This is a genomic window from Salinispora cortesiana (genome assembly GCF_000484695.1).
GTDB lineage: Bacteria > Actinomycetota > Actinomycetes > Mycobacteriales > Micromonosporaceae > Micromonospora > Micromonospora cortesiana.
Map to the genome: position 1 here is coordinate 1 of NZ_AXVR01000026.1, position 56,452 is coordinate 56,452.

Below are 56,452 nucleotides of genomic sequence, written 5' to 3' on the forward strand. Positions count from 1 at the left end.
GCCCGGCGGTCCGGGTGGTCCGGTGGGGCCCGGCGGTCCGGGTGGTCCGGTGGGGCCCGGCGGTCCGGGTGGTCCGGTGGGGCCCGGCGGTCCGGAAGGGCACGTGTGTCCACACTTGCCGTCCCAGTATCCGCGGTCCCAGTCTCCCTGCTCCCAGCCCCACTCCTCGTCCGGGTAGGCGGTCATGTTCGTGTTCGTGCCGCTGCCCCAGACGTGGCCGAAGGCGGGGGCGGTCAGGCCGATGAAGGCGAACGTCAGCGGTGCCATGACGCCGATGGCCACCCACCGTTTGCGACCAGCCAGCGGGCCTGGCCCCAGCCCCTGGTAGCGATGGCGATTCATGATCCTCCAAGCACTCTGAGCGATTCCGAAATGACCTCCTATCTTTGGTGTACGACGGTATGTCGTTATGATCGTGTTTCGCGAAACTTATCCGCTTTATCCATCTTTGGAGTGTGGCGCGTGGGTGCTGCTGCAGAGAATCTTGATGTCTTCGACCGGGGCATCGTGCTTGAGCTCCGCCCTGGCCGGCTGCCCTTCACGGGCTCCGAGTGGCGCGAGGCAGGTGGCAGCTCAGCTCACCGCCAGGCGTGAACACGCTCCCTACGGATCGCCGTTAATGATGGTCTGGGTCGGGCTGGGCACCCCTAGATGGGGCCGGATGGTGGCTGCGTTGGGCTCCGACGCGGAGTCGGGCGTTCACCCGCCAACTCGGCTGTCACTTCGGCTCGTGCTGGCGGATGCGTGGCTACAAAGAGGCCAGTAGGCTAACCGGAAATGAGTAACACCTTTCGATCAGGTGGCAATTCCTCCGCTCCGGGAGGTGGGTCTGGCTATTTGCAACATCGTGACCAGCGTGAATCTAAGGTGAATCCTGGTGTTAGTCATGAGTTCATTGGGGTGAGTGTTGACTGCCTTGCCCGGATGGACAGATGATTCGTCCACGGAGCTTGCGGGGTAGTTAATGGCCGATGTGTTGATCCACCCCGCAGTGCTGCTGTTTTAGGGCCGGATTCCAGGCGGGAAACTGCTGTCCTGAAACCGGTCGAGGTCGTACGGGTGGAGGAAAGCGTTGCGCGGGTCTGGTCGCTTATTGGTGCGTCGTGTGTCGCTCGTTTTTGTGGCGACTGGTTTTGCGGCGGCGACGCTGTCTACCGTCGAGCCTGCGCTGGCAGCCGACCGCACGGTGGCCACCCCGTCAGAGGGTGCGATTCAGGTAGTCATACCCCCGATCACGCCAGCGGCTGAGGCGGCGGCTACCGCGGATGAAGGAGCTGCGCCAGCCGGGGGACTGGGCCTACTACGTCTTCAAAGCGTCGAAGAACAGGGATACCGGGGAATCGAATCAGTGCACAGGTGGTCGGGGGGATTACGGCAACGCGATCATGGGTTGGGTGCCGGGCTCCAGTTGGGAAGGGTTTGACGGTTCAGGTTGGGTGTACGACGCCCAGGACGATATCCATTGGGAGAAGCGGGTTGCGGCTTGTGTCCACGTGCGGAACAACTACCTTGCGTGTGCTACACATCTCGCCCATCGCCTCGAAACCGGCGCTGCATTCGAACAGTGTAAGGAGCTGATGAATGAGGCGGTTCCCTACTACAGGTCAAAGTGGGGATTCTCGGGTCCAACGGTGCTCACCGGCGACCTCAACATGAGGTACGAGGGCACCGGAAGTGATGTGCAGAAGTGCGTGCCCAGGGGTTACACCCGAAAGGGAAACGGCGATGTGCAGCATGTCATCTTCTTGGACCACGTGAGTTTCGAAGGTAGCGCCTCAGAACCGATGGAGTACACGGATCACCACGCTTGGTGGGTGGGGTTGGGCACCAACTGATGTCGTTGGGGCGGTGGATGGCCTTGTTGGGCCATCCACCGCCCGTCCGTGTGGTGCGGCTTCGTCGTGGCGACCGAGGCGGCTCGGCTGTCGACGGAGCCGCTCGACGCGTCAGACGTTCGGCGGTAGCGCCGTCCGGTCCGGGAAGTTGCCGTACAGCCGATCGTCGGCACCGCCGACAGTGACTGCCTGGACCAGCAGGTCGCCGCCGACGAAAGCCCCCTTCCAGGAGGCGCCCCGCCCACCGAACGGCTCCCGGCGGTCGCCCCGGGAGCGGGGCTTGTTGATGCCGACCTTGAACGCCTGCACGTCCATGGCGAGCTTCGCCGCCTCGTCCTCGTCGTCGCAGGCGAGGGAGGCGACCAGCGCGCCGTTGGAGGCGTTCATCGCGGCGAGCAGCTCGTCGGTGGTGTCCACCACCACGATAGTGTCGACCGGACCGAACGGCTCGGCGTGCATCAGCCGAGATCGACCGGGCGGGGCGAGTAGCGCCGACGGCGCCACGTAGGCGGAGGTGTCCTGCCCGTCGAGGAACGGCGCCCCGTCGAGCCGGCCCCGGTGCAGCGGGACCGCCCCGCCCCGGACCGCCTCGTCGACCTTGCGGCGGAGTTCGTCGGCCTTGGCAGCGCTGATCAGGGGCCCGAAGTCCAGCTCGGGGAAGGGGTCGCCGGCGGACCATCCGTCGTCGACCGCCAGCGGGTGTCCGAACCGTACGGACCGGACCACCGGCAGGTACATGTCGAGGAACTGGTCAACCAGGTTCCGTTGTACGACGAAGCGTGGGTAGGCGGTGCAGCGTTGCTTGCCGTACTCGAAGCCCTTCTTCAGGTGCCCGGCGAGCTGATCCCACCGGGAGAAGTTCCAGATCCCCCAGGCGTTGAGCCCTTCCTGCTCGATGAAGTGCCGCTTGTCGGTGTCCAGCAGCGCTGCCGCCACCTTTCCGCCGTTGGAGCGCCCGCCGACGAACGCCACCGCGCCGACCTCCGGGGCGCGGACCAGCACCTCGGAGAGCTCCTCGCCGCTGCCGGAGATCAGCGTGGCCGGCAGGCCAGCCCGGCGCAGCAACGCGTGCGCGACGGTGAGGCAGACCGCACCCCCCTGCGACGGGGTCTTGGCGATTACGGCGTTTCCGGCTAGGAGCTGCACCAGCTCGGCGTGGACCAGGACGCTCATCGGGTAGTTCCACGAGGCGATGTTGCTCACCGGCCCGGGAAGTGGTTCCCGGCCGTCCGCGAGCATTCGGTCGATCTCCTCGACGTACCACCGGACGCCGTCGAGCGCCCGGTCAACGTCGGCGCCGGCGAGCCGCCACGGCTTGCCGATCTCCCAGACGAGCAGGAGGGCGAGAAGGTCACGGTGGGCGGTCAGGGCGTCGAGGGCCGCGGTGACCCGCGCCTTCCGTTCGGCGAGGGGGGTGTCGGCCCAGTCCCGGTGGGCGGCGGCGGCGTGGGCGACCGCGGCCCGGGCGGTCGTCGCGTCCAGCCGGGGGAGGTGGACCAGGGTGGTGTTGTCGACCGGCGTGCGTACGGTGGCCGGGGCGCCGACCGCTCGCCAGTCGCCCTCGATCAGGTTGTGCAGCGTTCGGATGCCGTCGGTCGGTGCGGAGAAGGCTTCGGGGGCGGCGGCCACCGCACGGTCGAGGACCTCGGACCAGGCGGTCCCGTCGGCGAGTCGTAGAGCCATCGCGATCTCCTCAGGGTTGTCCGGGGAGCGGCGGCGTCGATGGCACCGCTGGTGTGGCGTACTGTCGCCCGCCGTGAGCGGGGGCGGCAACAGTACGTTCGTATGTCAGGACGGTGGGCTACCTCCGGTCCGCTTATTCAGCGTTTGTGGAGTCGCCCTGTCCTCGTCCTGAACTGGCCGAACACACCAGATTCGATCGAAGATCTTGAATGTTGTGAGGAATCTCCGGGTGCGGAGCTGGTCCCGTGTCTCGCCGTTTACAACGCGGGCTAGGCCCGTGTCTCGCCGTGCTCGACACAGACCGCCGCCCAGCCGACCGGCAGCACCTGCACTTTCATCCGTCGCCGGCAGTGCTGGCAGTAGCGGGGTGGCTCCAGCTGCCGGGCGGCCCGGCAGGCGGTGTGGTCCCCCTCCTCGCCGGCCGGCGTGCCGCACCGGTCGCACCAGGAGGCGGCGGTCCCCGCCGGTTCGCCGACCCGCGTCGACATGCCAAGCGGGGCCGGACCCGTCGTGTCGCTGCTCATCCCAGCCGGCTCACAGCGTCGCGGAGAGCGCCTTGACCGGCATCTTCAGGTCCTGGAGAAGCTCCAGGTCCGTCGTGGCCGGGCGACCCAGCGTGGTCAGGTAGTTGCCGACGATCACCGCGTTGATGCCGCCGAGCAGGCCGCTGCGGGTACCCAGATCGCCGAGCGTGAGCTCGCGGCCACCGGCGTACCGGAGGATCGTGCGGGGCATGGCGAGCCGGAACGCGGCGATGGCGCGCAGCGCGTCCTTCCCCTCGACCACCGAGCGGTCACCGAGCGGGGTGCCGGGCCGGGGGTTGAGGAAGTTCAGCGGAACCTCGTGCGGGTCCAGCTCGGCGAGCTGGGCGGCGAACTCGGCGCGCTGCTCGACGCTCTCCCCGAGGCCGAGGATGCCACCGCAGCACACCTCCATGCCGGACTCGCGGACCATCCGCAGCGTCTCCCAGCGTTCCTCCCAGGAGTGGGTGGTGACCACGTTCGGGAAGTACGAGCGGCAGGTCTCCAGATTGTGGTTGTAGCGGTGTACGCCCATCTCGACCAGCTCGTCAACCTGCTCCTGGGTGAGCATGCCGACCGAGGCCGCCACCTGGATGTCGACCTCAGCCCGGATCGCGGCGACGCCCTCCCGTAGCTGCCGCATCAGCCGGTCGTCCGGGCCGCGCACGGCGGCCACGATGCAGAACTCGGTCGCGCCGGTCTTCGCGGTCTGCTTTGCGGCCTCCACAAGCGACGGAATGTCCAGCCACACCGCGCGGACCGGCGAGGTGAACAGGCCGGACTGCGAGCAGAAGTGACAGTCTTCCGGGCAGCCGCCGGTCTTCAGCGAGACGATTCCCTCGACCTCGACCTCCGGCCCACACCAGCGCATCCGTACCTCGTGCGCGAGCTGGAGAGCGGCGGGCAGGTGCTCGTCGGGGAGGTTCAGCACGGCGAGGACGCCGGCCTCGTCGAGGCCGACGCCGTTCTCCAGTACCTGGGTGCGGGCCTGGTCGAGGATCTCTGGCATGGCCGTACCCTACAAGGCCGCCACGTCGGGAAGAGTCGGCCGGGGCGACCCGCGTCACCACCAGTGGGACCGAAGCGCGGCGCGCCGGGGCGTCGCGCGGCACGCCGAAGCGGCGTCCGGCCAGGTGGTACGTTCGCCCCGGCGGAGGCGCCCGGCGAGCGGGAGCCGGGGAAGGAGCGGCGGTGTCGGACTGGCTTGCGGCACTGGACCGCCGAGCCGAGCTGCGCGCCAAGGCGGGGCTGACCCGTACCCTCCGCCCTCGAGCCGCCGCCGACGACATCGTTGACCTGGCCGGCAACGACTACCTCGGCCTGTCGAGACACCCCGCGGTGACCGCGGCAGCCACCGCGGCACTCGACGAGTATGGGTTGGGCGCCACCGGGTCCCGGCTGGTGCGTGGTTCCACCGCACCGCACCACGCCCTCGAAGAAGATCTCGCCGGTTGGCTCGGGGCCGAACGCGCCCTGCTCTTCTCCTCCGGCTACCTGGCCAACGTCGGCGCGGTCCGGGGTCTGGTGCGGCCGCGGACGCTTTTGGTCTCCGACGCGCACAACCACGCGTCGCTGATCGACGGGTGCCGGATTTCCGGTGCCGAGACCATGGTGACCCCGCACGCCGACGTGGACGCGGTCCGGGCCGCGCTTGCCGCCGCGCCGGGTCGCCCGGCAGTGGTGGTAACCGAGTCGGTGTTCTCGGTTGACGGGGACCTGGCTCCCCTCGCCGAGCTGCACGCGGTCGCCCGGGAGCACGACGCGTTGCTGCTGGTTGACGACGCCCACGGGCTCGGCGTGGTCGGGCCCGGTGGCGCCGGGGGAGCGACCGCGGCCGGTCTGGCCGGTGAGCCCGACGTGATCGTCACCGCGACCCTCTCCAAGGCGTTGGGCGGAGCCGGTGGGGTGGTCGCCGCTCCGGCGGAGTTCGTCCGGCACCTGGTCGAGACCGGCCGGACGTTCATCTTCGACACCGCTCCGCCGCCGGCGGTGGCGGCCGGGGTACGGGCCGCAGTGGGGCTCGCCTGGAGGGGCGAGCAGCTGCGGGCTGAGTTGGGTGACCGGGCCGCCTTCATGGTCCGGCGGTTGCGAGCCGCCGGCCTGACCGGCTCGGCGCCGAAGGGCGCGGTCGTGTCGGTGACCGCACCCGGACCCGAGGCGGCCACCGCCTGGGCCGCCGACTGCCGGGACCGGGGCGTCGCGGTCGGTTGCTTCCGTCCCCCCTCCACCCCGGACAGCCGCTCCCGGCTCCGGCTGACCGTCAACGTTGGTGTCCCTCGGGCGGACTTCGAGCGGGCCCTGGAGGTCATCGTGGAGTGCGCGCCGTGAGTGCGACACCGTGGCGGGGGCCGGTGCTGGTGACTGGTACCGACACCGGGGTCGGCAAGACCGTGGCGACCGCGGCGGTCACCGCGGCGGCGCAGGCCGCCGGGCTGCGGGTCGCGGTGGTCAAGCCAGGCCAGACCGGTACGGCCACCGGCGACCCGGTCGACATCGACGAAGTCACCCGACTCGCCGCACCGCTGACCGGGCGGACGCTGGCGAACTTCCCCGATCCGCTAGCCCCGCTGGCCGCGGCCCGGGTCGCCGAGTTGCCGCCACTGGAGCTGTACACGGCGGTTGACGCCGTCCGCGCGGAGACCGACAAGCATGACCTGGTCCTGGTCGAGGGGGCCGGCGGGCTGCTCGTGCCGATGGGGCTGCGCCCGTCGGGTGAGCCGTGGACGATGGCCGATCTCGCGGTCTCCCTCGGCTGCCCGGCTGTGGTGGTGGCGCGGGCCGGTCTGGGCACCCTCAACCACACCGCGCTCACCCTGGAGGCGTTGGAACGCCGGGCGGTGCCGGCGGGGGTACTGCTCGGTGCCTGGCCGGCCGAGCCGGAGCTGGTCCACTGGGCGAACCTGACCGACCTGGTGCCGTACCTGGTCGGGGCGTTGCCGGCCGGGGCTGGCACGATCGATCCGGGCGTGTTCCGGCGGTCCGCGCCGGGATGGCTCACCCCGGCGCTGTATGGGGTACTCGACGACTGGCGGGCCTGGGCCGAGGAGGTCCGCTGAGCCAGCTGGGCTGAGGAGGTCCGCTGAGCCAGGTGGTCAGCGGACCGTTGCGCCGGGTGGTCAGCGGCGGATCACGAAGGCGTCGGGCATCCGGAAGGTGAGGTTGTCCGGATACCACGGAGCACGCACCACGGTTACCCCGTCGAGCAGCGGGGTGGCCTGCTCGACCACCACCGCCGCCTCCATCCGGGCCAACTGGTCGCCGAGGCAACGGTGGGCGCCCGCCCCGAAGGCCAGATGCCGGCGCGACCCCCGTTGCCCGGGCCGGAACTCGTCGGGCGTCGGCACGATGGCCGGGTCACGGCCGGCCCGGGCCAGCCACAGCAGCACGCTGGTGCCCGCCGGCACCGCGATCCCGCCCAGCGTGCTGTCCACTGCGGCGACCCGACGCCAGGTGACGATCGGCGGCTCCAGCCGCAGCCCCTCCTCGACCACGTTCGTCACCGAGACGCTGCCGTCCCGCAGCGCGGCGCGAACCGTCGGCTCGCCGGCCAGCCGGTGTAGGAGCAGGGTGAGAAACTGCGACGTGGTCTCCTGGCCGGCTACCAGCAGGAAGAACAGCGCCCCGACGAGCACATCCGGCGGGTGCCCGGTGGCCCGCAGGGCGGCGGCCAGGCCACCGCCGGTATCCGCGAACTCCCGCAGCACCTGGTGGAACCGGCCGACCTCGTCGGCCAGGGCCAGCTGGCGGTCGGCGTCCAGCGGGGCCCAGAACAGCTCCAGCGCCGCGCGGGCGAACTGCTTCACCGCGGAGACCGGGGCATCGGGGAGTTCGACCAGGCGGGCCAGGACCAGCAGCGGCAGGTCGGCGCTGAGCTCGGCGTGCAGGTCGGCGGAGCCACCAGCGTCGAGGGTGGCGCGGATCGCGGCTACCCGCTCGGCCACCAGCCCGGTCAGCCAGGGCCGTTGGGCGGCGACCTTCGCCGGGTGTAGCGCGTCGGCGACTAGGGCGCGGATCGTCGGGTGGCTCACGCCACCGTTGTTGGCCAGGGTCGGGGGGAGGCGGAAGCGGTGTCCGGCGAGCACCCGCAGGGCGGCCACCGGGATCGGGGTGACAGCGTCCAGCGCATTGTCCGGACGATAGGTCACCTGGTCGGTGAGCACCTGTCGGACCAGCGCGTGCTCGGTCACCACCAGGTGTTCGGTGCCCTGCTGGTCAGCGACCCGGGTGACGGCCGGCCAGTGGGTGCCGGCGGTCTTCGTCCAGCTCCGGAACAGCACGGCGGACACGCTAGCGGGCCGTTCCGGGCAGCCCGGCCCGCAGCCGCCACACCGTGGCACGCTTCACGCGTACGCTCTCCAGCGTTTCGGGCACCGGCACCTCGTAGCTGGCCAGCGGGTCGAAGCGGTCGCGGGGCAGAAACGCGCGTTCCGGGTCGCCCACCAGCACCGTGGCCCCCGCGCGGGCGGCGGTGAGCAGGAAGCGGAGCATCCGCCTCGCCATCGCCGCGCTGTAGAACACATCTCCGGCGAGGACGACCTCGGCGTCGCCCGCGTCGCCGTCAAGGATGTCGGCCAGCTCGGCGTCGAGGCGTACCCCGTTGGCCTCGGCGTTGAGGGCGACGGCCGCGACGGCCAGCGGGTCGACCTCGACCGCGCGGACGGCGGCGGCGCCGGCGCGGGCCGCGGCGATGGCCACCAGGCCCGAGCCGGCGGCGAGGTCGAGCACTCGCCGACCGGCGACCAGGTCAGGATGATCGGTGACGTATCGGGCGAGGGCCTGCCCGCCGGCCCAGGCGAAGGCCCAGAAGGGCGGTGGTTGGTCACTGCGGAACTCACCCTCGGTCAGTTCCCAGAGCCCGACCGCGTCGTCGGCCTGGTGGAGTCGTACCTCGGGGACGAAGGCGACCGGCGCGAGACGCGCGTGCAGTCGGACGAAGGCGGTGGCGAGTTCGGACACCGAGTGATTCTCCCGCAGCCGGACCGACAGGGTTACGGCCCCGTCCGGCCCGCCGGGGCTACGGCCCGGTCCGGTCCGGCTCATCCTCCGCTGTGTCGACTCGGGTCCCGCGTCGACTCGGCCCGCGCTCAGTCCAGCTGCGCCGGGTCGAGCCCCAGCTCCCGGGCGGTCACCAGGCGTACCCACTCGGTGAACTGGCGTCGGGAGATCACCCGGTCGTGCACCGCGAGCTGAACGGCGAGACCGTCCATCACGGCGCTGATCCGCCAGGCGGCGCCAGCCGGGTCGGCGCACTCGAAGGTGTGGTCGGCTACCCCGGCTGCGATCACCGTCGCCAGGTCCTGCCGCCAGCGCAGGTCCAGCCGGCGGGAGGTCTTCTCCAACTCCGGGGTACGCAGCGACTCGGCCCAGCCGTCGATCCACATCGCCCATGACGTGGGGCGACCGGCGGGGGTGTAGAGCCGCACCAGTCGGCGGAGCTTGGCCAGCGGCGGGGCGCTGGAGCGCAGCACCGCGTCCAGTCGGGCCAGATCCTGCTCGACGGCGTACGCGAACGCCTCGGCGAGCAGCCGGTCCTTGGTGGCGAAATGGTAGAAGACCAGTGCCTGACTCACCCCGGCCGCCTGGGCCACGTCCGCGGTGCGGGTGTTCGCCAACCCGCGTTCCACGATTACGTCGCAGGCGGTGCGCAGCAGGGCATCCAGGCGGACCTCAGCCGCACGTCTCGTCACGACCGTTACCGTAGTGCACTCGAACGGGTACGAGCTGTTACCACCCACGGCGAAATCGACCTACTGCAGTCGGAAGTAGGACAGTTCTCTCGGGTGCTGCTCCACGTGGTTCTTCGGTGCCGCTCCATGTGGTTCTTCGGTGGTTCTGCCCGGTTCGGTTCAGGTGGGTCCTGGCCCTGGTTGAGGGGCGGCGGAGGCGCGCCGAGGGGGGGGGAGTTGGCAACTGCTCGCCGGCTCGGCTAAAGTTCTCATCCGTCACCGGGAAGCCGGGACGTGCGGACGTAGCGCAGCTGGTAGCGCATCACCTTGCCAAGGTGAGGGTCGCGGGTTCGAATCCCGTCGTCCGCTCGGAGATGCCGCCACGTTTGACCGGGGGCAACCCGGTGGGGTGGCCGAGAGGCGAGGCAACGGCCTGCAAAGCCGTGTACGCGGGTTCAAATCCCGTCCCCACCTCAGCATCATCGAGGGCGATTGGCGCAGTGGGAGCGCGCTTCCTTGACACGGAAGAGGTCACTGGTTCAAACCCAGTATCGCCCACCATGCGTCGCAGTGTGCGCACCATGTTTTGCTTGTTGGGGCTGGTCCGTAGAGGACCAGCCCTACTTCTGGCGGGGCAGCCAGTTTGGTGAGCGATGGCAGGATGCGCCTAGCTGAACAGCGCCGAAGCCAAGCACCTGGGAGCGCCAGTGCGTGAGGTTGTGTATCTGTCGACGGGCAAGCTAAATGAGTTCGTACCGGAGCCGCGCCGCGCGCTGCCCGCCGTGAAGTTTCACGCGGGCGGCTCCTTCGCCGGGGTTGACGTGCCGAGTCCTGGGCATGTCGTCAGTGTGCTGCTACCGGCGGCCGACGGTGACGTTGATTGCCTGGTGGCGAGCCCGCTAGTCGTGGAATACGTCAACTGGTCGGCTGGCGGCCAGCGTCGAGACAGATGACGTTGCCTGACGCGTTGACGATCGCGGTTCTGGGCGCCAACGTGTCGGTCCGGCGGGCCCGGGGGGTCCGGTCTCGGCGATCTTGCCGTCGGGTAGAGTAAGTCCCGTCGCCGACGCGGTTCGGTGGCACGCGGACGTAGCGCAGCTGGTAGCGCATCACCTTGCCAAGGTGAGGGTCGCGGGTTCGAATCCCGTCGTCCGCTCGTTCACCGCCAGCTTGGCTGGCCGGGTTGCGGTGATTCAGGGCGATTGGCGCAGTGGGAGCGCGCTTCCTTGACACGGAAGAGGTCACTGGTTCAAACCCAGTATCGCCCACCAGTGAATGTGTAGGAGCAGCTCAGTGAGGTGCTTCTGCGCGGGCCGGGAGTTACCGGACGATCGAGGGTTCTCCAAGTCCAGTCCAGCTGACGACGTCGTTCTGGACGCATCCAGCCTGTCGTCCGGGGTCTCCCATCGATAGATATTCGTTTATTTTTCGTGAGCTGCGGCAAGGGATGGTTCCGGCATTCTGGTCGACCTGGGTGCAGTGGGCGGGCGGGATGGCCTGCTCGCCGTGTCGGCTGTCGTGCCTGGCGGAAGCTGATCTGTTAATAGTCAGTTTTAAATTTTGCAATAAATCAGTTACTCCGCAGTAACTTATCTGGCCGCGGTCCGTAATCTCGCCGAAACGCCCGGTTGGGCAGCACCGGAAGACCTGCCAGTTACGGCCCGCCACAGCCAATCCGGCCATACCCCGGGCACCCGGGGGAGGCCACGGCGGATCGCCTTTCGGTGTTGCGCACACCGATCCGAGTTCTGCCCTGGAGGAACAATGTCTCTCCTGACCCGGCGGCGACGACCGCTGATGGCGAGCCGAGCGACCCGGCGACGATCCGTGGTGGCGACCGTCCTGCTGGCCGTGATCACCCTGCTGCTCAGCACGGCGGCACCCAGCGCGGCGGAGGAGCCCGACTGGTGGACGCCGACCGACCGGCCGGCACCCGACTCCGCGATCGGTGTGACCGGAGCGCCGTTCACCGGCACCGACGCCCAGGGTCAGGTGCGCGGTTTTGTGGACGCGCACAACCACATCATGTCCAACGAGGCCTTCGGTGGGCGGCTCCTCTGCGGCAAGCCCTTCTCCGACGCGGGCGTCGCCGACGCGCTGAAGGACTGCCCGGAGCACTACCCCGACGGCTCCCTGGCCCTGTTCGACTTCCTCACCAACGGTGGTGACGGCCGGCACGACCCCGACGGCTGGCCGACGTTCGCGGACTGGCCGGCCCACGACTCGCAGACCCACCAGCAGAACTACTACGCCTGGATCGAGCGGGCCTGGCGCGGTGGCCAGCGGGTCATGGTCAACCACCTGGTCACCAACGGGGTGATCTGCTCGGTCTACTTCTTCAAGGACCGAAGCTGCGACGAGATGACCTCGATTCGGCTTCAGGCCGCCAAGACATATGAGATGCAGGACTACATCGACCAGATGTACGGCGGGGCGGGCCAGGGATGGTTTCGCGTCGTCACCGACAGCGAACAGGCTCGCGAGGTCATCGAGCAGGGCAAGCTCGCCGTGGTCCTGGGAGTGGAGACCTCCGAGCCGTTCGGCTGTAAACAAATCCTGGACATCGCCCAGTGCGACGAGGAGGACATCGATCGCGGGCTCGACGAGCTGCACGATCTCGGCATACGCAGCATGTTCCTGTGCCACAAGTTCGACAACGCGCTCTGTGGTGTCCGATTCGACTCCGGGACCACCGGGATAGCCGTCAACGCCGGGCAGTTCCTGTCAACCGGGACCTTCTGGACGACGGAGAAGTGCCGGGGGCCGCAGCAGGACAACCCCATCGCCTTCGGAGACCTGGCCGGGCTGGGGGATCTGCTCCCGTCCGACGTCGAGATGCCGTCGTACTCGTCGGACGCGCGGTGCAACGTCCGCGGGTTGACCAGACTCGGCGAGTACGCCCTGCGGGGCATGATGGACCGCAACATGCTGGTGGAGATCGACCACATGAGTGTCAAGGCCACCGGCCGGGTCCTGGACGTCTTCGAGTCCGTGTCATACCCCGGTGTGGTCTCGTCGCACAGCTGGATGGACCTGCTCTGGAGCGAGCGGGTCTACCAACTCGGCGGGTTCATCACGCAGTACATGCACGGTGCCGAGCGGTTCATCGCGGACGCGGATCGGACGAAGGAACTGCGCGACAGCTACGACGTCGGGTACGGCTTCGGCACCGACATGAACGGCTTCGGCAGCTGGCCCGGTCCCCGGGGCGCGGACACCCCGAACCCGGTCCAGTATCCGTTCCAGTCCGCGGACGGCGGTGCCGTCCTCGACCGGCAGACCACCGGTGACCGGACCTGGGACATCAACGTTGACGGTGCCCCCCACTACGGGCTGGTGCCGGACTGGGTGGAGGAGATCCGGGTCCTGGGCGGCCAAGCGGTGGTGGACGACCTGCTGCGCGGCGCCGAGTCGTACCTTGGCATGTGGGGTGCCACGGAGGAGCACGCGCCCGGCGTCAACCTCGCCGCCGGGTCATCCGCCTCGGCCAGCTCGACCGCGTGGAAGCCGTTCACCACCTACGCCCCTCGTCGAGCCGTGGACGGTGACCCGACGACCCGTTGGGCGAGCTGGTGGAGTGACGACCAGTGGTTGCGGTTGGATCTCGGCTCGGCACAGCAGATTCGACGAGTCACCCTGGAGTGGGCGGGCGAGTACGCCAGGGCGTACCGGATCGAGGTGAGCGCCGACGGTAGCTCCTGGCAGACCGTCTCCTCCATATCGGATGGTGATGGTGGTCTGGACACGGCGATCTTTGACCCAACATCGGCTCGCTACGTCCGGATCCAGGGTCAGGAGCGCGGCACCGACTGGGGCTACTCGCTGAAGGAGGTCGGCGTCCACGCCACCTGACCTCGCGGTCCGCCGCGCCGGGTGCGCATCCTGACTATGAGGTCGTGCCGGGTGCGCGTCCCGGTCGCGGGCCGTGCCGGGTGCACGGCCCGCGACCGGTCTTCTGCCGTCAGCAGAACTGCTGGCGGCAGAACCCGGTAGGCGGAGCCTTCGCGGGCCGGCACGGTGGAGACATGAGACTGCTGGTGCTGGGTGGTACAGGATTTGTCGGCGGGGCGGTGGTCGGTGCGGCGCTGCGCCGGGAGTGGGAGGTGACGGTCTTCAACCGGGGGCGCCACGGGACGACGCCGACCGGTGTGCGGCGGCTACGGGGCGACCGGACCGCACCGGGCGGGCTGGCCGCGCTCGCCGGCCAGGAGTGGGATTTGGCCGTTGACACCTGGGACGGGGCGCCCCGGGCGGCCAGGGATTCGGCCCGGGCGCTGGCCGGGCAGGTCGGGCGCTACGGCTACGTCTCCAGCGGGTCGGTCTACGCCGAGCCGGTGGCGTTGGGGTCGGCGGAGGACGCTCCGGTGGTTGACGCCGCGCCCGACGCCGACGAGGCCGACTACGCGGCCAACAAGGCCGGCGCTGAGCGGGCCATCCGGGAGGTTTACGGCGAGCGGGCGCTGATCGCCCGGGCTGGCCTGATCCTCGGACCGGGTGAGGACATCGGTCGGTTGCCGTGGTGGCTGCAGCGGATCGCCCGCGGCGGTACCGTGCTGGCACCCGGCCCGGCCGACCTCGCCCTGCAGTACGTCGACGTCCGTGACCTGGCGGCGTTCCTGCTCGACCCGAAGGTGCCCGGTGGCACGTTCAACGTGGTCAGCCGTACCGGGCACGCGACGATGGGGGAGTTGCTCGGCGCCTGCGTGGCGGCGACCGGGGCTGATGCCCGACTGCGCTGGATCGAGCCGGAGCGGATTTTGGCGGCGGGCGTGGTGCCCTGGAACGACCTGCCGATCTGGGTTCCGGCCGGGCACCCGTACCGCTGGCTGCAGGAGCGCGACGTGTGGGCCGCGTACGCCGCCGGGCTGGTGTGCCGCCCGGTGGCCGACACCGTGGCCGACACCTGGTCCTGGCTGCAGGTGGTTGGCGTGGTGCCACCCCGCGCGGGCCGTCCGCAACGCGCCCCGGTGGGCCTGGAACCGGCCCGGGAGGCGGCGTTGCTGTCGGCTGGACGCTGACCGCGCGCGGCGGGCGGCCGGGCGGTCAGACCTGCGGAACGGTCAGGTCGAGCACCTCGTCAACGTTGCGGCGGGGGGTGGGCCAGCCGGGTTGGCCGTACCCGATCCGCATCACCATCTGCGGGGTGCCGTAGCGCCCCAGCGAGAGCCGAAGCTGCTCACGGGCGGTTGGTACCTCGATGGGTTGGGACAGCATCGACACGGAGAGCCCGGCGTCGGTGGCGGTGAGCAGCGTCCGTTGTAGGGCCTGGCCGGCGATGACCTGGTCAACGGCGGTGTTGCCGGGGCCGCCGAGTACGGCGACGAGGGGTTCCGGTTCGAAGTCGCGGCCGGGGGCGCGTTCCCGGCCGCCGAAGGCGCGCGCGGGTAGCAGGTCCTGTGGCTCGAACGGCGGGCCGCCGGCGGCCGCGGGCACCCCGTCGGGAGCCTCGTCGTAGTGGACCCACTTCTCCCGCTCGGTGCGGTAGGACGGGTTACGCTCCAACACCCGGTGGGCGCCCCGGGCGATCTCCGCGAACGCGTTCACCGCGCTCGTGCCGATCAATAGCTCCAGCCAGCACTCCTCGGCTCGGGCCGCCTCGGTGAGCCGCCATCGGGCGTCGGCGGGCACCGGGTCGGGCTGGAAGGGGGCGCGGTTGCTGAACCGGCGGGGGATCGCGGCGTGGAGGGCCTGCTCGGTCGGGGTGGGGCGGCGCGGTACGTCCGGGATCAGTCGGGCCACCACGTCGGGCTCGGCCGGGTACGGGCGCAGCCGTACGGCCGCTGGTATCTCGGCCGCGGCCAGGGCGAGCCGGAGGTTGAACAGCGCCGCCCCGGCGGCGATGCGGAGACCCCAGCCGTTCGGGTCGGTGGCGGGCAGCCGTCGGGACGGGTCAACCAGCACCTCGATCCCCCCGTCGCGCAAGCGGAACCGCCACGGCTGCGTGTTGTGCAGCGACGGGGCACGAATGGCGTCGGCCGCGGCGGCACGTAGCTGCGCTACGGTGTAGTAAGCGTCCATGGTGTCGCTCCCCTCCGTTGGCGCGCCACGTCTAGCTGCTTCGTCCACCGTCTCCCAGGCGGGGCCCGGGGGCCCAGGGCCGGATGTCCCATCCCTGCGGGACCGACTATCCTGCCCCGGACTTGGCGCTTCCCGGTATTTACGCAATCGGCCCGCAGTGTCCGTATTGTCCCTCTTGTCCGTTCTTGTGGAGTGGGAATCGCCGAGCGGGTGCCCGGCCGGGGCGGGTCGGGACCTTCGACCCCTGCAGAACAGCCGCCAGCAGGGTAGAAACGAGGGATGATCCGCGTGTACCTACTCGACGACCATGAAGTCGTCCGTCGTGGCCTTGCCGACCTGCTCACGGCCAGCGGTGACATTGAGGTCGTCGGCGAGTCAGGCCTGGCGCAGGAGGCGGCCCGCCGCATCCCGGCGCTCCGGCCCGACGTGGCGATCCTCGACGCGCGGCTGCCCGACGGCAACGGCATCGACGTGTGCCGGGACATCCGGGCCCTGGACTCGTCGATCAAGGGCTTGATTCTCACCTCGTACGAGGACGACGAGGCGCTCTTCGCGGCGATCATGGCCGGCGCGGCCGGCTACGTGCTCAAGCAGATCCGCGGCACCGATCTGGTGGACGCGGTCCGGCGGGTGGCCGCCGGGCAGTCGCTGCTCGACCCCGCGATCACCACCCGGGTGCTGGAGCGGATCCGCAGCGGCGTCGAGCAGCCCCGGGAGCTGAAGTCCCTGACCGAGCAGGAACGGCGGATCCTGGAGTACGTGGCCGAGGGGCTCACCAACCGGGAGATCGCCGGCAAGATGTTCCTCGCCGAGAAGACCGTGAAGAACTACGTCTCCAGCATGCTGGCGAAGCTCGGCCTGGAGCGGCGGACACAGGCAGCCGTACTCGCCACCCGCCTGCTGGGCAAGACCCACTGACCCGGCGGGTGGTGCCGGTGCCGCTGGCGGCTCAGCTGTCCAGCGGCACGGACCAGTGCAGCCGGGTGCCGTGCGGGTGCTCCGGTCGCACCTCGAAGACACCGCCGTGGCGCTCGGCACGTTCGCGCAGGTTGACCAGCCCGCCCCGGGCGGCGGCCGGATCGCAGCCGACCCCGTCGTCGGTGACGGTCACCGAAACCTGACCGGCCGCCACCCGGACGGTGACCGCGACGCGCTGGGCCCGGGCGTGGCGCACCGCGTTCGACAGCGCCTCCCGCAGTACGGCCGTGAGATCGGGACGCAGCTCGTCCGAGACGGCGCTGTCGATCGGGCCGGCCAACTCCAGCGCGGGCCGGAAGCCCAGCGACCCGGCGGCGTCCTCGACCGCCTCCCGGATCTCCGAGCGCAGCTGCGCGGTCATCGGCGTGCGCAGCTCAAAGATTGTGCGACGGATATCCTTGATCGTGGCGTCCAGGTCGTCCACCGCCGCGTTGATCCGGTTGGCGAGTTCGGGGCGGGTGCTCATCGGCACCGCGCTCTGCAACTGCAGGCCGGTGGCGAACAACCGCTGAATCACCACGTCGTGCAGGTCCCGGGCGATCCGCTCGCGGTCCTCCAGGACCACCAGCAGTTCCCGCTCCTCCTGGCCCCGGGCCCGCTCCATGGCCAGCGCGGCCTGCGCGGCGAAGCTGCCGAGCAGCGCCAGGTCGTCCTCGCTGGTCTCGTCGTGGTCCGCGCTGTACGCCACCACCAGCACGCCGTGCAGGGTGTCCGCGGTCGCCAGTGGGGAGAGCACCGCCGCCCCGGTGTCCAACAGCGCCGGCCAGGGCGCGGCGTGGGCGAGGTCCGCCACCCGGTCGTGCCGGCCGTGGGTGACGGCGGTGCCGAAGCTGGTGTCGGCGGCCGGTAGGACGGTGCCGACCAGGGCAGCGGCCTGCTCGCCCGCGCCGTCAACCACGTCCACGGTGAAGGTGTCCGCACCGGGGTCGTAGAGCAGCACCAGCGCCAGCTCCGCCTCGGCCACCTCCCGGGCGCGCCGCGCCACCAGCGACAACGCGTCGGTACGGCGGACCTCGCCGAGCAGTAGTGTGGTGATCTCGGCGGCGGCGGCCAGCCACCGCTCCCGCCGGTGCGCCAGCTCGTAGAGGCGGGCGTTCTCGATCGCCACCCCGGCCGCGGCGGCCAGCGCCACCACGATCTCCTCGTCGTCCTCGGTGAACTCGGCTGCGTCCCGCTTCTCGGCCAGGTAGAGGTTGCCGAAGACCTGATCCCGGATCCGCACCGGGACCCCGAGGAAGCTGCGCATCGGTGGGTGGTGCGGCGGGAAACCGTACGAGGCGGGGTGCTTGGTGATGTCGGGCATCCGCACCGGGCGCGGATCGTCGATCAGCAGGCCGAGGACGCCGCGGCCGTGCGGCAGGTCACCGATTTTGGCGCGCTGGTCGTCGTCGATACCGTGGGTGACGAAGTCGTGCAGCGTCCGGTCTCGGCCGAGGACGCCGAGCGCGCCGTAGCGGGCCCCGGCCAGCTCGGAGGCCGCCTCGACGATGCGTTGCAGCGTGCTGCGCAGGTCGAGGTCGGTGCTGATGCCGACCACCGCGTCGAGCAGGGCCCGTAGCCGTTCCCGGCTGGTGACCACCTGGCTGACCCGCTCCAGCATCTCCTGCAGCAGCTCGTCCAGGTGGACCCGGGACAACGGGGTCAATCCGAGCGAAGGGGTGGCGTGTGGTTCGTGTTCGGGACTGGGTGTCACCGGCCGATGCTAACGCCGCCGACCAGGGACGTGACACGCCCGTCAGGTTTCGCGGGCCGCTGTGGTGTCCACCACCTGCTCCACCGGGAGCCGCGGCGTGTGCGGCGGGCCGGCGTGCGTCGGATCCGCACGGCCCAGGCGCAGCACCAGATACGGGTGTCCCATACCAGCCAGTACTCCGCGCAACTCCGCACGGGTGCCCGGCACCTCGATCACCCCGCTCAACGGCACCACCGAGACGCCCAGCCGGGTCGCCGTGAGCCAACCCGCCGACAGCGCCTCACCGGCCCGTAACCAGGTGCTGGGCTCGTCCTCATCGCCGTAGAGCAGCGCGTACGCGGCCGCCTGGTCATGACCGGGCCCCACCGGCAGCGTGCCGGCCCGGCCGAAGTCCCGGCCGGGCACGGTGGTCTGTGGGGGCGACTCCGGCAACACCGCCGCCGGCAGACCGACATTGTCGGCCCGGCTGGTCCAGTAGGCCAGCTCCGCGCGCAGCCGAGGATCCTCCGACTCTACGCTGTCGGCCTGAGACGCGGCGGTCGCCAGCTGTAACACCTGGTCCCGGTCGAGTTGCTGGAGCCGGACCCCCTCGACGGCGGCCGCCTCGGTGATCTCGGTAAGGGCCGAGTCGGTGATCGGTTCGTCACCGACCGGTCGGCGGTCGGTGTGCCGGATTCGCATGCACTGCACCAGGTGCATCGCCTCGGGGTCCGTCCCCACCCGGGTCAGGCTGGTGAGCCGGGCCAGCAGGTCCGCATCATCCGGGTTCGGGGTCCGCTCCACCTCATCCGGGTCGGGGATCCGCTCCACCACCGCCTGCCACCCCTCGGCGGCCAACGTGACCCGGGCGTGGTGCAGTGCGGCGCCGCAGCTCAGGACGAGCAGCCGCCCCTCCGGGTCGGTGGCGGTGAGCTGCCGGTCGCGGACCACACGCAGCTCCAGCGCGTCGGGCAGGACCCGCCACCGCCACGGTTGGGTGTTGTGCACCGAGGGGGCGCGACCGGCGGTCGCGGCGGCCTGCGCGAGCGCGGTGGTCAGCGCGTGGTCCGTCTGGCTCATGCTCTCGACCCTTCCCTCGAACACATCGTGCCGCACCCGGAGGGCACCCGGGTGCGGTTGCCGATCCATCCTGCGACATTCGTCCGCCGATCACATAGGGCGCAGGTCCCGTCGCCGCCGGACCATTCGACCCGGTGGGTTCGGTGATGCACCGCTCACCTCGGCCGGCCTGCTGGGACAACTTTCGACCCGGTGGGTTTCTGCGATGCACCGCCCACTCCGGTCGACCCGCTGGGACGATTTCGGTGATGGCGGCGGAGCCGGAGTGCGTGCCCGAGCAGCCGGCGCGGTCCGGGCCGGGCGGCTGGCTGCTCTGGGCGCCGCTGGTCGGGCTGACCGCGCTGGTGCTCGCTGGCGTGGTGGCGCGGCTCGCCGGCCGGTCCGGCCTCGCTGACCTGCTCTGGGCCGCCGCCACCGTGGCTGCGCTGGTGCCGGCCGCCGGGTCGATGCTGCGCGAGCTCTGGCACCGGCGGTACGGCGTCGACGTCATCGCCGTCCTCGCGCTGGCGGGCGCGCTCGTCGTGGCGGAGTACCTGGCCGGGGCGGTGATCGCGGTGATGGTGGCCACCGGCCGGACGCTGGAGGCGTACGCCCAGGGCCGGGCGACCCGCGACCTCCGTGCGCTGCTCGCGCACGCCCCGCGTACCGCGCGCCGGCGCGCCGCGGACGGGACGATCGAGGTGGTTTCGGCAGACCAGGTTGTCGCCGACGACGAACTGCTGGTCGGCCCCGGCGACGTGGTGCCGGTCGACGGGCAGCTCGCGGCGGCTGCCACGCTCGACGAGTCGGTGGTGACCGGAGAGTCACGGCTGGCCCAACGTGCCGCGGGGGACCGGGTGGGCAGCGGCGTGGTGAACGCCGGCGCCGCCTTCGGGCTGCGGGCGACCGCGGACGCGGCGTCCAGCACGTACGCCGGGATCGTGCGGCTGGCCCGGGAGGCCACCGCGCAGAAGGCGCCGACGGTCCGGCTGGCCGACCGGTACGCCGTCGCCTTCGTTCCGTTCACCCTGCTGCTCGCTGGGCTGGGCTGGCTGGTCTCCGGCGACCTGGTCCGGGCGGTGGCGGTCCTGGTGGTGGCTACGCCCTGCCCACTGCTGCTGGCCACCCCGATCGCCATCGTCTCCGGCCTGTCCCGTACCGCCCGGCGCGGTGTCCTGGTCCGCGACGGCGGCTCCCTCGAACGGCTCGGCCGGGCCCGCACCCTGCTGGTGGACAAGACCGGAACCCTGACCGCCGGCCGGCCCCAGGTGGCCGAGACGGTGCCGGCCCCGGGGACCACGGCCGACGAGGTGCTGCGCCTCGCCGCCTCCGTGGAGCAGCTCTCCCCACACGTGTTGGCCACCGCCCTGGTGGAGGGGGCGCGGGAGCGAGAGCTCGGCCTCGCCGAGCCGGAGGGGGTCACCGAGGAGCCGGGCCGGGGCGTACGCGGGCGGGTGGAGGGCCGTGACCTATGGGTGGGGCAGCTCGACAGCACGCCGCCAGAGTGGGCGTCCTCGGCCCGGGACCGCGCCGAGGAGGCTGGGCACTCGCTGGTGTGGGTCGGTGCGGCAGACGGGCCGCTCGGCGTGATCCTGCTGGCAGACCCGGTCCGATCCGATGCGTCGCGTACCGTCGGCCGGCTGCGGGCGGCGGGGCTGCGTCGGATCGTCATGGTCACCGGTGACCGCCCGGCCACCGCTAGTCGGGTGGCCCGAGAGGTCGGGGTGGACGACGTCCTTGCCCGCTGCGCACCGGCCGAGAAGGCGGATCGGGTCCGCGCCGAGGTGGACCGGGCGGTCACGGTGATGGTCGGCGACGGGGTGAACGACGCCCCCGCCCTGGCCACCGCGGATGTCGGCGTGGCGATGGGCGCCACCGGGGCCACCGCGTCGGCGGATGTCGCCGACGCGGTGCTCACCGTTGACCGGCTGGAGCGCCTGGCCGACGCCGTGGAGATCGCCCGGTACGCGCGCCGCATCGCCGTGCAGAGCGCAACGGTGGGCATGGGGCTCGCCGTGCTGGCCATGTTCGTCGCCGCCCTCGGACGGCTGCCGCCGGTGGCCGGTGCCTTCCTTCAGGAGGGCATCGACGTGCTGGTGATCCTCAACGCGTTGCGTGCCCTGCTCGGCCCAGCCACCCTGCGGCGGTGACGTACCTCACCGTTCGCGGACCACGGCGACCGGGGAGTGCGCGTGGTGCAGCAGCTGTTGGCTGACCGAGCCGAGCAGCATCCCGGCCAGGCCGCCGCGGCCTCGGCTGCCGACCACGACCAGTTGGGCGTTGCGGCTGGCCGTCACGAGCAACTCGGCCGGGTTGCCCTCGGCCACCTCCACCGTGATCTGGAGATCCGGGAACGCTCGCCGCCACCGGGCCAGTGACTCCTCCAACTCGGCGCGGGCCGCCCCGGCATCCGCTCGGGCATCCGGGGCGGACGGCGGACGCTGAACCGGCGACGAACGCCACGCGCGCAGCACGTGCAGCGTTACCTTCCGGGCGGCGGCCTGCTCGACGGCGAAGCCCAGGGCAAGCAGCGACTGCTCCGAGCCGTCCACCCCGGCCGCGACGTGCCCGGTCCGCTCCCGGCGGTCGGCGTCCCCCCGGACCACCACCACCGGGCAGTGGGCGTGCGCGGCCACCGATCCCGCCGTCGAGCCGACCAGCAGGCCGGCAAAGCCGCCGAGCCCGCGCGAACCGAGTACCAGCAGGCCGGCCCGCGCCGAGAGCTCCTGGAGCACCAGCGCGGGCGGCCCCTCGTACAGCTCACCGGTGACGGTCAGCTCCGGGCTGGTCGCCTCCGCGGCGGCCTGCTGCACCAGCTCCTCCGCCTGCCGTCGAGCGGTGTCGTCGGGCCAGATGCTGGGCCCCCCACCAGGGCCGGTCCACCCGGCCATGGTGAGCCACTCGAAGACGTACGCCAGGTGCACCGACCGCCCACTCCGGCCGGCCTCGGCCAGCGCCCACCCCCTGGCCCGGACCGCGTCCGGCGAGCCGTCGTAGCCGACCAGGATCTCGGTTCCGTTCACTGCTACTCGCTCGGGTCGGCGTCAGTCTCGCGGACCCACCGCCACTGCGCCACCCGCGGGTCGTCGGCGCCGTGCCGGCGGGTGTAGTCCCGGCACGACTGGCGGGCGTCCACCATCTCCTGCCGCAGGTGCGCGGCCCGCGCGCCGAGCCCGGGTACCCGGTCGATCACATCGATGACCAGATGGAACCGGTCCAGGTCGTTGAGCATCACCATGTCGAATGGGGTGGTGGTGGTGCCCTCCTCCTTGTAGCCGCGAACGTGCAGGTTGGAGTGGTTGGTCCGTCGGTAGGTCAGCCGGTGGATGAGCCACGGGTAGCCGTGGTACGCGAAGATGATCGGCTTGTCGGTGGTGAAGATGGTGTCGAACTCCGAGTCCGGCAGCCCGTGCGGGTGTTCGCTCGACGGTTGCAGGCGCATCAGGTCAACCACGTTGACCACCCGGACCTTCAGCTCGGGCAGGTGCCGGTGCAGCAGGTCGACCGCCGCGAGGGTTTCCAGCGTCGGTACGTCTCCGGCGCAGGCGAGCACGACGTCCGGCTCCGTACCGTCGTCGTTGCTGGCCCAGTCCCAGATGCCGAGCCCGCGCCGGCAGTGCAGGATCGCCTCGTCCATCGACAGCCAGCTCGGTTGGGGTTGCTTCCCCGCGACGACCACGTTGATGTAGTGCCGGCTGCGCAGGCAGTGGCTCATCGTGGAGAGCAGGGTGTTCCCGTCCGGTGGCAGGTAGACCCGGACCACCTCGGCCTTCTTGTTCACGACATGGTCGATGAAGCCCGGGTCCTGGTGCGAGAAGCCGTTGTGGTCCTGCCGCCAGACGTGGCTGGAGAGCAGGTAGTTCAGCGAGGCCACCGGCTGTCGCCAGGGGATGTCCCGGGTCACCTTCAGCCACTTGGCGTGCTGATTGACCATCGAGTCGACGATATGGATGAATGCTTCGTAGCTGGTGAAGAGGCCGTGCCGGCCGGTCAGCAGGTAGCCCTCCAGCCAACCCTGGCAGAGGTGCTCGGAGAGCACCTCCATGACCCGACCGTCGGGGGAGAGGTTCTCGTCCCCGGGGACGGTGGCCGCCACCCAGGCCCGGTCGGTGACCTCGAAGGCGGCGCCGAGCCGGTTGGAGGCGACCTCGTCCGGGCCGAAGAGCCGGAATGTCTCCGGGTTCGCCGCGATGATGTCGCGGATCCAGCTGCCGAGCGCGCCGGTTGCGCTGGTGGCCGGTGTACCGGGGCGCGGCACGTCGACGGCGTAGTCGCGGAAGTCGGGCAGGACCAGATCACGCAGCACCTGCCCGCCGTTGGCGACCGGGTTGGCGCTCATCCGGCGGTCGCCCTTCGGCGGCAGGTCCAACAGCTCGGCCACCGGTGCCCCGGTCGCGTCGAAGAGCTCCTCCGGGCGGTAGCTGCGAAGCCAGCGCTCCAACTCGGCCAGGTGCTGCGGGTCCTGGCGTACCTGCGACAGCGGCACCTGGTGGGCGCGGTGGGTGCCCTCGACCCGATTGTCGTCAACCTCGCGCGGGCCGGTCCAGCCCTTCGGCGTACGGAGCACGATCATCGGCCAGCGCGGGCGCTCCACCTTGCCACCGGAGCGGGCCCGCTGTTGGATGGCGGCGATCTCGTCCAGCGCCCGGTCCATGGTCGAGGCGAGTGCCTGGTGCACCGTGGCCGGATCGTCCCCGGCAACCAGGTACGGCTCGTGGCCGTACCCGCGCATCAGATCCAGCAGGTCGGACTCGGGGAGCCGGTCCAACACCGTCGGGTTGGCGATCTTGTAGCCGTTGAGATGCAGGATGGGCAGCACCGCGCCGTCGCGGGCCGGGTTCAGGAAGACGTTCGACAGCCAGCTACCGGCCAGCGGCCCGGTCTCGGCCTCGCCGTCGCCGATTACGCACGCGACCAGCAGGTCCGGGTTGTCGAACGCGGCACCGTAGGCGTGGCTGAGCGCGTACCCGAGCTCACCTCCCTCGTGAATCGATCCCGGCACCTCCGCGGCTACGTGGCTGGGAATGCCACCGGGGAAGGAGAACTGGCAGAAGAGCTGGGCCATGCCGGCCTCGTCCTGGCAGGTGCCGTGGTAGAGCTCGCTCCAGGTGCCCTCCAGCCAGGTGTTCGCCACGATCGCGGGACCGCCGTGGCCGGGACCGGTGATGTAGATGGCGTTCAGGTCGCGGGCGACGATGACCCGGTTGAGGTGCGCGTAGAGCAGGTTCAGGCCGGGGCTGGTGCCCCAGTGCCCGAGCAGGCGCGGCTTGACGTGTTCCACGGTGAGCGGCTCGCGCAGCAGCGGGTTGCTCCGGAGGTAGATCTGCCCGACCGTGAGGTAGTTCGCCGCCCGCCAGTACGCGTCCAGCCGGCGTAGTTCTTCTTCAGTCAGGGGATTGTGCTGGGCGGTTGCGATGTTCATGCTTACCTAAGCCTCTCGGTCGGGTGTGGCGCATCCGGGGCGTTGTGGTTAGCCTCGCCGACGGCTACTGCCGGGTTAAGAGGCGTTGGTCCCGGGTCTCACGGACTCTCCGCCGGGGCGAGTCCTCGCACCACAACCATGGGCGTGGGCGAGTGGTAGAGCACGGCCTGGCAGGCTGAGCCGATCATTCCCCGGCCGGGCTGCTGGCCGCGCGCCGCCACCACCACCAGCTGCGCGGATTGGGACTGCTCCACCAGGACATCGCCCGGAGCGCCCCGGATGGTGTGACACTCCACCGGCACGCCCGGTTCCGGGCCGCCGACCTGTGCTACCACCTCGGCGAGGATCTCCGGTGCGTCGTCGTGGCCCCGCTCAACCACCCGGACGGCGACCAGGCGGCCGGCCCGGCGGACGGCGCAGTCAAACGCCCACTTCAGGGCCTGGCGGGAGCCGACCGAGCCGTCCACTCCCACCAGCACCGGCCCCTTCGCTGGGGTGTCCTGGCGGGCCACCAGCACTGGGCAGCCGGCCCGGGCGACGACCTGCACCACCGGCGTGTCGGCGGGGATGGAGCAGCCGGGTTCTCGCGTGCTCATGCCGCTGTCGCCGACGGCGATCAGGAAGGCCGTCTCCGATTTGCGAATCAGCGTCTCCACGGTAGAGCCCTCGGTGATGTCTTGGCGCACCGACAGTGTCTCGTCGATCTCCTGGGCGACCTTGGCAGCGCGGTCGAGGAGTTCCGCTGCCGCGTCGTGCGTACCGGCGATCGATGGTGCCTTGAAGGCGGCTCCCCAGTCGAAGGTGTGGATCAGCCGGAGGGGATGCCCGAACGCGGCGGCCTCCCGTGCGGCGAGGTCGACCAGCGGTAGGTCCTGCTCCGAGCCGACGGCGGCGAGCACTGGCGCATCACTGGCTGCCGCCATGTCGGCATCACCTCCGCAGGCACCCGCTCGGCCTTTTGCCCCGAGGCTAGTCCGGGCGGTGCGGCGCTGGGGCGGGATCGGCGCAGCACGCGCCGCGATCCACCGGTGGCTAGTTACCGACGGTGTTAGCGTCAATGCTGTGGGTGATGCTGAGGGGTTCGTTGTCGCCGCCGTTGGAGACCTGCTCATCGCGCGGGACTGTCCGCACGAGATATTCCGGCACGCGCGGGACCAGTTGGTCGAGGCCGACGTCACCTTCGGTCAGCTGGAGACCGCGTACTCCGACGAGGGGTCCCGGGGCTCCTCCGGGCCGCGCGGCGCCGTCCCGCACGACGTGTCGAACTATGCCGCGCTCCCGCACGCGGGCTTCGATGTCATCTCGATGGCGAGCAACCACACCGGCGACTGGGGCTCCGACGCGCTGCTCGACTGCATCGGGCGGCTCCGGCGCGACGGCATCACCGTGGTGGGTGCGGGAGCCGACATCGATGAGGCCCGGCGGCCGGGGATCGTCGAGCGCGACGGCACCCGGGTCGGCTTCCTGGCCTACTGTTCGGTCGCGCCGGACGGCTACTACGCCGGGCGGAACAAGCACGGGGTGGCGCCGATCCGGGCGATGACGCACTACGAACCGTACGAGCCCGATCAGCCCGGCGGCCCGGCCCTGATCTCCACGCACACCAACGACGCCGATCTGGCGGCGCTCACCGCGGACATCTCCCGGCTGCGGGAGGAGGTGGACGTGCTGCTCGTGTCGCTCCACTGGGGCCTGCACTTCCAGCGCTCGAAGCTCGCGGACTATCAGCCGGTGGTGGCCCATGCCGCGATCGAAGCCGGTGCGGACGCGGTGCTCGGGCATCATCCGCACATCCTCAAACCGGTCGAGATCTACCAGGGCAAGGCGATCTTCTACAGCCTCGGCAACTTCGCCCTCGACTTCAACGAGAGCTGGTGGAAGTCGTTCAGCCAGGAGTGGTTCACGGAGGCCCACCGGTTCCACCAGGAGCTGAACCCCGGCCGGGATCTGGCGGCGGAAGGGCGGAACTCGGCGATCGTCCGGCTGCACATCGCGGGCGGCGGCATCAGCCGGGTCGAGATCCTGCCCGTGGTGATCAATGAGGAGAACGAGCCGGTGCCGTACCCGGCGGATACGCCCGAGGGGCGTGCGGTCCGCGACTACCTGGCGGAGATCACGGCCGAGGCCGGGATGAACACGACCTTCGACGTGGTTGACGACAAGGTTCTGGTCCGCGTCTGACCGTTCCAGGTCAAGGGGTACGGATCGCTCCTGGTCTCGGTTGTCCGCGAACTGCACGCCACGCGTTTCTCCTGGCTTTTACGCAATAGGCTGGTAAAGATGGTTTTCATCCTATTTGCGGGTGTGGTTCGCTCGGAGGTGTCGAGCGGTGCGAAGATTCCGCCAGTCGGCAGGGCGTGCTGCCCGAGCGCGCTGGGCGAGAAAGACCGTCGGGGGTTGGTTCGCCCTCGCGGTGGCCATGACGGTCACCCAGGCGGTTGGTGCGGTGCCCGTGGTCGCGCAGCAGACGCCGGTCGCACAGTCCCCGACCGCTGCCGCATCGGATACCGTCCTCGCCTGGGGGGACAACTACTACGGCCAGGTGGGGGATGGGACCACCAACAACTACCGCACCGTACCCGTCCCCGTGGGCCTGCCCGCCGGTGCTGAGGTGACCGCTGTCGCGGGCGGTGATGCGCACAGTCTGGCGGTGACGTCGGCCGGCACCGTTCTCGCCTGGGGCAGGAACCGTGTTGGCCAGTTGGGCGACGGGAGCAACATCAATCGCAGCACTCCCGTTGACGTCCGCCTGCCGCCGGGCACCACGGTCACCGCCGTCGCCGCCGGCTTCAACCACAGTCTGGCGTTGACCTCGACCGGCACCGTCCTTGCCTGGGGTGACAATTCGACCGGTCAGCTGGGTGATGGGACTGCGACGAACCGCAGTACACCGGTGGCGGTGAGTTTCCCGCCCGGCACGGTGATCACCGCGGTCGCCGCCGGTGGCGTGCACAGTCTCGCGCTGACCTCGGCCGGCACCGTCTTCGCCTGGGGTGACAATTCCTCCGCTCAGCTGGGCGACGGGAGCACGATGAACCGCAGTACGCCGGTGTGGTGGGGTTGCCGGTGGGCACGATTGTTACCGCTATCGCCGGTGGTGGCTCGCACAGTCTGGCGGTGACCTCGGCGGGCAACGCCCGTGCCTGGGGCAACAACTTCGTAGGCCAGCTGGGCGACGGGAGCAATATCAACCGCGACGCCTCCGTTCACGTCCGCCTGCCCCCGGGCACCACGGTCACCGCCGTCGCCGGCGGCCTCACCCACAGTCTGGCGTTGACCTCGGTCGGCACTGTTCTCTCCTGGGGCAGCAACAACTGGGGTCAATTGGGTGATGGGACCGCCAGGGACCGGAACACGCCCGGCTCGGTGAGCCTGCCCCCCCGGCGTCACGATCACCGCGGTCACCGCCGGTGATCTCTTCGGCCTGGCGATCACCTCTGTCGGCACCGTCCTCGCCTGGGGCGGCAATATCGTCGGCCAGTTGGGTGACGGGACCACCACCGTTCGTCGGACGCCCGTCGCGGCCAGTCTGCCCACGGCAACCACGATCACCGCCATCTCCACCGGCAGTGTCCACAGTCTGGCCCTGGTCGCACCGCCACCAGCGTCCACCACCGCCCTGCAGGTCTCACCCCGAAACCCGGCAGCCGATCAGGACATCGCCCTCACCGCCACCGTCACCTGCACCACCGACACCCCCACCGGAAGCGTCACCTTCCGCAGCAACAGCACCGATCTCGCCACCGTGCCCCTGGGCAGCAGCAACACCGCCACCCACACCACCGCGCTCCCACCCGGCCCCCACACCCTCACCGCCCACTACGCCAGCACCAACACCTGCCCCAACAGCCAGTCCGAGGCCACCACCATCACCATCGACACCCCCACCGACCCGGACACTCCCACCGACCCGGACCTCCCCATCACCGGCCCCAACCTGCCCACCACCGTCGGCGTCGCCACCCTGCTCGTCCTCACCGGCGCCGCCCTCATCCAACTCGCCCGCCGACCCCGACGCGGACACCATCCCCCATGAGCCAGCAGGCGTGGCCCTGGGACCGCGCGGACCACCGGCCCGGGCTCAACAGCGGCGGAGGTCGCTGGCCGGGCCCGAAGGATGCCGCCATGCCGTTACTGAGCTGGCGTGAGCCGCTACCCTGGCGGCCGTGCCGAGTCCTGGTCGCAGGTACCTCTGGAGCGGGAAAGCCGAGCCTGGCGACGTTGCTCGCCGAGGCATGGCAGCTCCCTCGGGTGGAGCTGGACGCTTTGCACCACGGCGAGAACTGGGTGCCGCGCCCGAGCTTCGCTGACGACGTGAGCCGATTTGCCGCTGGGCCGCGCTGGGTGACCGAATGGCAGTACACCGCCAAGCTCGGCGACAAACTCTCCGGCAAAGCCGATCTGGTGGTGTGGCTGGACCATCCCCGGCAGTTGGTGATGCGGCAGGTGATCGCCCGCACCATGGCCCGTCGTTGGCGGCGCGAGGTGCTGTGGAACGGCAACGTCGAGCCGCCGCTGCGGACCGTCTTGACCGACCCCGATCACGTTATTCGATGGGCGTGGCGAAGGCGGAAAGGCCCGGGTGAGCGCGTAACCCAGCTCCTCCAACAACGTGGCCCAGCGGTCATGGTGGTGCGGTTGCGCGGTCGTCGACAGGTGCGGCAGTGGGCGTCCCGGGTCTTGCCCTTCGCGTTCCCGGCGGATGCCGCGCCGGCGGTGCTTCCCTCCAGCGCCGACGTTGGACTGTCAGCGCGGCAGGTCGTCGAGCCGGCGATCCCGGGAGCCGATGCCCAGATCGTCGGCGAGCTGGCCAAGAGTCCCACTGTGTTTCGACCTCCGGCGAGGGCGGAGAGCTTCGAACAAATCGATCACACCCACCAGGATGAGCACCAGGCCGAGTGGTCCACCTTGGAACCAAAACAACTTGCTGTCCGGCAAGAACAGTCTGAGCACCGCCCCGACAATGACCAACGCTAGGCCCAGGACCAGCTTGAACGCCATGCCGTAGCCTCTCTCGAAGAAGTGCAGATGCAGGTCTTCGCGTTGCGATGCCACGTACGGGTTGGGCTTGTGTTGCCGGTACGTGGCGTGGAATCCGAGGACCTCGTAGAAGTCGACAATGTCGTCGATGGCGGCGCAAGGCAACAGCGGGACGGTCGATTCGCCGGGATTCCGTTCTGGTCGTTCTTCGGCTTCAGGTCACTCGTCACTTATGTCTGCTTCGTTCGCTTATACCTTGCGGCAGGTGAGCTTTCGACAAGGCTGGGGTAGGGGTAAGTGGCAAGATTCTGGACCGGCAGAGTTGCGGATGTGAGGAGAAGGCGGGCCCGGCCCGCGAATCTGCGGGGGCTGTTCGCGGTGTCGCTGATGTTGGCGATCGTGCTGGGCATAACCGCGGTCGGCGCGGCGCGCGCGAGCGCGCGGGGCGGGCCGTCGGCGGCAGCCGGCCCTCCTGGTATCGGTCTGGCCTGGGGCGCCAACGGTTCCGGTCAGTTGGGCGATGGGACCACCGCCGACAGCAGTACCCCGGTTGCGGTGGACTTGCCGGCCGGCACCATGATCACCGCGCTTGCCGGCGGCGGCCTGCACAGTCTGGCGTTGACCTCCGCTGGCACCGTGCTGGCTTGGGGCGCCAACGGTTCCGGCCAGTTGGGTGATGGGACCACCACCAGTAGCAGTACCCCGGTTGCGGTGGATGTGCCAGTCGGCACCACGATCATCGGCATCGCCGCCGGCAACTCCCACAGCCTGGCCTTGACTTCCGCCGGCACTGTGCTGGCCTGGGGCTTCAACGACTTCGGTCAGTTGGGTGATGGGACCACCATCAGCAGCAGTACTCCGGTTGCGGTGGATGTGCCAGTCGGCACCACGATCATCGGCATCGCCGCCGGCAACTCCCACAGCCTGGCCTTGACTTCCGCCGGCACTGTGCTGGCCTGGGGCTTCAACGACTTCGGTCAGTTGGGTGATGGGACCACCATCAGCAGCAGTACTCCGGTTGCGGTGGATGTGCCAGTCGGCACCACGATCACCGCGCTTGCCGGCGGCGGCTTCCACAGTCTGGCGTTGACTTCCGCCGGCGCCGTGCTGGCTTGGGGCGCCAACGGTTCCGGTCAGTTGGGTGATGGGACCACCATCAGCAGCAGTACTCCGGTTGCGGTGGACTTGCCAGTCGGCACCACGATCACCGCCCTTGCCGGCGGCCGCTTCCACAGTCTGGCGGTGACCTCCGTCGGCACGGGGCTGGCCTGGGGCCTTAACGACTTGGGTCAGTTGGGTGATGGGACCACCATCAGCAGCAGTACTCCGGTTGCGGTGGATCTGCCGGCCGGCACCACGATCAGCGCCGTCGCCGCCGGCAACCGCCATAGTCTGGGGTTGACTTCCGCCGGCGCCGTGCTGGCCTGGGGCCTCAACGCCTTGGGCCAGTTGGGTGATGGGACCACCACCAACAGCAGCACCCCGGTTGCGGTGGATCTGCCGGCCGGCACCACGATCACCGCCGTCGCCGCCGGGGCCGCCCACAGTCTGGCGTTGACCTCCGCCGGCACCGTGCTGGCTTGGGGCGCCAACGGGTCCGGCCAGCTGGGTGATGGGACCACCGTCAACAGCAGCAGCCCGGTTGCGGTGGATGTGCCGGCCGGCAGCACGATCACCGCCGTCGCCGGCGGCGGCTTCCACAGTCTGGCTATCGTCCGGCCGACATCAACCACGACCTTGCAGGTGTCCCCACCGAACCCGAAACCGGATCAACCCGTCACTCTTACCGCTACCGTGACCTGCACCGCGAGCACTCCCACGGGGACCGTGACCTTCCTGGACGGCACGAAGGTCCTGGGCACTGAACATCTGTCCGGCAGCCCCACCGCCACCGCAACCCGTACGGTCAAACGTCTGACACCTGGCAAACACAGCATCCAGGCGCGCTACAACGGCGACGACCATTGCCCAGCCTCAACATCCAACCCCACGGCCGTCATGGTCCGAAAGCCCATCCTTCCAGTGACAGGTGTCAGTCTGCTTACCATCCTCACAGTCGGATTCCTGCTCACCCTCACCGGCGCGGCCCTGGTCGGGGTGCTCGGAAGAACCGTGACACCAGGGGCAAAAAGATGATCTAGATGTACGGACCGTCGGGGGCGGATTGGGGGCCCGGTGTCGGTCAGGGTATGCGTCGTCGGGACTGGGCGCTCTGCCAGTCGCGCAGCGCCCGCTTGATTCGGGTGTTCTCGTCGTGGAGCCGAGCTACCTCCTGCCGCAGAGTGGCCAACTCGTGCGCGACCCGGTGCAGGAAGTGCCGTACCTCCTGGGGGTCCAGGCCACGTCGGCCGAGGCCCACCGTGGCGAAGTTCCGTTCGCGGACGAGGCGGGGATGGAGTTGCTCGGTGCCGCCGTAGACGGTGCCGTGACGCATTGATCGGTTCCCTTCGTTGGCGTTGGAAGGGGCGGCCCTGGACGGAGGGGGGAGATTTCCGGCGCAGGGCCGCCCCGCCCGACGACCGCAGCCCTCCTCGGCGGTACGGCCACCGGGCTGCCGGTGGGTGGTGTCAGTTCGCAGCGAGGCAGGGTCGCGGGGGCCCGCCTTTCCGTGATAGGTATTCGTCAAGTCGGTCGGAGCCGTAATGCGCGCTTATCGCGGCTCCACGTTGAGGCCCGACGAGAGCCGGTATGCGTCTGCCACACGCCAGGCCGTCTCTCGTCACCTTCTCGGCTGTTGGCACAGCCGCGGTTGCTGTGCTTGCACCGGGCGTCCCCGGGGGCCGGTGATCACCCTCACCCGAAGGCCACATTTCCAGTGGCCTCGGTATTGGTGCAACGACACCAACGGATCCATTTCGGCAGGATGCGTGGAGAGGTGAGCATGGCCGTCAAAAGAGAAGCCTTCGTACGGACGCTTCGGGCACAGTGGCTCGGCCAACAGATGCGGGAGCTGCGCGAGCGACGTGGCCTGACGCTCAAGTACGTGGCCCAGTTCCTGGAGCGGGACTTCTCGTCGCTGGCACGGTACGAGCGAGCCGAGTGGCCTTTCCGTCGAGATCTTGTGGTGGAACTGTTGGATCTCTACGGGGTCTACGACGAGCGGGAACGAACCCGGATCATCCAGCTTGCACAGGACGCCTGGCGGGTTGACCGCTGGGATAACGACTTCGATCAGACGATCTATGACACGTCATTCATAGATTTTCCCTGGCTCGAGTCGAGAGCGGACCAAGTGTGCACCTACGCCTCCTTGCTCATACCCGGCCTACTGCAAACCAGGGACTACGCCGAGGCGGTGATCCGGAACGCCGAGGCCAGTTCTACCAGCGAGGTGCAGATCCGGAAGTGGGTTCAACTCCGGATGGACCGGCAGCGCCTGTTGGAACAGCCCACCGGCACACGACTCGCCGTGATCGTCGAGGAGTCGGCCCTACGGCGTCCGGTGATGAGCCGGCAGGTAATGGCGGCCCAGCTCGACCACCTGGTGCAGGCACTGAGAAAGCCGACGGTCGAGATTCGGGTCCTGTCCACAGCCCTCGGTCTGCACGCGGGCTTGGACGGCACGTTCTGGCTCTTCAAGATGCCTCCGCCCTACACCGACGTCGCGCATGCCGAGACGCTTGGCGGACGGCTCTTCATGGAGTCGGACAAGGCGCTGCGATATGTCCGCGCGTACGATCGCCTCCGGGAGGCCGCACTCACCGTGCGCGAGTCGGCGAGGCTGATTTCTGCACTTGCGGAGGAGTTGTCATGAGCGACACCATGCCCGACGTTGCTTGGCATATCAGCACCAGGAGCCCGGACCACGGCGGCAACTGCGTCGAGGCGGGGCCGTTGCTTGACGGGTCGGGTCGGGTGGCGGTGCGGCACAGCAAGGCCCCCGATGCGGCCACGATTATCTATACGGCCGAGGAGTGGGCGGCGTTCGTCGGGGGTGTGCGCGACGGCGAGTTCGACTTCGCCTAGCCCGTCGGCGAGCCGGACCGTGGGTTTGGTTGCCGGTGCCGGGTAGCGTCCACAGCAACGGGAGTGTCCGGTGGAGGTGGCGGCCGACCCGGCGCTGGTGGGAGACTTGCGACGGCCTCTCGACAGCATCCGGTACGGTGCACACCGTCACCGTCGGCTCCAGGAGAGTGCGACACCAGACCCAGCGGGAGTTCCGATGGTCTTCAAGAAAATGTTGAGCGCGTTAGGCGTAGGCGGACCCAGCGTGGACACCGTCCTCACGAACCCCAACACCCGGCCCGGCCTGGCCCTCGACGGCCAGGTCAACCTGATCGGCGGGGACTCGCCGGCGGCCATCGAGCAGATTGTCGTCGGCCTGGTCACCCGGGTCGAGATCGAGGGCCACGACACGGAGTACGCGGGGCTCATGGAGTTCCAGCGGATGCCGGTCTCCGGGCCGCTGCAACTGGCTCCCCAGCAGCAGCTGTCGATCCCGTTCCAGCTGCCGGTGCCGTGGGAGACCCCGATCACCGACGTGTACGGCCAGCGCCTGCACGGGATGACGATGGGGCTGCGGACCGAGCTGGCGATCGCCCGTGCCGTGGACAAGAGCGACCTGGACCAGGTCAATGTGCACCCGTTGCCGGTGCACGAGCGCATCCTGGAGGCCTTCACCCGGCTCGGCTTCCGGTTCAAGAACGCCGACCTGGAGCGCGGATCCCTCTACGGGGTGCAGCAGACGCTGCCGTTCTACCAGGAGATCGAGTTCTTCGCCTCCCCGCAGTACGCGCAGACGATCACCGAGGTGGAGCTCACGTTCGTCACCAACCCGCACGGTGTGGACGTGATCCTGGAGTGCGACAAGCGCGGCGGCTTCTTCACCTCCGGGCAGGATGTCTTCGGCCGCTACCAGGTCGCCCACCAGGACGCCGACCGGGTGGACTGGATGCAGGTGGTGGACGGGTGGCTGCGGGAGACGACCTCCCGCTACGGCAGCCTGCGGGCGCAGGGCTTCGGCGTTCCGCAGCAGCACGGCCAGCGGGGGATGGGCATGGGCGGAGTGATCGCCGGTGCTGCCCTCGGTGTGGCCGGCGGCATGATCGCCGGTGAGATGATCGAGGACGCGGTCGAAGGGGACTTCGCCGAGGACTTCGGCTTCGACGAGTAGGCAGACCTCGAAAGTCATCCAGACAGAGGGTGCCCGCCGGGACGTAGATCCCGGAGGGCACCCTCCGTCGTTGTCGGGCTAACGCCGGGCCATGCCCCGCTCATCAGTGAGCCGCCGGTCCGAGCCGGCCTTCGCCAACCCCCGACTGATCAGGTACGCGGCGGTCAGGGCGGAGAGGAACCACCACGCCAAGATCGGGTCGTTGATGTTCAACCCGTTGGTGCCCGACCCACGCCAGAAGGCGGAGATCACCACCAGGGTGACCGCGCCGGCGTAGATCCAGAACTCGGTGGTCAGGAACGAGTTCTTCGTCTCCGTGTCCGGAGCCGACATCTGCTCCCGGTGCCCGTTGTCCATCGCCCGCATCGGCCGAGTCGGGGCGTCCTGCAAGCGGTCCCGGTTCTGGAACTCCGACATGCGCTCCCGGCTCTGGGCCTCCGCCGGGGGTCGGTTCCTCGGCCTGGTGGATGCAGCCTCTGTGCTCATCTGGTCCTCCTCGGATTTGATGAGTACCTGAGATCCCTCGCCCCGCTACCGCGTCTCGGCCACGGCACGGTTCGTGGCGGGGGCACCCCGGGTTTACCCGACCGGCCGGGGGCAGTAAACCCCGCCCCGGCCGGCCCGGCGGGTTTGGCCGGCCCGGAGGCGGGAACCCAAGGAGACTTCCGACGAGTCTGCGAGGTGATGCGACGTGCGCACCGACGACACACGGAACGAGGCCGCCCGGCGGGCCGAGGAGCGGATCGCCGGCGACCGGTACGGCGAGGGCGTCCTGGACGAGGTGACCGTGCCGCAGACCGACGTACAGCGGGTCATTCAGGACGAGGACCCGGGCGACCCGGCGCACAGCCGGATCGACCCGCAGGTGCTGCGCGACGGTGGTCCGACCCGGGGCCAAGGCGCGATCACGACGACCGGCGGGACCGCCGGCCCGGCCAGTGTTCGCCGGGTGGCCCGGCAACCGGAACGGCACCGGGGCCGGGTCGCCCCGACCACGACGGGGGACGCCACCACCGGCGGCCTCAGCACCCCGACCGCCGGCTCCACGAGCGACGCGGCCGGTCCCGGCGTACACGTCGCGAACCTCTCCGACGACTGACAGCACGCCGACCCGCACGCCCCGACGGCCTGGCCCGGTTCGGGCCAGGCCGTCGGTCGGCGTTCGGGCTATCGACGGTCTGGACGGCGGTCAGGAGGTGGGGCGCAGAATCGTCAGGCGTTGGGTGGCGCGGGTCAGCGCCACATACAGGTCGTTACGACCGCGCGGGGACTCCGCGACGATCCCGTCGGGGTCGACCACCAGGACCGCGTCGAACTCCAACCCCTTGGCCTGGGCGACGGTGAGCAGGACGGTACGGCTCTTCAGGTCGGGTTGCTCACCAATGGTGGCCTCCGGAATGGCATCAGCCAGGGCGGGACCCAGGTCGGCGATGCGGGCGGCCGGCACGATCACCCCGAGCCGGCCGTCGGTGCGGGTCGCCGCCATAGCGGTCGCCGTGTCCACCAGCTCCGCCGCCAGCCGCTGCGGCGCCACCGCCCGATCGGTCGGCGGCACACCGGTGGACCGTACCGACCGGGGTGGGCGCAGCGTCGGGTCGATCTGGGCGAGCACCTCCGCGGCGACCGCCATGATCTCGGCGGGGGTGCGGTAGCTGACCGCCAGCTCCGTCAGCCGCCAACGCTGCGCCACGTACGGCTCGAGGGCGTCAGCCCAGGACGCGGTGCCCGCCAACGCGCCGGTCTGCGCCACATCGCCGACGATGGTCATCGATCGGCTGGGGCAGCGGCGCAGCAGCAGCCGCCAGGCCATCGGCGACAGCTCCTGCGCCTCATCCACGATGATGTGGCCGAACGCCCAGCTCCGGTCGGCGGCGGCCCGCTGTGCGGTGGTCAGCCGGTCCCCCTCCTCCTGCCGCTCCACCAGCCGGTCGGCGTCGAGCAGGTCGGTGACGCCGAGGATCTCACCTCCGTCCGCCTCGTCCTCCACGTCGATCGACCGGGACCCCCGGGCGATCTCCAGCACCCCCTCGGCGTACTCCCGCTGCAGGGTCCGCAGTCGCTCCCGGCGGGCGGCGGCGGCGCGGTCATCCTCGCCGAGCAGCTCGGCCGCCTCGTCCAGCAGCGGCACGTCGGCCGGTGTCCAACCACCCGGCTGGCGGTGCAGCAGGCCCTGCTCGGCCTCGGTCAGCATGGGCGCGGCGGTGGCGATCCGCGCCGGGTCGGCGTACAGGTCGGCGAGCAACTGCTGTGGGGTGAGCAGCGGCCACAGCTGGTCCAGCGCCGCCCGCACCTCCGGGTCGTCCCGCAGCTCCCGCCGGATCTCGGCGCGGTCGGCCTCCTCGAGCAGGTTCTCCCCACCCAGCGGGTCGGCGCCGATGCGCTCGGCGACCTGCGCGGCGAGCGCGTGCACGACCTCGACATCGAAGACCGCCCGGGCGAGATTGTGTGGCCGGCCGGACCGGCGGGCCCGGTCCCGGGCGGCCCGGACGGTCTCCGGGTGCAGCTGCAGGATCTCCCGCTGCGGCTGCTCGATCTCCAGCGGTTCGTCCGGCACCCACTGCCGGTCCCGGACCGCGGCGGCGAGGACATCCACCAGCACCGCGCGGCCCTTCAGCGCGGCGGTCTCGGCCGCCTCGGTGCGGCGCGCGGTGACCCCGGGGAAGAGATCAGCCTGGGTACGCAGCAGCACACCGGTCTCGGCGAGGGCGGGCAGCACCTGGGAGATGTAGCGCAGGAAGGTCGCGTTCGGCCCGACCAGCAGCACGCCCCGGGTGGCGAGTTCCCGCCGGTGCGTGTAGAGCAGGTAGGCCGCCCGGTGCAGCGCCACCGCGGTCTTGCCGGTGCCCGGACCGCCCTGCACCACCAGCGTGCCCGGCAGCTCGGCCCGGATGACCGTGTCCTGCTCCGCCTGGATGGTCTCGACGATGTCCCGCATTCGGCCGGTGCGGCCGGCGGTGAGGGCCGCGAGTAGCGCCGCCTCGCCGGTCAGCTCCTCGTGCGCGGTGGGGGAGGCGGCAGCCAGGTCGAGCACCTCGTCGTTGAGGCCGGTGACCTTGCGTTGCCGGGTCCGCAGGTGCCGTCGTCGGTGGACGCCCTGCGGGTTGGCGGCGGTGGCGAGGTAGAAGGCGCGCGCCGCCGGGGCGCGCCAGTCGATCAGCAGCGGGTCGTAGTCGCCGGCGGTGTCGAAGATTCCGATCCGGCCGATGTAGTGCCGGCCGCCGTCGTCGGTGTCCAGTCGGCCGAAGCACAGGCCCTGCTCGACCGCCGAGTACTGCTCCACCTGCTCGCCGTACATCCGTACCGCGCTGTCGCGTTGGGAGCGGGCCTGGAGGGTGCCACCGGTCGCCCGGAGCTGTTCGGCCAGCCGGTGGGTGGCCTGCTCCCGTAGCGCGTCCAGCCGGCCGTAGAGCATCGAGACGTACTCCTGCTCCTGGCCGAGTTCGTCGTCTATCGGCGAATCGCCGGGACCGCCGGAGTGCTGTGAAACGCCGGAGTTACTTGACAAGCCATCTCGCAATTCGCTACCCTTGCCCGAAGGAACGGCTGCGTGCCGTTCTTTTTTGTTCCCTGAACTGGTCAGGATACCGGGCGGCGTGACCGCCGGGGGTGCCCATGGCGATTCGGTGGCAGAGCCGGGCGTGGGTAACGCCCCCGAGGTGTGGGCAAACAACCCCGGGCCCCGCGCGTGCGGGCCCCGGGGTTGTCGGCGGACGAAGCGTCAGCCCCGAGCCACCTCGTACAGTCGCTCCGGGGAGACCGCCCCCACGATCAGCCGGCCGTCGTCGGTGAGCAGCGCCGTGACCAGCTCGCTGCGGAACAGTCGACCGCTGCCCCAGTCACCCTGGACCGCCGGCAACTGTCCGGCGAGCAGGTCCAGGTCGGGCGCCTCCTCGGCGGCACCGGTGGGACGCACCGCCTCGTCGACCTCCACGACCACCACCGTGGCCCAGCCCGTGCCGACGGTACGCAGGTCGGGCTGCCCACTGTCGTTGGCCGCTCCCGGCCGTTCGGGGTGCTTTGGCTGTTCGGGGTGCTCGGGGTGCGCCCAGCCCTGCTGCTCGGTGACCTGAACACCCGGCGGCGGGTTGAAGGTGAACTGGTCGGCATCCGGTCGGGCATAGTCGATCTGGGTGAACGCCAGCTCGAACGCCGGGGGATCACCGGCCTCGGCGAAGACCTCGAACCGCAGTGGCAGGTGCTCGGTCGCGTCGATGGCGATCCGGACCTGGTGCACCAGGGAGGCGGCGTCCCGGGGCTCGAGCACCAGCTCATAGGCGTCCCGCCCGGCGACCGTGGCCGACCGCCCGACGCTCACCTCGGTCGTCGGATCAACCGCGGCGAGGGCCTGCGCGGCGGCCTCCTGCGGCGTCGCCGGCACCTCTGGTGGGTTCGCCGCCTCCTCGCCCTCGGGCAGCACCCGGTGGGTAGCCGTGTTCGTTTGGCTGTTCCACAGCCACACGTCCCGCCCGCTGCGGATGTAGTCCCGCTGCCCGAGCGTGTCCACGAACGCGATCCGCTGCTGGTCCGGCCCGGAGTGCCAGACCCGCAACGTGTGGGAGCCGGTCAGCAGACTGGCCGGACCGTTCTCGGCGAGCAACCCGGCGATCGGCGGTAGACCGAGGTCGGCCCGCTGCACGACGGTGCCGGACAGACCCTCGAAGCGGGCGGTCTGGAGATCGACCAAAAGCTGGGCGGCGGATCGGGGCGGCAGGCTCGGCTCGGCTTCGGCAGCGAAACGGCCCAGCGCGGCGCCGCCGCCGATGACGGTCACGACGGCGGCCACCGGGACCAGCCACCGTAGGGCGGGACGGCTTGTCAGAACGGACATCGGGCACCTCCTGCCGACCATCCTGCCGAACGCACCCTGTGCGGACGCTGAGGACGGCGTTTCCGGCGCGCGTGGCCCGGTGGCACTCTTGACCCCGTGCGACTGCTGGTGGTGGAGGACGAGGCGCGGCTGGCGGCCGCCCTGCAGCGGGGGCTTCAGGCCGAGGGGTTCGTGGTGGACGTGGCCTCGACCGGGCCGGGCGGGCTGGCGGCGGCCCGGCACGGCGACTACGACGCGATGGTCCTCGACGTGATGCTGCCCGGCCTCTCCGGCTACGAGGTCGTCCGCCAACTGCGGGCCGAACGGTGCTGGCTGCCGGTGCTCATGCTCTCCGCCAAGGACGGCGAGTACGACCAGGCCGACGGGCTGGACTGCGGGGCCGACGACTACCTCACCAAGCCCTTCTCGTACGTGGTGCTGCTGGCCCGGCTGCGCGCCCTGCTGCGCCGCGGCGCGCCGGAGCGGCCGGCCGTGCTGGCCGTGGGGGACCTACGGCTGGACCCGGCCCGGCGGCGGGTGACCCGCGGCGGCGTCGAGGTCACCCTGACCGGCCGGGAGTACGCCCTGCTCGACTACCTGATGCGCCGCCCCGGCACAGTGGTCTCCAAAATCGAACTCCTGGACCACGTCTGGGACGCCAGCATCGAGACCGCCCCGAACGCGGTGGAGGTGTACGTGGGCTACCTGCGGCGCAAGCTCGGCCGAGACCGCCTGGAGACCGTCCGCGGGGCCGGCTACCGCCTCGTCACCGCATGACCGAACCCGCCGCCCCCGCCGATCGCCCCCGCCCCGGCGCCGGCCCCCCACCCGACGCCGCGCGAGGGGCGCGCGGACGACGGCCCTGGACCCCCCTCGGCCTCCGCGGACGGCTGATGGCGATCGGCCTACTCGGCGTGTCGGCGGGGCTCGCCGTCGGCGGCCTGGTGCTACTGGCCGTGCTCAACTGGACTTTGCACCGCAACGTCGACACGGAGGCGCTGCGCACCGCCGACGCCATCGCACTGCTGGCCGCCGAAGACGCCCTACCCGACCCCCTGCCCGTCGCCGGCAGTCAGGTACGGGTACAGGTGATCGACACAGCGGGACGGGTCCGCGCCGCCTCCATCGACGCCGACCGGCTGGTGCCGATGGTCCGGCCGGACCAGGTCGACCGCACCGCCCGAGCCGGCATCACCGTGCCGGGGCAACGGATGGGGCTGACCGGACCGATGCGGGTGGTGGCCGTCCCGGCCGGCACCGACGGCGACCCGCTCACCGTGCTGGTCGCCCGCTCGCTGGTGGACGTGCGGCAGAGTATCCACGTCGTCCAGACCATCCTGCTGGTCAGCTTTCCGCCGCTGGTGGGTCTGCTCGCCCTCGTGGCCTGGCGGGCCGTCGGTGCGACGCTGCGCCCGGTGGAGGCGCTGCGCCGGGGCGCCGAGGAGATCACCGGTCGGGACGGGCGCGGCCGGCTACCCGTACCGGCGTCGCAGGACGAGATCCACCGGCTCGCGGTGACCCTCAACAACATGCTGGATCGGCTGCGCGCCAGCCGGGACCGGGAGCGGGCGTTCGTCGCCGACGCCGCGCACGAACTGCGCAGCCCGCTGACCAACCTACGGACCGAACTCGAGGTCGCGCAGCGGCTGGGGGAGCGGACCGACTGGCCCGCCGTCTCGGTGGACCTGCTGGCCGACACCGAACGGCTCGGCCGGCTCGTCGACGACCTGCTGCTGCTCGCCCGCCTCGACGAGGCCCCGCCCGCCCGCGGCACCGGGCCGGTCGACCTGGGCGCCCTGCTGGCCGAGGTGGCCGCGCGCTACCCGGCCAGGAGCGTCCACGTGGCACCGTCGGTGTCGCCGCTCTGGGCGGTCGGCGACCCGGAGGAACTGCGCCGGGTGCTGGTCAACCTGGTCGACAACGCGATACGGCACGCCCGCAGTCGGGTGCTGCTCGGCGCAGAGCCGGACGGGCCCGCGTACCACCGGGTGACGGTGACCGACGACGGGCCCGGCATCCCGGCGGCGGACCGGGAACGGGTCTTCGGCCGGTTTACCCGGCTGGATGCCGCCCGCGACCGGGACGCCGGCGGCGCCGGCCTCGGACTCGCCATCGTGCGCGAGCTGGTGCGGCGGGCCGGCGGTCGGGTCGACCTCGCTGACGCCGACCCGCCGCCGGGCCTGCGCGTCCGGGTGACGCTGCCCGCGCTGTCCCCCGAGTAGCGGACGTGGCGTCAACCGCGGTTGGTGCAGACCTCCTCGGACCGGGCGATCGTCTCCGTCGACCACACCACCGCCACGGCGAAGCAGTAGTCGTCGCCACCGTTGAGCCCGTACACGACGAATTCGGTGCTGCCGGCGGGCAGGTTGGCGAAGACGGTCTGCGACTCGCCGGGCTGGCCTCCCGAGACCACCACCGGGCCCGTGCCTCCCTCCGGGTAGGTCCAGCGCAGGGCGACGTTGTCCCGGTTGTCGGTCAGGGTCACCGCTTCAGGCGGAGCGCCCGCCGGTGTGGCCGGAGAGTCGGTTGGGGGTTTCGTCGCCGGCGGCGGCGAACCGTCGAACTGGGAAACCCCAGCGATCACCGCGGCCGTCCCCAGCAGCACCACCACCACACCCACCACGAGTGGCAGCCGGTGCCGGGACGGCCGGGTGGCGCGCGGCACCGGCACCGGCAACAGCCGCGACGGCTCGTCCGTCGGCGCGTCAGGCAGCCCGTGGGGTTCGATCCGGCGGACCCCGTCGGCCTCCTCCAGGTGGGTCAGGGGCAACACCGCTGGGGGTACGGCGGCACCCCACTGTTCGGTCGACGACTCGCGCCACCACGGGTCGTACTCGCCCCCGCTGCCCGGTGAATCCGGTGGAAAGGGCTCGGGTGGCTGGTGGAACGCGGCACTCTCCAGCGGTAGCCGGGGCGTCGGGACCGCCGGCGGCGGCGAGTACCCGGCCGCGGGATGCTCCTCGGCCACCGGCCGGTCCGGCTCTGGCGGAAAGTACAGGTCGGTTGGTTGATACCCGGGCTGCGATGGGTGCTGCGGCCCGTCCTCAGCCAGCGGTGCGACGTCGGGGAGTGGCCGGTCGTCGGGGAACGGCCCGTCTCCCGGTGACGGTCGGTCCTCGGGGAGGATCGGCCCGTCTCCCGGCGGGGGCGTTCGAGCCGCCGGCACGATCGGGGCTTCCCGCCCGTGGGGTGCGCAGCGGTGCTCCGGATCGGCGTCGGCCCGGCCCAGCGCAGCCACCTGCCCCGCCAGGGGATCCTCCGCGGCCAGGTGCTGGCGGCACAACCCCTCGGCCAGCGCCAGGCTCTCCTGCGCCGAACCGACCAGCCCGCAGTCGCGCTGCATCGCGCCGAGCCGGGCGAGCATCTTGATGCCGCTGGGATGCCCGTCGCCGTACACCTCGCGGTGCAACTCCCAGGCGTCGGCGAGCCGGTCGCGGGCTACCTGGCACTGGCCGCGGGCGTACTCCAGCGTGGCCAGATCGGCGTGCGCGGCGAGAACGCGAAGCGACTCCGGACCGTCCAAGGCGGTCAGCTCGATAATCACCTCCTGGTAGATCCGGGCCGCTCGGGACCAACTACCGACCCGGTGCAGCACTGCGGCCAGGGTGGCGGCAGCCGCGACGGTCCGTTCGTCCGAACGGCCGTGCAGGTGATTGCTGGCCGCGTACGCGTAGGCGGCCCAACCCCGCGCGGCTTGCGGATCGCCGAGCCCCACCAGCACCCGCGCCTGCAGGCTCGCCAACTCGGCTAACTCGGCGCTGGCGTTGGTGGGCCGTGGATCGGCGTCGGCCAGCGCATCGGAGAGGAGCCGTTGGGCGCCGGCGAGATCGCCGGTAGCCACCAGCTGATGCGCGTGGTCAGTCAGTTCACCGAAGCCAGAAGGCACGCCCCATCGTGCTTAACCAGCAACGGTATGTACAAGCCCCGCGCCGGTCGGGTTTCCCCGCGCTGCTTTTGTCGGCCCCGCCGCCCCCGGCCCATCCCGGTACGGTAGAACCGATGACGTGATGGACGGGGTGGTACGGGAACTGCTCGGCCGGCAGCTCGAAGCGTGGTTGCCCCGGGCGGTTGCGCGGGGGCGGCCCAGCGTCGTGGCGCTCGCCTACGGGCCGGGGGCCCTGCTCGCAGCCACCGACTCCGCCGAAGCGGTCCTCGGTGTGCTCGCCGAGCGTGCCGGCCAGCTTCGCGGGCGGCAGCTCACCGTGCTGGTGCTCGCCGACGGAAGTGAGGAGCTCCCCGCCCGGCTGGGCGCGATCGAGGCGACCCTGCCGGCGGAGGTAGCCGTACACCTGGTGCCCGGCGGGCCCGCCCGGCTGCCGGTCGCGGTGAAGGCGGCCGGCGCCACGGGGGCGCCGCTGCTGTCGTACCTGGACGGGGCCGGCGCCACCGACCCCGCCGTGCTGGCCGCCAGCGCTGCCGGCCGCCCCGCCGAGCTCCTGCTGGTCACCGAGGCGAAGCCCACGCCTGCTGCCTCCGCGGCTGCCGGCGCTGCGGCTGCTGGCCCTGGCGGCTCGGTGCGGGCCGGGCTCGCCGATGCCGGGTTCCCCCTCACCACCCAGGTTGACCTGGTCGCGGTGGACGGGTCACTCGCGCGGCGGCTCGCCTTCGGCACCGGCCACGACCGGAGCCTGGAGGCGTTCAAGGAAAACCTGTGGGCGGTGGACGACGACACCGCGGTTCGCTACCGGGACCCCGCCGACCCGAGCGGGCTGCTGCTCGACATCGCACCCGACCCCGAGTCGCTGGGCCGGGAGCTCCTCGCCGAGCTGGCCCGCTCCGGCCCCCGTACCGTCACCGAACTGCGCCGACACGCGCTGACCGCGACCGCGTACCGGTCAGTCGACGTGCAGCGGGCGCTCACCGGGCTGCTGCGGTGCGGCGCCGCCGTGCGCGACCCCGAGCACGGTCGGCTCGGGGGTGACGTGGTCATCGCTGTGGCCCGGCATCCATAGCTGACCGCCGCCAGCATCGGCGGGCGGACGCGGCCGTACCAGGGGCGAAACGTCCCGGGCAGGCCGGGACGGCGCCGACTCCGGTACGGCCGCTGTCGGTTTGGCCGCTACCGGTTCGGTCGGCGAGAAGTAGTCGGCGGGGTACTCGCGAGCGGCGCGGAACGCACCCGGGCTGACCCCGACCTCTCGGACAAAGAACCGGCCGAAGTTGGTCGGTTCGGCGAACCCGAGCCGCTGCCCGACTCGCGCCACCGGCTCGTCGGTCGCCGCGAGTAGGCGGCGGGCCTGCAACGCCACCCGATCGTCCACCACCTGCTTCGCACTGCGACCGGTGACCGCCAGGCAGGCACGGGTCAGGGTACGAACCGAGCAGCCCACCCGGTCGGCGTAGTCCTTCACCCGGCGGCTGTGCTGACAGCCCTGCTCCAACTCGCAGAGCAGTCGGAAGGTGCCGGTCTCGGTACGCGACGCCGATCGTGACGCGGGCTGATCCCCTCGACTGGAGTCCGACAGCAGGGCCAGCCGAAGCAGCAACGCCGCCAACTGGTGGCGGAGCAGAGCGGCGGGCTCCCCGTGATGCCGTTCGTAGTCCAGCGCGAGCTGATGGACCCCGGTACTGATGGCCGCCCCGTCCGCACCGGTCAGCTCAAGCCAGGCCGGAGCCGTCTCGGGGCCAACGTCGAAGCCGTGCAGCGCGGCCGAGGCCCAGTGCACCACGATCGCACCCAGGTTGGGTGGCCCACACCGAAGCACCTGGCCGGCCCGGACCCGCAGCAGGGTGCCCGGGTGGCAGGGCAAGGGGTGGAAGTCCACCTCAGCGTTGCCCTGCCCCGCGATGACCAGTATGAGCAGGTCCTCCGCCAGCAGGATCGGATGCCGCCACGCCGGATCGGCCACTAGGCCACCGAAGCCGAGCGCCGCGCTCACGGCGGCGTCCGGGAAGCGATGAACAGCAGAGAACATCACCTGCGACGGTAGCCCCGTACGCCGATTCCCGCATCACCGTCATCGCCGCGCGGCCCCCCGTGCTGCGGGGCGGGCCGGTATCGACGGACTCCCGGTATGGGAGCCGCCCCGACTCCGCCGATCCGAGCGGGCGGCGGGGTTGTGGGGGCTGGGCGAGGCGATTACGTTACCGAACGGTAGGGGTGAATGGCGAAGGGGTGGGCATGACGGATCTTTTCTCGGTTTCTGGCAAGACCGTCCTGGTCACCGGCGGTTCACGCGGGATCGGCCGGATGATCGCCGAAGGTTTCGTACGGGCTGGCGCCAAGGTGATCATCGCTGCCCGGAAGGCGGACGTCTGCACGGCGGTCGCCGCTGAGCTGTCGACGCTGGGAGAGTGCACGGCGTTCCCCGTCGACCTCAGCAGCGACGCTGGCGCCGAGGCGCTCGCCGCCGCCGTGCGTGAGCGGCACGACCGACTCGACGTACTGGTCAACAATGCGGGTGCCACCTGGGGTGCACCACTTGAGGCCTATCCGGAGAGCGCATTCGACAAGCTCTGGGCGGTCAACGTCAAGGCTGTCTTCCGGCTCACCACCGCGCTGCTGCCCGTACTGCGTGCGGCGGGCACCGCGGACGAGCCCGCCCGAGTCATCAACATCGGCTCGGTGGACGGGATTCGGGTTCCGTTGATGGAGGTGTACGCGTACTCCGCCACGAAGGCAGCCGTGCACATGCTGACCCGCAGCCTTGCCCACCAACTTGCCGCCGAACACATCACCGTCAACGCGATCGCCCCGGGCCCGTTCGAGAGTAAAATGATGGCCTTTGCCCTGGATGACCCCGCCTCCCGGGCCGCCATCGAGAAGCAGGTGCCGCTGGGCCGCATCGGCCGGCCCGAGGATATGGCGGGTACCGCGATCTATCTGTCGTCGCGGGCTGGCGCATACCTGACCGGCGCGGTCATTCCGGTCGATGGTGGCATCACTACCCACGGCTGAGCCCGGTCTAAGCCGGCGGTTGGCGTCTCCCGTACTGACTGACCGGGTGGGGCCGGGGGCGCGCGGACTCGGCAGCTCCGCGCGGCCCCGGCTGGCCGGTCACCAGACTCCGGTCCTATCGATCTAGATTCCGGTCCTTTCGATCTCAGCGTCCGGCGAGCAGCCGGTTCACCGCCGTGTCGACGTCCAGGTGCTCGGCCTCGCGGCCACGCGCGACGACGACGTAGGTCCGCCGCAGGAAGCGCACCAAGACGCTCCGCGGCACCTCAAACAGGGCGTTACCGTCCGGGGACGACAACGCCAGGGCGACGAAGTCCCCGCGCGGGGTGGCCCAGGGCCAGACCCGCACATCGCCGATGCCGGCCGGCTCATCGAGGCCGGTCACCAGCAGTTCCCGTGCGAACGACCAGCTGACCGCCTCGCCACCGGCCGATTCCGCATGGAATAGGACATGGACCGCATACGGGTCAGCAGGGTCGTAGCGCAGACTGGCGCGCACCGGCAAGGCCGTGGCGTCAGGTGCTACGAGCCTTAGCGACGTCTCGACCTCTACGGTCGTCGGTCGGATGACACTCATGGACGTTCTCCCCCCGGCACCGCTGCGGAACGCGCGTGTCCCGCTTTTCCCATACTCAGGTGCTGCCCCTAGCTACGCTCCGCCATACGCTGACTTCACCCAGTGGTGGGAAGGTCTTCGGAGTGTCCTCCAGAATGTGAAAGTTCCTGTAGGATTTCCGGTTTCGCCCGTCCGCGGTGCCGCTTGGCATCAGGTGCTTCAGTCGTCGACTTACTCCGGTAACGTCCAGTCCACGGTCGCAGTGACGGGCGCGCGCCACACTGGGGGGAGGAAATGTGGCAGAGCGATCCTCAGTGGATCGGGTCACGCCGTCGGGTCGGCCGATCGTCGCGACCCAGGCGGCCGAACGGCGGGGGTACGGGGTGTCGAACGAGCAGCGGAGTAAGCCGGGTCGATCCGGCTCGGACATGGGTGCGCCGGCAGCGGGGGCGGCGCTGGTCGACACCCGGGGAGGGCGGCCGCGGTGGCGCCAGCGAGTCTCGACCACCCTCGCGCTGATTCGGGCCAACCCCACCGGTCGACTTGCCCTGAAGGTCTTTGTCGCGATCACTGGGGCTGTCGTGGTGACCGTCGGAATCGCGCTGATCCCGCTGCCGGGCCCCGGCTGGTTGCTGGTGATCGCCGGCCTCGGGATCTGGGCGGTGGAGTTCCACTGGGCGCGGCGGTTGCTCACCTTTACCCGCCGGCACGTCTACAGCTGGACCAGCTGGGTCACCCGTCAGTCGCTCTCGGTGAGGTTCGTTATCGGTTCGGTCGGTCTCGTCTTCGTGTCGACCGTCGTGTGGCTGTCGCTCAAGTACAGCGTCGGCATCGACGTGGTGGCCTGGGTGCTGGATCGCTTCTAGGTGGGCTGAGCCTCGGTTTTGGGTCGACATCAGCGATCAGGTAGAGTCATCCGAGCCAACGGGCGATTAGCTCAGCGGGAGAGCGCTTCGTTCACACCGAAGAGGTCACTGGTTCGATCCCAGTATCGCCCACCGTAGATATAGGCAGGCAAGAGGGCCGGTTGGAGAGCTCCAACCGGCCCTCTTGCTATCTGGTGGTAGAGATCATGAGTCGCCTGTGAGTCGACGCCGCTGAGCCCCTGGTGGCCGACCGTCTGTGAGTCCAGCCTTGTAGCCGGTCTCGAAGCCCTGGAGCAACGCATCCTCCAGTTCGGCGGCAAGCTGTTCGCGAAGGTGAACCTCCAACAGGTGCCGCTGATCGACGGTCGCCGTCCGCCTGCGGGCGTTTGCCCGGGAGAGTTCGCCCAGGACGAATTCCTGGCGCCGCACCTCCAGGTCGTGGCCCGTCACCTCGATGACGCCCCAGCAGTGCCGGACTTCGTTCCGGAGCCGCCGAACCTCCTCCCTGAGCCGCTGATTCTCCTTCTGGTACAGGCGTTCGCGCTTGCTGGTCATGGCGCGCTGGTAGGCGGCGGTGGCGGCGTGTGCCGCGCGGGCGACCAGCGGTACGGGTGGGCGGCGGTGTGAGTTGAAGGGGTAGGCCATGGCGTTGTCGATAACCTCCGCAGGTTGCCGGACAGGAAACGCGCTAGTCGAACATATGTGCCAACGGGAGGGGAAGGGGTTCCCGCGGCGTGTCGTGAATGAGGGCTGGGATAGGGGTGGTGGTGCGCGACGGGCCACGCCAGCCTGTGGCAGCCCGTCACCAATTGATCACTCGGCCGGTCAATTTTAATAGCAGATCCACAATCGACAGGCAATAACTACGAGCGGGATTCGCGTCTTTTGCGGCTAGATGAATGTCCGACACGCATTAACTGCGGCGAAATCGGCTAGCTTTAGGAGCGCGGATGTACGGGAATGCGTACAGTGCGACGCGCCCGAGGCGACCACGCGGCCGGATGACGGCGTGACATGCAGGCGAAGAGTGCTGGCAGCTGCGAGCGGACAGCCCTGGCCCTTGACGTCAAGGCAGTGCTGCAACCACGCTGACGGCGTCGCAATTCTTCGCAACGAGCATGACAGGGGACGATCATGCGCTTAACGTTCATGGGCAAGGACCCGAAGTCGAATCCCACAGGCTCGCCCACCGTGTACCGCACCGACCGAGGAAGCTGGGTCGTTCAGGGGTGGATCGTCGAGGACCCAGTGGCGTTGGAGCAGATGGACATTCCGGAGGGGGAAACGTGCGTGGAGATCCCGGATCGGATGCTCCAGTTCTTCAGGCAGGACAACCGTGACCTCGATCAGTAGCGACGAGTTCGACCGCCTGCTGCGGACCTTCGAGCACGAGTCGAGTCACCTGGAGACCCGGGACTCCTACGGAACCTCGGTTGAACTGCCGTACATGGCCAAGTGGGCGGCCGGAGAGCCCGACGACCTTGCCTGGTTGGACGACTGGTGCGCGACCCTGCGTCAGCATGTAGCGGCCGGCAGAACAGCCCGCCGAGCGCGGATTGTCTCCGAGCCCCTTAGCGACTATCAGCGCTGGTCGTACAGCATCGCCCACCCGATGGTCGACGCGGGCGAAGACATTCGCTGGATTCCCCGGCGCCTCGTGTCGTCCATCGGCATTCCCGGTAACGACTTCTACCTGTTCGATGACCGCCTGGTGGTCTTCCTGATCTACAGCGGCGATGGGCTGAACGCCGCCTACGAGACGTCAACCGATCCAGCGGACATCAAGCTGTGTCGCACGTCGTTTGACGCCGTGTGGAAGGTGGCCGTACCTCACCATGGCTACCAACCCGCCTAGCGCCGCTCAGCAGGCACAAGAGGCGCTGGGTGTTCGCCTGCGTGAGCTCCGCAAGGATGCGGGGCTCACCGGGCGGGCACTCGCCGCCGCCACAGGCCAGCACTTCACCCGGGTCAGCAAAATCGAGCACGGGGTGCAGCCCCCAACCGACCATGACATTCGGACCTGGTGTCAGGCGTGCGGCGCGGACGACCAGGCCGACGACCTGATCGCCACCTTGCGGGCGGTTGAATCCGCCTACCTGGAGTTCCGGCGGCAGGCCCGAGCGGGCATGAAGCGGGTTCTCGGAGCGCACACGGTGGCGCGGTACGAGCAGACCACCCAGTTCCGCATCTATGAGCACAACGTCATCCCCGGCCTGTTCCAGACCGCCGACTACGCCGCCGCCATGCTGTCATTTTGGATCGGCATCCTCTCGACCCCCAATGACCTTGACGAGGCCATCGCCGTCCGCATGGAACGCCAGCGTGTGATCTACCAGCGGGGCAAGAGGTTCGTCGTCATCCTGGAGGAACAGGCACTGCGAACGTGGTTCGGGTCGGCGGATACCCAGGCCGGACAGCTCGACCGGCTGCTTGCGGTGATGTCCCTGCCAAACGTATCGGTGGGGATCATCCCGATGATGATCGAACGCCCGGCAGTAGCGTCCGCTGGCTTCTGGATGTTCGACAACTCGCTTGTCGCGCTGGAGACGCCCACCGCCAGCCTCGAAGTCACCCGCTCGCAGGAAATTGACCTCTATAGCCAGATGTTCGAGCGACTTCAGGCGAGCGCCCTCTACGGAGCTCCCGCCCGCGCGTTGGTCATCACCGTGCTATCCCAGCTCGACGAACGCAACTAGTCGCAACATCGTTGAGCACCAACCTGCACGATTCGTAGCCTTCTGATCACGGAGCAATCCACGGTGACGGAGGCGAATTCGTGACGACCATTCGCAACGCTTGGCGGTGGCTCACTGGCCATACCGCACCTGTACCGACCGTATTCCGCCGACTCCGCCGCCGGCCCGCACGGCTGGACGCGACCGGCCCCGCTACCCGGTACGCGGCACGGGCCGGCGCCTACTCCCCGCTGCACAACCAACCCACGGTCATCTTCGACAGCCGGCCGCTGCTGACCCCGCTCGCCCGACTACGGGCGAACCGCCGGTGATGGCCACCCACACCCGGCCCAGCAGCCCGGCCAGCCTGTCGACGGTCCAGCTACGCAACCGGATGATCCTGTCCGCCCGGCGGATCATCACCGAGCACTGGCCCCGGATCGACCGGTGCCCGATCTGCCGGTCCGCATGGCCGTGTCCGCCCACCGAGACCGCCTACGACTACCTCGCCACGGTCGGGCAGGGCAACTGGGCGCCCCCGCAACGCGCGCGGAGCCGGCGTTGAAACCGGCCGACACCGCGCGCGAACGCGCCGAGCAGGCCCGACTCGCCGAGGCCCGCGCCGGCCGTGGCCCCGCCATGCGCGAACTCGAGCAGCAGCGCGAGCAGCTGCGCGCTGCTGCTCGACGCCAACCGCCAAGCCAGGTACTACCGGCAACTCGCGCAAGCCGATCAGGATAAGGCCCGCGCCGCCCGCGACGAGATCCGCGCTGCAGGCCGCCGAGCACGCCCGTAGCCGGCTGGCGAAACTGCTACGCCCCGCGCCGACCAGGTAGCCCGGCAAGGTGCGGGACCCTTCCGACGTCGCCCGTCTTCGCCGTGGGCGACCTTCCTTCCTCTCGCAGTCACACGCAGATGATCAACGGTTACTTTCAGTCCGATTCCCTGTTAGGGTCCTGGTCATCCATCAATGCGATGGGTCAGAGAGCCGGCCTGGCTCTCAGCCAGCGTTTGTCCTGGTCGTTCCACGATCCGGCCTAGCTGGCACGAAACCTGCGGGGAGGTAAGGGCATAGTGCAAACACGTCTTCGGACGTCCACCCGTGCCAGGCGCACAGTGGCGCGAGTGGCGGTCACCATCTTGATAGCGGCAGGGCTTGTCGCTGTCGGTCAAGCGGCCCAAGCCGCAACGTCGGCGCCTATTGCAGTTGGAGCAGGGGCAACCAACGACGCGCGTGTGTGGGAAATAGTCGGTACGGCGGCGGCATCGCGAGTGCGGATGACTCCGTATCGAGTCGGTGTGTCCGGATCGTCGATCGACAATCAGCGGTGGCGATGGGAGCGAGTGGCGTCGAGTGCGACCGCTGGAATTACCTGGCGGATCAAGAACGTTTTGAGCGGGTTGTGCTTGGACACGAACTCCTCCAACGCCGTAGTGATGTCCGCTTGCGGTACCGCCACGAGTCAGCGATGGCGAGCACCACTGAACGACCCGTTTGCGGGTTGGACCTTGGTTAATGGTGCCAACTCTCAATGCTTGCAAGTCGTGGGCTCCAGCACTGCCAACGGCGCGTTACTACAGACTGCAACGTGTTCGGGCGGTAGCGCGGCTCAGGCGTGGCGGCTGCGCCCGGCCCCGCTGGACTGCACGATCCGCAGCAGGCTATGGACGATGACAGAGGTGTGCGCGTCGCAGACCTCTGAGCGCATGACCGGCGTGATGGCAAATTGGAGGCATTATCCAATCACCATGGCGTGGGTTGATCCAGAGCTGTACATCCTCAGCCACACCACAAAGACCTACACACAGGTAAGGCCGCTCAAGCCGGACTTCAGCCAGGGGGCGACCGGGGTCGAGGTTGGTAGTCAGGCTATCCGCAGCACTTCACAGGCTGGCACTGTGTCCTACGGGGCGTATTGGCTCGAGTGGAATTCATCGACGGAGTGATTGCAGGCGCTAACGACTGGCCAAGCGCCCCGATCCGACACCCCTGACGGTCGAAACCACACGTACATGCTGCTTGGGAAGGGTAATGCCGGCCAGTGGGATGTGCTGTACGACTACAACACGGTAGCCACTACCGTGTTGCAGGCCGGAGGAAGTACACGCGCCTCCCGTAGCGGAGTTGCAGTGCGGTATCCGCAGGCGACGACGATGGCAAGCCCGGTTGAACTGCGGATGCAGCTGATGAACGGTAATGGTGTCTGGCGACGACCCTATCTGGGTGAGACTGGAACGGCTGAGCCTAAAACCTGTGAAACGCCACCGCGTTATGAGGACTGGATCTATGACAAGGTAAACATCCCCCCAAACTGTTTCACCGCTTCATATACAACGCGGGCGGGTGAGGTGACCGGTGACCCGGTGCAGCTGGACAGCTTCACCGTCGGCAAACCGGCCACCATCACAACCTTCTCGGCGGATTCGCCCTTCTTCCCACGCAGCCGCTCTGCGGCGGGCGTTCACAACGGTGTTGATCAGCAGGCTCTCGCCGCCTGTCTGGACAGCGCGTCTAGCAACTGCATAGATCAAGTTCCTGGTCTAGCCGCCTGCGTAGCGGCCCGGGCCGTCTGCAACATCACCGGCCGCGAGTCGCGGCAAATAGAGAAGCTAACGCCCATGACCGCCCGAGGGGCGATTAAGGCCGCCGCCAGTACCTTCGACGTCGTCGATGCGGCCCCCTCTACCGTGACCACGGAGGCGCAGCCTGCCTCATTCCTCACCGCCGGGGTGCCATCCGAAGGGCCTGTGCACGTGGTGAGTTCAACAGCGCGAGTACGCTCAATGGCGGTATCTCACGACCAGGTTTACAAGGGCTATGTGGCAGTGTTTGAGGCAGCATCTGGACGAATGATCTCGGCCTGCCTTGGCGCTGGCTGCCAGGAGGCGTGGTGACCGACGGCAATAACGGGCAAAAGCCCGATCGAGGGAGAACGTCAATGATTCTGAAGGCCCTGGCGCTCACGGCTTCACTTACGTTGATGGCCGTTCCCGCAGGCCCCGCCGCCGCCGGAACGAAAGGGGCAGCCCTCGTAGATAGTCACGCGTTCGTTGAGTGGGGGAAGCGTTCTTCGACGCCAGCCGGGATACCTGCGCCTGTGCCAGGAGCGATTGTTGAAAAGGGCGAACGATCATTGCCGTCGACCCCGGCGCATAACGGTGCAGAGCCGGTACTGCCGGTTATCCCGAGACTGGCCCCTGAGGATCCGCCGCCGCCTCCAAGCAAGGACGAATGTCGTGATCAGCCAGATGCGAAAACACAGCCGGGTGACCTGAGCGGCTGGTATAAGAATCGATACAGCTGGTGCGCTTGGGGCAATTTCGAGGCGCCAGGCATCGACACAAGGACTGGGCAGAAAATCGCCAACTTCTCGGCGGATTTTACCGTAATCGGTTACGGCAACAACGGTGCTCGCCAGTTCGACTACGTCATATACATCGACGACATCAGATATACGGGCGACTCCGTCAACTGGACCGCGGCTACCCTGCAGGCCTCGCTCGTCGGCTGTAACGCGGCGATGACATGTCCAAGCACCAGCCGGCTTGCAACCGTGCCGGTGTGGCAAGGAGTAAACACCGCCGCCTTCACCTTTACCTCACCTGATGTGACCGGCGGCGGCAACCAAATCGTTGGCACATCCATGGCACTAAACCTCGACTTTGAAACCCCAGCCCAACCCGAATGGGTATGGGGTGTGCCGGGTGGTGTGGACACTGCACGCGCACCCATCCGCTACGATTCAGCCAGCTATGTGGGGCGGGCTCGCGGTGCAGTCTTCAATGACTATCGGCCCGTGCTGACCGTCGACCTCAATCAGGCCAACCAGAACGAAAGTGCGTTGCATATTCTGCAGGCCTTCGACCAGCCGCAGTTTACGTTTCCCAGTTGGGTCGGAAAAAGCGTTCCGGGCAAGACTGGACCCCTTACTCGCATGTACAACGAGTCCGCAAAGAACGCCAACCGTTCTAAGTCAGAGAAAATGTGCAGATCTACCTTCGGATCTTGGGGCAGCACACTAGACAACTGCGACGAATTCCCATTTGCCTCCACCTATGAAGGTTCAAAAACCGGACCAGAGACATACGGCTGGGGCGAGCGCTACTCCGTGCGCCTGATCGACAAAGATGACAACCAGTACGTCGGTAATACGATGCTGGAAGTGGACATCTATCGCGCGCAACGCATGCTGGACGGTGACAAGTTCTATGTCGCCGTGAAACAGTAAATTAAGAGAAGGGCGCATGTACCGGCGCAGCCACCTTCGGCTGTGCCGGTACACTCGCTGTTAATCATCCTCGTCGTCCTCCCACCGTGGATTCGATGCCACCTGCCAAAGCAAGATTCGATATCGTTCTGCCTCCTCAAAGGCGTTCACATTGGCTTCGGCCTCCGCCTGCCCGCCCGCGTGCACGCCTTGTTCCTGCAATCTCCGTGCCTTAGTGCGACCATAGCCGAAGACTAGAACTCCGTATGTGCCGGGCCCATTGGGAAGTTCCATGCCGCGCTGGAACGCCTCGTCAAGCGAATACGGAATACTGATAGATCCGCTGGGGATCTCAATCTGCCCATGGCGCAGCAGCTCGGCAGCAGGGTCGCCGTTCGGCGCCTCGTCACATAGTTCGATCCGTACGTCAATTCCGACTTTGTCGGCCGCGACCTCCACCGCCACCGCATTCGTCGCCCATCCCACTACCTCTCGGCTCGCGGCGGAGAACGCCCTAGCAAGGTTCTCTGATTCCTCGCAGGTTGGGTCGTGAAGCCAAAACATTTGGTAGTTGCTGCTGACGACCGTGTGCCAAATCAATGTCGCAGACGCACTCATGACATTCCTTCCGACGCCTTCCCGTGGTAGCCTTTGCCGGCTCCGGATCCACCACTGCGGCGCCTATCCTCGCATTCGTGGTACCTATCCGTCCATAGGTGGGCGGCAGCCGTTCCCATCCTGGGACGCGAACCCACCCCACCGCAATAGACCTAGATCTGCTGAACAGGAATAGGACCGGTGTGACCGTTACTCGCCATGGTTGTGGGCGTCGCGAGCAGGGCGGCGGTGGTCATTGGGCGGCCTTGCTGCTCAACCGCTCACGGCGGCACGTCTTGCACTCGCGCCGGGCGTAGCCCTTCGGAGTGCGCCGTGAGTAGGTGTTCTGTGGCGTGTACTCGTGGCCCTGCCGGCAGTGGGTCTTTGCCGCATTGTGGTGGGGCCTGGTGTGGCGGGAGCGGAGCAGGTTCTGTCGCTGTGTTACTGCTTCCAGGTGGGTCGGATTGACGCAACGTCGATGCCGGCATCCGGTCCCGCCTGGACAGGTGGTGTCTGTGTTGTGGCACTGGTGGTCGACGTTCAGGCCGTCTGGGACGGGGCGGACCATCAGTTCGTAGGCGACCCGGTGTGCGCCCTCACTTCCCTTGCCGAAGATCCCGTAGCCGTCGGGGTTGGTGTGGCCGCGCCACATCCAACAGGCGTCAAGGCCGCCGGAGGTGTCTACCTGAGTGATGAAGGCGCGGATCCGTAGTGGGCTAATCGCGTTAATGCGGCCGGGGCCGGCAGGTGGAGTCGGATTGCTCGGCCCGGCGGGAGGGTGTGTCATGCGATCCTGCCCTTCTCCCGCTGCTGCATCAGTGCGTCAACCGCAGACCGGCGGACGCGAAACCGGGGTCGGGACTGGCCCTGGCCGATGTCGATGCGGGGGAGTAGGCCG

General features: G+C 69.5%; 50 protein-coding genes, 6 tRNA genes and 3 pseudogenes (1 of these 59 cut by a window edge). 34 read left to right on the plus strand and 25 right to left on the minus strand.

Translation table 11 applies throughout. The annotated features are described in order from the left end of the window. Positions 1-342: pseudogene (locus K228_RS29180) on the minus strand (hypothetical protein); the annotation flags it as partial. A 923-nt stretch (positions 343-1,265) separates the two neighbouring features. Between K228_RS29180 and K228_RS28830 the strand changes: the two are divergent. Continuing rightward, positions 1,266-1,835: a hypothetical protein gene (locus K228_RS28830; RefSeq protein WP_188116202.1), complete on the plus strand. Its 570-nt coding sequence runs from the start codon at positions 1,266-1,268 to the stop codon at positions 1,833-1,835. 111 nt (positions 1,836-1,946) lie between these two features. On the opposite strand, the gene K228_RS0113230 is transcribed toward K228_RS28830, so the two are convergent. The 3 genes from K228_RS0113230 to bioB form a co-directional block, all read right to left on the minus strand. After that, positions 1,947-3,518, minus strand: coding sequence for an aldehyde dehydrogenase family protein (locus K228_RS0113230; protein ID WP_025618875.1), 1,572 nt, complete (start codon positions 3,516-3,518; stop codon positions 1,947-1,949). A 269-nt stretch (positions 3,519-3,787) separates the two neighbouring features. Continuing rightward, on the minus strand, positions 3,788-4,042 hold the full coding sequence (bsaP, locus tag K228_RS0113235; RefSeq protein ID WP_025618876.1) for a biotin synthase auxiliary protein BsaP: 255 nt from the start codon (positions 4,040-4,042) through the stop codon (positions 3,788-3,790). A 10-nt stretch (positions 4,043-4,052) separates the two neighbouring features. After that, positions 4,053-5,048 carry a biotin synthase BioB gene (bioB, locus tag K228_RS0113240; protein WP_018819116.1) on the minus strand — a complete coding sequence of 332 codons (996 nt, stop codon included), beginning with the start codon at positions 5,046-5,048 and terminating at the stop codon, positions 4,053-4,055. 182 nt (positions 5,049-5,230) lie between these two features. Here bioB and K228_RS0113245 point away from each other — a divergent pair, with 182 nt between their 5' ends. Together K228_RS0113245 and bioD are read left to right on the plus strand one after the other, a co-directional pair. Continuing rightward, positions 5,231-6,367 (plus strand): 8-amino-7-oxononanoate synthase, encoded by a 1,137-nt coding sequence (locus K228_RS0113245; RefSeq protein ID WP_025618877.1) that lies wholly within the window; start codon positions 5,231-5,233, stop codon positions 6,365-6,367. After that, positions 6,355-7,095 carry a dethiobiotin synthase gene (gene bioD, locus K228_RS0113250; RefSeq protein WP_025618878.1) on the plus strand — a complete coding sequence of 247 codons (741 nt, stop codon included), beginning with the start codon at positions 6,355-6,357 and terminating at the stop codon, positions 7,093-7,095. The genes K228_RS0113245 and bioD overlap by 13 nt, the downstream gene beginning before the upstream one ends. Before the next feature lie 60 nt (positions 7,096-7,155). On the opposite strand, the gene K228_RS0113255 is transcribed toward bioD, so the two are convergent. From K228_RS0113255 to K228_RS0113265, 3 genes are all read right to left on the minus strand, one after another. Next, a complete protein-coding gene (locus tag K228_RS0113255) occupies positions 7,156-8,325 on the minus strand; it encodes a cytochrome P450 (protein ID WP_025618879.1) in 1,170 nt (389 codons plus the stop codon). 1 nt (position 8,326) lies between these two features. Next, the gene (locus K228_RS0113260) at positions 8,327-8,995 is read right to left on the minus strand and encodes a class I SAM-dependent methyltransferase (protein ID WP_025618880.1); all 669 of its coding nucleotides are present in this window, start codon (positions 8,993-8,995) and stop codon (positions 8,327-8,329) included. Positions 8,996-9,123: 128 nt separating this feature from the next. After that, positions 9,124-9,726, minus strand: coding sequence for a TetR/AcrR family transcriptional regulator (locus tag K228_RS0113265; RefSeq protein WP_025618881.1), 603 nt, complete (start codon positions 9,724-9,726; stop codon positions 9,124-9,126). 275 nt (positions 9,727-10,001) lie between these two features. Between K228_RS0113265 and K228_RS0113270 the strand changes: the two genes are divergently transcribed. The 8 genes from K228_RS0113270 (at position 10,002) to K228_RS0113305 (ending at position 14,723) form a co-directional block, all read left to right on the plus strand. Continuing rightward, positions 10,002-10,074, plus strand: a tRNA-Gly gene (locus tag K228_RS0113270). A gap of 34 nt (positions 10,075-10,108) precedes the next feature. After that, positions 10,109-10,179, plus strand: a tRNA-Cys gene (locus tag K228_RS0113275). A 12-nt stretch (positions 10,180-10,191) separates the two neighbouring features. After that, positions 10,192-10,266 (plus strand) — tRNA-Val (locus K228_RS0113280). A gap of 146 nt (positions 10,267-10,412) precedes the next feature. Next, complete coding sequence (locus tag K228_RS0113285; protein ID WP_025618882.1) at positions 10,413-10,658, plus strand: hypothetical protein; 246 nt, start codon at positions 10,413-10,415, stop codon at positions 10,656-10,658. 130 nt (positions 10,659-10,788) lie between these two features. After that, positions 10,789-10,861: transfer RNA gene (locus K228_RS0113290), tRNA-Gly, on the plus strand. 40 nt (positions 10,862-10,901) lie between these two features. After that, positions 10,902-10,976: transfer RNA gene (locus tag K228_RS0113295), tRNA-Val, on the plus strand. A gap of 526 nt (positions 10,977-11,502) precedes the next feature. Continuing rightward, positions 11,503-13,557, plus strand: coding sequence for a discoidin domain-containing protein (locus K228_RS0113300; RefSeq protein ID WP_025618883.1), 2,055 nt, complete (start codon positions 11,503-11,505; stop codon positions 13,555-13,557). 173 nt (positions 13,558-13,730) lie between these two features. Further along, entirely contained in the window at positions 13,731-14,723 is a 993-nt protein-coding gene (locus K228_RS0113305) for an NAD-dependent epimerase/dehydratase family protein (RefSeq protein ID WP_025618884.1), read from the plus strand. Positions 14,724-14,748: 25 nt separating this feature from the next. On the opposite strand, the gene K228_RS0113310 is transcribed toward K228_RS0113305, so the two are convergent. After that, positions 14,749-15,723: an Acg family FMN-binding oxidoreductase gene (locus K228_RS0113310; protein WP_025618885.1), complete on the minus strand. Its 975-nt coding sequence runs from the start codon at positions 15,721-15,723 to the stop codon at positions 14,749-14,751. 279 nt (positions 15,724-16,002) lie between these two features. Between K228_RS0113310 and K228_RS0113315 the strand changes: the two genes are divergently transcribed. Continuing rightward, positions 16,003-16,641 (plus strand): response regulator, encoded by a 639-nt coding sequence (locus K228_RS0113315; protein ID WP_018253417.1) that lies wholly within the window; start codon positions 16,003-16,005, stop codon positions 16,639-16,641. A gap of 31 nt (positions 16,642-16,672) precedes the next feature. On the opposite strand, the gene K228_RS0113320 is transcribed toward K228_RS0113315, so the two are convergent. Together K228_RS0113320 and K228_RS0113325 are read right to left on the minus strand one after the other, a co-directional pair. Continuing rightward, positions 16,673-18,394, minus strand: coding sequence for a sensor histidine kinase (locus tag K228_RS0113320; protein WP_025618886.1), 1,722 nt, complete (start codon positions 18,392-18,394; stop codon positions 16,673-16,675). A 42-nt stretch (positions 18,395-18,436) separates the two neighbouring features. After that, a complete protein-coding gene (locus tag K228_RS0113325; RefSeq protein ID WP_425414519.1) occupies positions 18,437-19,453 on the minus strand; it encodes an Acg family FMN-binding oxidoreductase in 1,017 nt (338 codons plus the stop codon). A gap of 248 nt (positions 19,454-19,701) precedes the next feature. Between K228_RS0113325 and K228_RS0113330 the strand changes: the two genes are divergently transcribed. Beyond that, complete coding sequence (locus tag K228_RS0113330; protein ID WP_025618888.1) at positions 19,702-21,582, plus strand: heavy metal translocating P-type ATPase; 1,881 nt, start codon at positions 19,702-19,704, stop codon at positions 21,580-21,582. 6 nt (positions 21,583-21,588) lie between these two features. Here the strand turns inward: K228_RS0113330 and K228_RS0113335 are convergent, their stop codons facing one another. The 3 genes from K228_RS0113335 to K228_RS0113345 all read right to left on the minus strand — a co-directional run bounded on the left by K228_RS0113335 (position 21,589) and on the right by K228_RS0113345 (position 25,777). After that, positions 21,589-22,455 carry a universal stress protein gene (locus K228_RS0113335; RefSeq protein ID WP_025618889.1) on the minus strand — a complete coding sequence of 289 codons (867 nt, stop codon included), beginning with the start codon at positions 22,453-22,455 and terminating at the stop codon, positions 21,589-21,591. Between the two features lie 2 nt (positions 22,456-22,457). Beyond that, entirely contained in the window at positions 22,458-24,854 is a 2,397-nt protein-coding gene (locus K228_RS0113340) for a phosphoketolase family protein (protein WP_029723558.1), read from the minus strand. A gap of 98 nt (positions 24,855-24,952) precedes the next feature. Continuing rightward, positions 24,953-25,777 (minus strand): universal stress protein, encoded by an 825-nt coding sequence (locus tag K228_RS0113345; protein ID WP_025618890.1) that lies wholly within the window; start codon positions 25,775-25,777, stop codon positions 24,953-24,955. Between the two features lie 139 nt (positions 25,778-25,916). Between K228_RS0113345 and K228_RS0113350 the strand changes: the two genes are divergently transcribed. Then, positions 25,917-27,035: a CapA family protein gene (locus K228_RS0113350; protein WP_025618891.1), complete on the plus strand. Its 1,119-nt coding sequence runs from the start codon at positions 25,917-25,919 to the stop codon at positions 27,033-27,035. A gap of 148 nt (positions 27,036-27,183) precedes the next feature. Continuing rightward, positions 27,184-28,890, plus strand: a pseudogene (locus tag K228_RS25600) (RCC1 domain-containing protein). Between the two features lie 710 nt (positions 28,891-29,600). On the opposite strand, the gene K228_RS29520 reads toward K228_RS25600, so the two are convergent. After that, positions 29,601-29,855: a hypothetical protein gene (locus K228_RS29520; protein ID WP_080671599.1), complete on the minus strand. Its 255-nt coding sequence runs from the start codon at positions 29,853-29,855 to the stop codon at positions 29,601-29,603. Positions 29,856-29,867: 12 nt separating this feature from the next. Continuing rightward, positions 29,868-30,002: pseudogene (locus tag K228_RS30175) on the minus strand (VOC family protein); the annotation flags it as partial. Between the two features lie 129 nt (positions 30,003-30,131). Here K228_RS30175 and K228_RS0113365 point away from each other — a divergent pair. Further along, positions 30,132-31,970 carry an RCC1 domain-containing protein gene (locus K228_RS0113365; RefSeq protein ID WP_025618892.1) on the plus strand — a complete coding sequence of 613 codons (1,839 nt, stop codon included), beginning with the start codon at positions 30,132-30,134 and terminating at the stop codon, positions 31,968-31,970. A gap of 46 nt (positions 31,971-32,016) precedes the next feature. On the opposite strand, the gene K228_RS0113370 is transcribed toward K228_RS0113365, so the two are convergent. Then, positions 32,017-32,268 carry a DivIVA domain-containing protein gene (locus tag K228_RS0113370; RefSeq protein WP_025618893.1) on the minus strand — a complete coding sequence of 84 codons (252 nt, stop codon included), beginning with the start codon at positions 32,266-32,268 and terminating at the stop codon, positions 32,017-32,019. Between the two features lie 447 nt (positions 32,269-32,715). On the opposite strand from K228_RS0113370, the gene K228_RS0113375 reads away from it, so the two are divergent. The 3 genes from K228_RS0113375 to K228_RS0113385 all read left to right on the plus strand — a co-directional run bounded on the left by K228_RS0113375 (position 32,716) and on the right by K228_RS0113385 (position 34,947). Next, a complete protein-coding gene (locus K228_RS0113375; protein WP_025618894.1) occupies positions 32,716-33,588 on the plus strand; it encodes a helix-turn-helix domain-containing protein in 873 nt (290 codons plus the stop codon). Further along, positions 33,585-33,800 carry a DUF397 domain-containing protein gene (locus tag K228_RS0113380; protein ID WP_025618895.1) on the plus strand — a complete coding sequence of 72 codons (216 nt, stop codon included), beginning with the start codon at positions 33,585-33,587 and terminating at the stop codon, positions 33,798-33,800. Before K228_RS0113375 ends, K228_RS0113380 begins: the two co-directional genes overlap by 4 nt. 70 nt (positions 33,801-33,870) lie before the next feature. After that, positions 33,871-34,947: a sporulation protein gene (locus K228_RS0113385; protein ID WP_188116199.1), complete on the plus strand. Its 1,077-nt coding sequence runs from the start codon at positions 33,871-33,873 to the stop codon at positions 34,945-34,947. Positions 34,948-35,025: 78 nt separating this feature from the next. On the opposite strand, the gene K228_RS0113390 is transcribed toward K228_RS0113385, so the two are convergent. Beyond that, positions 35,026-35,364 (minus strand): hypothetical protein, encoded by a 339-nt coding sequence (locus K228_RS0113390; RefSeq protein ID WP_080671595.1) that lies wholly within the window; start codon positions 35,362-35,364, stop codon positions 35,026-35,028. 274 nt (positions 35,365-35,638) lie between these two features. Between K228_RS0113390 and K228_RS0113395 the strand changes: the two genes are divergently transcribed. Then, positions 35,639-36,046, plus strand: a complete 408-nt coding sequence (locus K228_RS0113395) for a hypothetical protein (protein WP_025618898.1) — start codon at positions 35,639-35,641, stop codon at positions 36,044-36,046. A gap of 90 nt (positions 36,047-36,136) precedes the next feature. On the opposite strand, the gene K228_RS0113400 is transcribed toward K228_RS0113395, so the two are convergent. Both K228_RS0113400 and K228_RS0113405 read right to left on the minus strand, forming a co-directional pair. Next, positions 36,137-38,359 (minus strand): HelD family protein, encoded by a 2,223-nt coding sequence (locus K228_RS0113400; protein WP_188116201.1) that lies wholly within the window; start codon positions 38,357-38,359, stop codon positions 36,137-36,139. 306 nt (positions 38,360-38,665) lie between these two features. Next, positions 38,666-39,775, minus strand: coding sequence for a LolA family protein (locus K228_RS0113405; protein WP_025618901.1), 1,110 nt, complete (start codon positions 39,773-39,775; stop codon positions 38,666-38,668). A gap of 96 nt (positions 39,776-39,871) precedes the next feature. Here K228_RS0113405 and K228_RS0113410 point away from each other — a divergent pair, with 96 nt between their 5' ends. Together K228_RS0113410 and K228_RS0113415 are read left to right on the plus strand one after the other, a co-directional pair. Further along, the gene (locus tag K228_RS0113410; RefSeq protein ID WP_025618902.1) at positions 39,872-40,531 is read left to right on the plus strand and encodes a response regulator transcription factor; all 660 of its coding nucleotides are present in this window, start codon (positions 39,872-39,874) and stop codon (positions 40,529-40,531) included. 116 nt (positions 40,532-40,647) lie between these two features. After that, positions 40,648-41,976 carry a sensor histidine kinase gene (locus K228_RS0113415; RefSeq protein ID WP_025618903.1) on the plus strand — a complete coding sequence of 443 codons (1,329 nt, stop codon included), beginning with the start codon at positions 40,648-40,650 and terminating at the stop codon, positions 41,974-41,976. A gap of 11 nt (positions 41,977-41,987) precedes the next feature. Here the strand turns inward: K228_RS0113415 and K228_RS0113420 are convergent, their stop codons facing one another. Next, positions 41,988-43,640: a tetratricopeptide repeat protein gene (locus tag K228_RS0113420; protein WP_025618904.1), complete on the minus strand. Its 1,653-nt coding sequence runs from the start codon at positions 43,638-43,640 to the stop codon at positions 41,988-41,990. A 121-nt stretch (positions 43,641-43,761) separates the two neighbouring features. On the opposite strand from K228_RS0113420, the gene K228_RS28315 reads away from it, so the two are divergent. After that, positions 43,762-44,706: a hypothetical protein gene (locus K228_RS28315; RefSeq protein WP_025618905.1), complete on the plus strand. Its 945-nt coding sequence runs from the start codon at positions 43,762-43,764 to the stop codon at positions 44,704-44,706. Here the strand turns inward: K228_RS28315 and K228_RS27120 are convergent. Then, a complete protein-coding gene (locus K228_RS27120) occupies positions 44,590-45,669 on the minus strand; it encodes a helix-turn-helix transcriptional regulator (protein WP_025618906.1) in 1,080 nt (359 codons plus the stop codon). The two genes, K228_RS28315 and K228_RS27120, sit on opposite strands and share 117 nt — an antisense overlap. Before the next feature lie 206 nt (positions 45,670-45,875). Between K228_RS27120 and K228_RS0113435 the strand changes: the two genes are divergently transcribed. Then, positions 45,876-46,652, plus strand: a complete 777-nt coding sequence (locus tag K228_RS0113435) for a RhlG family 3-oxoacyl-ACP reductase (RefSeq protein WP_025618907.1) — start codon at positions 45,876-45,878, stop codon at positions 46,650-46,652. A gap of 145 nt (positions 46,653-46,797) precedes the next feature. Here K228_RS0113435 and K228_RS0113440 read toward each other — a convergent pair whose 3' ends face one another. Next, the gene (locus K228_RS0113440; RefSeq protein ID WP_011905498.1) at positions 46,798-47,229 is read right to left on the minus strand and encodes an SsgA family sporulation/cell division regulator; all 432 of its coding nucleotides are present in this window, start codon (positions 47,227-47,229) and stop codon (positions 46,798-46,800) included. Between the two features lie 293 nt (positions 47,230-47,522). Between K228_RS0113440 and K228_RS0113445 the strand changes: the two genes are divergently transcribed. Next, positions 47,523-48,074 (plus strand): TIGR02611 family protein, encoded by a 552-nt coding sequence (locus K228_RS0113445; RefSeq protein ID WP_025618908.1) that lies wholly within the window; start codon positions 47,523-47,525, stop codon positions 48,072-48,074. Positions 48,075-48,134: 60 nt separating this feature from the next. Next, a tRNA-Val gene (locus K228_RS0113450) sits at positions 48,135-48,206 on the plus strand. A 72-nt stretch (positions 48,207-48,278) separates the two neighbouring features. Here the strand turns inward: K228_RS0113450 and K228_RS0113455 are convergent. Beyond that, positions 48,279-48,719 (minus strand): hypothetical protein, encoded by a 441-nt coding sequence (locus K228_RS0113455; RefSeq protein WP_050580985.1) that lies wholly within the window; start codon positions 48,717-48,719, stop codon positions 48,279-48,281. A 489-nt stretch (positions 48,720-49,208) separates the two neighbouring features. Here K228_RS0113455 and K228_RS25615 point away from each other — a divergent pair, with 489 nt between their 5' ends. The 8 genes from K228_RS25615 (at position 49,209) to K228_RS27130 (ending at position 54,978) form a co-directional block, all read left to right on the plus strand. Further along, positions 49,209-49,427, plus strand: coding sequence for a hypothetical protein (locus tag K228_RS25615; RefSeq protein ID WP_018251893.1), 219 nt, complete (start codon positions 49,209-49,211; stop codon positions 49,425-49,427). After that, complete coding sequence (locus tag K228_RS0113465; RefSeq protein WP_025618910.1) at positions 49,411-49,929, plus strand: DUF6879 family protein; 519 nt, start codon at positions 49,411-49,413, stop codon at positions 49,927-49,929. The genes K228_RS25615 and K228_RS0113465 overlap by 17 nt, the downstream gene beginning before the upstream one ends. Next, positions 49,910-50,770 (plus strand): helix-turn-helix domain-containing protein, encoded by an 861-nt coding sequence (locus K228_RS0113470; RefSeq protein WP_025618911.1) that lies wholly within the window; start codon positions 49,910-49,912, stop codon positions 50,768-50,770. Before K228_RS0113465 ends, K228_RS0113470 begins: the two co-directional genes overlap by 20 nt. An 80-nt stretch (positions 50,771-50,850) precedes the next feature. Beyond that, complete coding sequence (locus tag K228_RS0113475; RefSeq protein ID WP_025618912.1) at positions 50,851-51,081, plus strand: hypothetical protein; 231 nt, start codon at positions 50,851-50,853, stop codon at positions 51,079-51,081. Further along, complete coding sequence (locus K228_RS0113480; protein ID WP_025618913.1) at positions 51,081-51,314, plus strand: hypothetical protein; 234 nt, start codon at positions 51,081-51,083, stop codon at positions 51,312-51,314. Before K228_RS0113475 ends, K228_RS0113480 begins: the two co-directional genes overlap by 1 nt. Positions 51,315-52,027: 713 nt before the next feature. Beyond that, positions 52,028-52,696, plus strand: a complete 669-nt coding sequence (locus K228_RS27125) for an RICIN domain-containing protein (RefSeq protein WP_155251581.1) — start codon at positions 52,028-52,030, stop codon at positions 52,694-52,696. 66 nt (positions 52,697-52,762) lie between these two features. Next, a complete protein-coding gene (locus tag K228_RS28320; RefSeq protein WP_155251577.1) occupies positions 52,763-53,644 on the plus strand; it encodes a hypothetical protein in 882 nt (293 codons plus the stop codon). Continuing rightward, positions 53,641-54,978 (plus strand): NucA/NucB deoxyribonuclease domain-containing protein, encoded by a 1,338-nt coding sequence (locus K228_RS27130; RefSeq protein ID WP_155251578.1) that lies wholly within the window; start codon positions 53,641-53,643, stop codon positions 54,976-54,978. The genes K228_RS28320 and K228_RS27130 overlap by 4 nt, the downstream gene beginning before the upstream one ends. A gap of 60 nt (positions 54,979-55,038) precedes the next feature. Here the strand turns inward: K228_RS27130 and K228_RS0113505 are convergent, their stop codons facing one another. Both K228_RS0113505 and K228_RS0113515 read right to left on the minus strand, forming a co-directional pair. Beyond that, positions 55,039-55,575, minus strand: a complete 537-nt coding sequence (locus tag K228_RS0113505) for a hypothetical protein (protein ID WP_155251579.1) — start codon at positions 55,573-55,575, stop codon at positions 55,039-55,041. 762 nt (positions 55,576-56,337) lie between these two features. Beyond that, positions 56,338-56,452, minus strand: partial view of a helix-turn-helix domain-containing protein gene (locus K228_RS0113515; RefSeq protein WP_025618917.1) — the 3' portion only. It continues 80 nt past the right edge of the window; only the last 115 of its 195 coding nucleotides appear in the window; its start codon lies off the right edge, out of view; the stop codon is at positions 56,338-56,340.

Excerpts from the sequence above, each read along its gene's own strand:
- K228_RS0113310 (WP_025618885.1), bottom strand. The coding sequence starts at position 15,723 with ATGGACGCTTACTACACCGTAGCGCAGCTACGTGCCGCCGCGGCCGAC.
- K228_RS0113435 (WP_025618907.1), top strand. The coding sequence starts at position 45,876 with ATGACGGATCTTTTCTCGGTTTCTGGCAAGACCGTCCTGGTCACCGGC.
- K228_RS0113370 (WP_025618893.1), bottom strand. The coding sequence starts at position 32,268 with ATGCGTCACGGCACCGTCTACGGCGGCACCGAGCAACTCCATCCCCGC.
- K228_RS25615 (WP_018251893.1), top strand. The coding sequence starts at position 49,209 with ATGCGCTTAACGTTCATGGGCAAGGACCCGAAGTCGAATCCCACAGGC.
- K228_RS0113375 (WP_025618894.1), top strand. The coding sequence starts at position 32,716 with ATGGCCGTCAAAAGAGAAGCCTTCGTACGGACGCTTCGGGCACAGTGG.
- K228_RS0113480 (WP_025618913.1), top strand. The coding sequence starts at position 51,081 with ATGGCCACCCACACCCGGCCCAGCAGCCCGGCCAGCCTGTCGACGGTC.
- K228_RS0113325 (WP_425414519.1), bottom strand. The coding sequence starts at position 19,453 with ATGAGCCAGACGGACCACGCGCTGACCACCGCGCTCGCGCAGGCCGCC.
- K228_RS0113230 (WP_025618875.1), bottom strand. The coding sequence starts at position 3,518 with ATGGCTCTACGACTCGCCGACGGGACCGCCTGGTCCGAGGTCCTCGAC.
- K228_RS27120 (WP_025618906.1), bottom strand. The coding sequence starts at position 45,669 with ATGTTCTCTGCTGTTCATCGCTTCCCGGACGCCGCCGTGAGCGCGGCG.
- K228_RS0113380 (WP_025618895.1), top strand. The coding sequence starts at position 33,585 with ATGAGCGACACCATGCCCGACGTTGCTTGGCATATCAGCACCAGGAGC.
- K228_RS0113345 (WP_025618890.1), bottom strand. The coding sequence starts at position 25,777 with ATGGCGGCAGCCAGTGATGCGCCAGTGCTCGCCGCCGTCGGCTCGGAG.
- K228_RS0113390 (WP_080671595.1), bottom strand. The coding sequence starts at position 35,364 with ATGTCGGAGTTCCAGAACCGGGACCGCTTGCAGGACGCCCCGACTCGG.
- K228_RS0113470 (WP_025618911.1), top strand. The coding sequence starts at position 49,910 with ATGGCTACCAACCCGCCTAGCGCCGCTCAGCAGGCACAAGAGGCGCTG.
- K228_RS27125 (WP_155251581.1), top strand. The coding sequence starts at position 52,028 with ATGACTCCGTATCGAGTCGGTGTGTCCGGATCGTCGATCGACAATCAG.
- K228_RS28830 (WP_188116202.1), top strand. The coding sequence starts at position 1,266 with ATGAAGGAGCTGCGCCAGCCGGGGGACTGGGCCTACTACGTCTTCAAA.
- K228_RS0113440 (WP_011905498.1), bottom strand. The coding sequence starts at position 47,229 with ATGAGTGTCATCCGACCGACGACCGTAGAGGTCGAGACGTCGCTAAGG.
- K228_RS0113315 (WP_018253417.1), top strand. The coding sequence starts at position 16,003 with ATGATCCGCGTGTACCTACTCGACGACCATGAAGTCGTCCGTCGTGGC.
- K228_RS0113340 (WP_029723558.1), bottom strand. The coding sequence starts at position 24,854 with ATGAACATCGCAACCGCCCAGCACAATCCCCTGACTGAAGAAGAACTA.
- K228_RS0113400 (WP_188116201.1), bottom strand. The coding sequence starts at position 38,359 with ATGCTCTACGGCCGGCTGGACGCGCTACGGGAGCAGGCCACCCACCGG.
- K228_RS28315 (WP_025618905.1), top strand. The coding sequence starts at position 43,762 with ATGGACGGGGTGGTACGGGAACTGCTCGGCCGGCAGCTCGAAGCGTGG.
- bioB (WP_018819116.1), bottom strand. The coding sequence starts at position 5,048 with ATGCCAGAGATCCTCGACCAGGCCCGCACCCAGGTACTGGAGAACGGC.
- K228_RS28320 (WP_155251577.1), top strand. The coding sequence starts at position 52,763 with ATGCTGCTTGGGAAGGGTAATGCCGGCCAGTGGGATGTGCTGTACGAC.
- K228_RS0113455 (WP_050580985.1), bottom strand. The coding sequence starts at position 48,719 with ATGGCCTACCCCTTCAACTCACACCGCCGCCCACCCGTACCGCTGGTC.
- K228_RS0113405 (WP_025618901.1), bottom strand. The coding sequence starts at position 39,775 with ATGTCCGTTCTGACAAGCCGTCCCGCCCTACGGTGGCTGGTCCCGGTG.
- bsaP (WP_025618876.1), bottom strand. The coding sequence starts at position 4,042 with ATGAGCAGCGACACGACGGGTCCGGCCCCGCTTGGCATGTCGACGCGG.
- K228_RS0113330 (WP_025618888.1), top strand. The coding sequence starts at position 19,702 with ATGGCGGCGGAGCCGGAGTGCGTGCCCGAGCAGCCGGCGCGGTCCGGG.
- K228_RS29520 (WP_080671599.1), bottom strand. The coding sequence starts at position 29,855 with ATGGCGTTCAAGCTGGTCCTGGGCCTAGCGTTGGTCATTGTCGGGGCG.
- K228_RS0113300 (WP_025618883.1), top strand. The coding sequence starts at position 11,503 with ATGGCGAGCCGAGCGACCCGGCGACGATCCGTGGTGGCGACCGTCCTG.
- K228_RS0113415 (WP_025618903.1), top strand. The coding sequence starts at position 40,648 with ATGGCGATCGGCCTACTCGGCGTGTCGGCGGGGCTCGCCGTCGGCGGC.
- K228_RS0113305 (WP_025618884.1), top strand. The coding sequence starts at position 13,731 with ATGAGACTGCTGGTGCTGGGTGGTACAGGATTTGTCGGCGGGGCGGTG.
- K228_RS0113505 (WP_155251579.1), bottom strand. The coding sequence starts at position 55,575 with ATGAGTGCGTCTGCGACATTGATTTGGCACACGGTCGTCAGCAGCAAC.